This is a genomic window from Spirosoma sp. (assembly GCF_026391055.1).
Classification (GTDB): Bacteria; Bacteroidota; Bacteroidia; order Cytophagales; family Spirosomataceae; genus Spirosoma.
The window spans coordinates 115,343-173,013 of the sequence record NZ_JAPLET010000019.1; the positions used below are offsets into that span (position 1 = coordinate 115,343).

General features: G+C 51.0%; 43 protein-coding genes (2 of these 43 running past the window's edge). 19 read left to right on the forward strand and 24 right to left on the reverse strand.

The features are described 5' to 3' along the window. From NT073_RS11240 to NT073_RS11260, 5 genes are all read left to right on the forward strand, one after another. Positions 1-171 carry the final stretch of a sigma-70 family RNA polymerase sigma factor gene (locus tag NT073_RS11240; RefSeq protein ID WP_297373035.1) on the forward strand. 417 nt of this gene lie to the left of the window's left edge, so 171 of the gene's 588 nt are visible here — the last part of the coding sequence; the start codon falls outside the window, past its left edge; the stop codon is at positions 169-171. 65 nt (positions 172-236) lie between these two features. Further along, positions 237-1,250, forward strand: coding sequence for a serine protease (locus tag NT073_RS11245; RefSeq protein WP_297373038.1), 1,014 nt, complete (start codon positions 237-239; stop codon positions 1,248-1,250). Between the two features lie 81 nt (positions 1,251-1,331). Beyond that, positions 1,332-1,613, forward strand: a complete 282-nt coding sequence (locus tag NT073_RS11250) for a hypothetical protein (RefSeq protein ID WP_012925812.1) — start codon at positions 1,332-1,334, stop codon at positions 1,611-1,613. A 136-nt stretch (positions 1,614-1,749) separates the two neighbouring features. Continuing rightward, positions 1,750-1,998: a MoaD/ThiS family protein gene (locus tag NT073_RS11255; RefSeq protein WP_297373042.1), complete on the forward strand. Its 249-nt coding sequence runs from the start codon at positions 1,750-1,752 to the stop codon at positions 1,996-1,998. A gap of 11 nt (positions 1,999-2,009) precedes the next feature. Beyond that, entirely contained in the window at positions 2,010-2,420 is a 411-nt protein-coding gene (locus tag NT073_RS11260) for a molybdenum cofactor biosynthesis protein MoaE (RefSeq protein WP_297373044.1), read from the forward strand. Between the two features lie 64 nt (positions 2,421-2,484). Here NT073_RS11260 and NT073_RS11265 read toward each other — a convergent pair whose 3' ends face one another. Next, complete coding sequence (locus NT073_RS11265) at positions 2,485-3,603, reverse strand: endonuclease/exonuclease/phosphatase family protein (RefSeq protein ID WP_297373047.1); 1,119 nt, start codon at positions 3,601-3,603, stop codon at positions 2,485-2,487. Between the two features lie 189 nt (positions 3,604-3,792). Between NT073_RS11265 and NT073_RS11270 the strand changes: the two genes are divergently transcribed. From NT073_RS11270 to NT073_RS11315, 10 genes are all read left to right on the forward strand, one after another. Further along, positions 3,793-4,305 (forward strand): ribosome maturation factor RimP, encoded by a 513-nt coding sequence (locus tag NT073_RS11270; RefSeq protein ID WP_297373049.1) that lies wholly within the window; start codon positions 3,793-3,795, stop codon positions 4,303-4,305. 77 nt (positions 4,306-4,382) lie between these two features. Then, positions 4,383-5,627 (forward strand): transcription termination factor NusA, encoded by a 1,245-nt coding sequence (nusA, locus tag NT073_RS11275; RefSeq protein WP_012925815.1) that lies wholly within the window; start codon positions 4,383-4,385, stop codon positions 5,625-5,627. 163 nt (positions 5,628-5,790) lie between these two features. After that, positions 5,791-9,222 (forward strand): translation initiation factor IF-2, encoded by a 3,432-nt coding sequence (infB, locus tag NT073_RS11280; protein ID WP_297373052.1) that lies wholly within the window; start codon positions 5,791-5,793, stop codon positions 9,220-9,222. Positions 9,223-9,311: 89 nt separating this feature from the next. Further along, positions 9,312-10,016: a metallophosphoesterase gene (locus tag NT073_RS11285; protein ID WP_297373054.1), complete on the forward strand. Its 705-nt coding sequence runs from the start codon at positions 9,312-9,314 to the stop codon at positions 10,014-10,016. Between the two features lie 76 nt (positions 10,017-10,092). Then, positions 10,093-12,195, forward strand: a complete 2,103-nt coding sequence (locus NT073_RS11290) for a BatA domain-containing protein (protein ID WP_297373055.1) — start codon at positions 10,093-10,095, stop codon at positions 12,193-12,195. Between the two features lie 298 nt (positions 12,196-12,493). Then, positions 12,494-13,177, forward strand: a complete 684-nt coding sequence (locus NT073_RS11295; protein ID WP_297373056.1) for an RNA polymerase sigma-70 factor — start codon at positions 12,494-12,496, stop codon at positions 13,175-13,177. 46 nt (positions 13,178-13,223) lie between these two features. Next, positions 13,224-14,225, forward strand: a complete 1,002-nt coding sequence (locus NT073_RS11300) for a FecR domain-containing protein (RefSeq protein ID WP_297373057.1) — start codon at positions 13,224-13,226, stop codon at positions 14,223-14,225. Between the two features lie 5 nt (positions 14,226-14,230). Beyond that, positions 14,231-17,647: a TonB-dependent receptor gene (locus tag NT073_RS11305; protein ID WP_297373059.1), complete on the forward strand. Its 3,417-nt coding sequence runs from the start codon at positions 14,231-14,233 to the stop codon at positions 17,645-17,647. A 20-nt stretch (positions 17,648-17,667) separates the two neighbouring features. Beyond that, positions 17,668-19,287, forward strand: a complete 1,620-nt coding sequence (locus tag NT073_RS11310; RefSeq protein ID WP_297373061.1) for a RagB/SusD family nutrient uptake outer membrane protein — start codon at positions 17,668-17,670, stop codon at positions 19,285-19,287. Between the two features lie 121 nt (positions 19,288-19,408). Then, positions 19,409-21,178 (forward strand): hypothetical protein, encoded by a 1,770-nt coding sequence (locus NT073_RS11315; RefSeq protein ID WP_297373063.1) that lies wholly within the window; start codon positions 19,409-19,411, stop codon positions 21,176-21,178. Between the two features lie 47 nt (positions 21,179-21,225). On the opposite strand, the gene NT073_RS11320 is transcribed toward NT073_RS11315, so the two are convergent. The 6 genes from NT073_RS11320 to NT073_RS11345 form a co-directional block, all read right to left on the reverse strand. After that, the gene (locus NT073_RS11320; RefSeq protein ID WP_297373065.1) at positions 21,226-22,176 is read right to left on the reverse strand and encodes an SGNH/GDSL hydrolase family protein; all 951 of its coding nucleotides are present in this window, start codon (positions 22,174-22,176) and stop codon (positions 21,226-21,228) included. Continuing rightward, a complete protein-coding gene (locus NT073_RS11325) occupies positions 22,173-24,812 on the reverse strand; it encodes a glycosyl hydrolase (protein ID WP_297373067.1) in 2,640 nt (879 codons plus the stop codon). Before NT073_RS11325 ends, NT073_RS11320 begins: the two co-directional genes overlap by 4 nt. A 69-nt stretch (positions 24,813-24,881) precedes the next feature. Continuing rightward, the gene (locus NT073_RS11330) at positions 24,882-27,272 is read right to left on the reverse strand and encodes a hypothetical protein (RefSeq protein ID WP_297373069.1); all 2,391 of its coding nucleotides are present in this window, start codon (positions 27,270-27,272) and stop codon (positions 24,882-24,884) included. A gap of 38 nt (positions 27,273-27,310) precedes the next feature. After that, on the reverse strand, positions 27,311-28,426 hold the full coding sequence (locus NT073_RS11335; protein WP_297373070.1) for a DUF4249 domain-containing protein: 1,116 nt from the start codon (positions 28,424-28,426) through the stop codon (positions 27,311-27,313). Positions 28,427-28,541: 115 nt separating this feature from the next. Continuing rightward, positions 28,542-31,313, reverse strand: a complete 2,772-nt coding sequence (locus NT073_RS11340; RefSeq protein WP_297373072.1) for a carboxypeptidase-like regulatory domain-containing protein — start codon at positions 31,311-31,313, stop codon at positions 28,542-28,544. A gap of 2 nt (positions 31,314-31,315) precedes the next feature. Continuing rightward, entirely contained in the window at positions 31,316-32,077 is a 762-nt protein-coding gene (locus tag NT073_RS11345; RefSeq protein WP_297373074.1) for a hypothetical protein, read from the reverse strand. 404 nt (positions 32,078-32,481) lie between these two features. On the opposite strand from NT073_RS11345, the gene NT073_RS11350 reads away from it, so the two are divergent. After that, the gene (locus NT073_RS11350) at positions 32,482-32,946 is read left to right on the forward strand and encodes a response regulator (RefSeq protein WP_297373075.1); all 465 of its coding nucleotides are present in this window, start codon (positions 32,482-32,484) and stop codon (positions 32,944-32,946) included. Here the strand turns inward: NT073_RS11350 and NT073_RS11355 are convergent. Next, entirely contained in the window at positions 32,943-34,241 is a 1,299-nt protein-coding gene (locus NT073_RS11355; protein WP_297373077.1) for a HAMP domain-containing sensor histidine kinase, read from the reverse strand. The two genes, NT073_RS11350 and NT073_RS11355, sit on opposite strands and share 4 nt — an antisense overlap. A gap of 147 nt (positions 34,242-34,388) precedes the next feature. Continuing rightward, on the reverse strand, positions 34,389-35,186 hold the full coding sequence (locus tag NT073_RS11360; RefSeq protein WP_297373079.1) for a rhamnogalacturonan acetylesterase: 798 nt from the start codon (positions 35,184-35,186) through the stop codon (positions 34,389-34,391). Between the two features lie 222 nt (positions 35,187-35,408). Here NT073_RS11360 and NT073_RS11365 point away from each other — a divergent pair, with 222 nt between their 5' ends. Together NT073_RS11365 and NT073_RS11370 are read left to right on the forward strand one after the other, a co-directional pair. Beyond that, the gene (locus NT073_RS11365) at positions 35,409-35,885 is read left to right on the forward strand and encodes a RidA family protein (RefSeq protein ID WP_297373080.1); all 477 of its coding nucleotides are present in this window, start codon (positions 35,409-35,411) and stop codon (positions 35,883-35,885) included. Between the two features lie 3 nt (positions 35,886-35,888). Further along, the gene (locus NT073_RS11370) at positions 35,889-37,004 is read left to right on the forward strand and encodes a D-TA family PLP-dependent enzyme (RefSeq protein ID WP_297373082.1); all 1,116 of its coding nucleotides are present in this window, start codon (positions 35,889-35,891) and stop codon (positions 37,002-37,004) included. 62 nt (positions 37,005-37,066) lie between these two features. Here the strand turns inward: NT073_RS11370 and NT073_RS11375 are convergent, their stop codons facing one another. From NT073_RS11375 to NT073_RS11440, 14 genes are all read right to left on the reverse strand, one after another. Continuing rightward, the gene (locus NT073_RS11375; RefSeq protein ID WP_297373084.1) at positions 37,067-37,876 is read right to left on the reverse strand and encodes a class I SAM-dependent methyltransferase; all 810 of its coding nucleotides are present in this window, start codon (positions 37,874-37,876) and stop codon (positions 37,067-37,069) included. A 165-nt stretch (positions 37,877-38,041) separates the two neighbouring features. After that, on the reverse strand, positions 38,042-39,205 hold the full coding sequence (locus NT073_RS11380; protein ID WP_297373086.1) for an aldose epimerase family protein: 1,164 nt from the start codon (positions 39,203-39,205) through the stop codon (positions 38,042-38,044). A gap of 157 nt (positions 39,206-39,362) precedes the next feature. Further along, positions 39,363-40,061: an L-ribulose-5-phosphate 4-epimerase gene (locus tag NT073_RS11385; RefSeq protein WP_297373804.1), complete on the reverse strand. Its 699-nt coding sequence runs from the start codon at positions 40,059-40,061 to the stop codon at positions 39,363-39,365. Positions 40,062-40,152: 91 nt separating this feature from the next. After that, positions 40,153-41,694 (reverse strand): alpha-L-arabinofuranosidase C-terminal domain-containing protein, encoded by a 1,542-nt coding sequence (locus NT073_RS11390; RefSeq protein WP_297373088.1) that lies wholly within the window; start codon positions 41,692-41,694, stop codon positions 40,153-40,155. Between the two features lie 5 nt (positions 41,695-41,699). Further along, positions 41,700-43,190 carry an L-arabinose isomerase gene (gene araA / locus NT073_RS11395; protein ID WP_297373090.1) on the reverse strand — a complete coding sequence of 497 codons (1,491 nt, stop codon included), beginning with the start codon at positions 43,188-43,190 and terminating at the stop codon, positions 41,700-41,702. A 121-nt stretch (positions 43,191-43,311) separates the two neighbouring features. Beyond that, positions 43,312-44,946 carry a ribulokinase gene (locus NT073_RS11400; protein ID WP_297373092.1) on the reverse strand — a complete coding sequence of 545 codons (1,635 nt, stop codon included), beginning with the start codon at positions 44,944-44,946 and terminating at the stop codon, positions 43,312-43,314. A 201-nt stretch (positions 44,947-45,147) separates the two neighbouring features. Continuing rightward, positions 45,148-45,849, reverse strand: a complete 702-nt coding sequence (locus NT073_RS11405) for an NUDIX domain-containing protein (protein WP_297373094.1) — start codon at positions 45,847-45,849, stop codon at positions 45,148-45,150. Between the two features lie 174 nt (positions 45,850-46,023). Then, positions 46,024-47,010 (reverse strand): alpha/beta hydrolase, encoded by a 987-nt coding sequence (locus NT073_RS11410; protein ID WP_297373096.1) that lies wholly within the window; start codon positions 47,008-47,010, stop codon positions 46,024-46,026. A gap of 31 nt (positions 47,011-47,041) precedes the next feature. Further along, on the reverse strand, positions 47,042-47,797 hold the full coding sequence (locus NT073_RS11415) for a rhamnogalacturonan acetylesterase (protein ID WP_297373098.1): 756 nt from the start codon (positions 47,795-47,797) through the stop codon (positions 47,042-47,044). A 114-nt stretch (positions 47,798-47,911) separates the two neighbouring features. Beyond that, a complete protein-coding gene (fbp, locus tag NT073_RS11420; RefSeq protein WP_297373100.1) occupies positions 47,912-48,913 on the reverse strand; it encodes a class 1 fructose-bisphosphatase in 1,002 nt (333 codons plus the stop codon). A gap of 165 nt (positions 48,914-49,078) precedes the next feature. Further along, on the reverse strand, positions 49,079-50,398 hold the full coding sequence (locus NT073_RS11425) for an MFS transporter (RefSeq protein WP_297373102.1): 1,320 nt from the start codon (positions 50,396-50,398) through the stop codon (positions 49,079-49,081). Further along, on the reverse strand, positions 50,395-51,063 hold the full coding sequence (locus NT073_RS11430; RefSeq protein WP_297373105.1) for a bifunctional 4-hydroxy-2-oxoglutarate aldolase/2-dehydro-3-deoxy-phosphogluconate aldolase: 669 nt from the start codon (positions 51,061-51,063) through the stop codon (positions 50,395-50,397). The genes NT073_RS11425 and NT073_RS11430 overlap by 4 nt, the downstream gene beginning before the upstream one ends. Before the next feature lie 7 nt (positions 51,064-51,070). Next, positions 51,071-52,099: a sugar kinase gene (locus NT073_RS11435; RefSeq protein ID WP_297373106.1), complete on the reverse strand. Its 1,029-nt coding sequence runs from the start codon at positions 52,097-52,099 to the stop codon at positions 51,071-51,073. 192 nt (positions 52,100-52,291) lie between these two features. After that, positions 52,292-53,860: a tagaturonate reductase gene (locus NT073_RS11440; protein ID WP_297373108.1), complete on the reverse strand. Its 1,569-nt coding sequence runs from the start codon at positions 53,858-53,860 to the stop codon at positions 52,292-52,294. Between the two features lie 294 nt (positions 53,861-54,154). Here NT073_RS11440 and NT073_RS11445 point away from each other — a divergent pair, with 294 nt between their 5' ends. After that, positions 54,155-55,159: a LacI family DNA-binding transcriptional regulator gene (locus tag NT073_RS11445; RefSeq protein ID WP_297373111.1), complete on the forward strand. Its 1,005-nt coding sequence runs from the start codon at positions 54,155-54,157 to the stop codon at positions 55,157-55,159. A 23-nt stretch (positions 55,160-55,182) separates the two neighbouring features. Here the strand turns inward: NT073_RS11445 and NT073_RS11450 are convergent, their stop codons facing one another. Then, positions 55,183-57,671, reverse strand: the 3' portion of a protein-coding gene (locus NT073_RS11450; protein ID WP_297373113.1) for an alpha-L-rhamnosidase. 367 nt of this gene lie beyond the right edge of the window; the window shows 2,489 of its 2,856 coding nt (coding positions 368-2,856); its start codon lies beyond the right edge, outside the window — the gene reads right to left on this strand; it ends in the stop codon at positions 55,183-55,185.

Consider the following 57,671-nt stretch of genomic DNA (forward strand, 5'->3'; position numbering starts at 1 on the left):
CGGCTGGGTGAACCCTGTCGAACCCTGCTGGATGATTTTTATATTCAGCACCTGAGCATGCAGGAGATAACTGAAAAGTTTGGTTACACCAATACCGATAACGCCAAGACGCAGAAATACAAATGTCTGATGCGACTCAAACGGTTGTTCTTTTCAGAATATAAAGCCTAAGTGCCAACTTCCAGGAGTTGGTGATCAACTAATGTTTCGCCGACAAAGGAGGTCGGTTTACAGTAATGGAAACGAACGAAGAAAAGGATATTGAGAACATCTTACTCGCATACAGTGAGCGAGTTCGGTTTAAGCAGCAGCTTCAGGCAATACAGGCAAGTGCTGATATGAAAGCTATGCGCCAGGATGCTAAATCATACCGGTCAGAATCCACCGGACCAATTCGGTCGCTTTGGCAGATGTATCGAACAACGCTGGCTGTAGCGGCATCGGCTGCCATTATTACAACCTTCGGCTCTATATTTCTTTATCAGACCTACCAGCAGAGTCATAAACAGGAACAGCAGTATAGTTTGTTGAGCAAAGAAATTCAGGCTGTTAAATCATCTCAGCGGAGGTTGCTCAATGATTATAATGGACGTGGCCGGGGGCTGAGTACCAACCCCGCCCAAGTCTCTGGCTCGGGATTTCTGCTGACGGGTGATGGCTATTTTGTCACAAATAATCACATCGTTCGCGATGCGGATTCTGTTTATGTACAGAGTGCCAAAGGCGAAGTTTATAAAGCTAGAGTGGTGTACACCGATCAACAGCATGATCTGGCCTTTCTCCAGCTTTGCGACGATAATGCCTTCCGAACTATGCCGACGGTTCCCTACAGTTTCGACGCTAGGCCGTCCGACCTGGGAGAGCGGGTGTATACGCTTGGGTACCCGCGCGAAGAGATCGTCTATGGCGAAGGCTACCTGAGTTCAGGCACCGGCTTTCGGGGAGATTCAACGGCCTACCAGGTAGCGATCGGTGTCAATCCGGGTAATTCCGGTGGCCCACTTCTGGATGAAAAAGGTAACGTGATCGGAATTATCAGCGGTAAGCAGACAACATCGGAAGGGGTAAGCTTTGCGGTTAAGACCAACTATCTGCTCGAAGCACTTAATAATATTCCGGTCGATTCTTTGAAGGGACAGCCCCTTAAGTTAAACCGACGGAACACGCTGGCCAATCTGTCTCGTAAACAGCAGATTAAGCGGATGCAGGATTACGTTTATCAGGTGAAGGTATTTAAACACAAAGATTAAAAGTTCATTAGTAAGCTAAGCTTCTACCAAACAATTGGCGCCATTGCCGAGTTTTCTGTGAAAAATTTAAACTCAGCAACAATGAAAAAGCTCATGACACTGGCTACTGCCTTATTATTATCAGCAGCCGCTGTGTCCGCCCAGGATACAAAACAGAATGCTAAAGAAACAGCTCACCAAGCCAAAGAAACAACCAAAGCGGCTGGCCGAAAAGTAGGTCGCGAAGCCGATAAAGCCGGGGACAAAATCTCATCGGCGGCTAAAAACACCAAAGAAGACGTTAAAGACGGTACCAATAAGGCGCTCAACAAAGCCGATCGCAAGATGAAAAAGGCGGAGCGAAAACTGGACAATTCGAAATAAACAGAACGGTTATTAATAAAAACGGCATCCCACATAAGCGTGGTGATGCCGTTTTTATTAATAACCGACGAACTTCAAGCAGACCTTACTGCGTTGTTTTGCCAGATAATTGCTTTTTACTGCATTACCCATAGCTATGAATTCAACTATTTCGGTGCTTTTGTTTGGGATTACCCGCGATTTAACCGGGCAGTCAGCGGTGTCGCTTCCCTTAGCCGATGGAACCAGTGTTAGCGATTTACTCAGTCAGATGCACCAGGCTTATCCTGCCTTGGCAGGCATTCGTTCATTGTTAATTGCTGTCAATGGTGAGTACGCGGAGGCCGACCAACTGTTGGCTCAGCACGACGAAGTTGCCCTTATCCCTCCCGTTAGCGGAGGTTAATCTTTTTGTTTATGATTGCCCTAACCTCAGACCCTATCGACGTTTCTGCTGCTCTCCGGTTTCTCCAGTCCGATCAGGCAGGAGCCATAGACTTTTTTCTCGGCGTCGTTCGCGACAATACACAGGAGCGTCCTGTCGACCGGCTCGAATACGAAGCCTATGACCGCATGGCCATCAGCGAAATGCAAAAAATTGCTGATGCTGCTCAGGAACAATGGCCGATACTCCGCTATACGATTATTCACCGAAAGGGTACTTTACAGATTGGTGAAATAGCGGTACTCATTGGTGTAGCTACTGCTCACCGTGCTGCCGCTTTTGAAGCCTGCCGCTACATAATAGATACCATTAAACAGACGGTACCCATTTGGAAAAAGGAAGTCTTCACCAACGGAGAATCCTGGGTGAATGCCCATCCTTAAAGTAGCGAGGAGATAGAAACGAGGAGGGCTGACGCATCTGTTGCTTTTGCGTCAGCCCTCCTCGCTACTTGATCAAATAGGTTCCCACAATCGGATAGTGGTCCGAATAGCCAATGTAGTTGAGGGTTTCGAAATTTAAGACTGGCAGTCTCGGGTCGTGAAATTGATGGTCGATACGAATAAACCCTGGCAGGCGGTTATATGTAAAGCCAAAACCCCGACCTGCATCTTCAAAACTATTGGGTAGTACCTGGCGTAATCGTTCGTAAACAACACTGTAAGGAGTGTCGTTATGGTCGCCGGTAACGATAACAGGATAAGGGCTTTCGCGGATGTAGTTTATAACCTTATACACTTCCTCCCTACGATCTGTAAAGCCATTGTGCAGCGCCGTCAGCACACCACGCGTTTCCCGCTTTACACCTTTTATTTCTTTCTGGTTCAAGACCTTCCCAACACGGATGCCCATTGAGCGAAGGTGAACGTTGATGATACGGATAGTATCGTTCCCTATCTTAATATTTGCCCATACAATTCCGTTCGAACCTCCGAAGAGTTCGCGTCCTGAATCCACGATTGGGTATATGGAAAAGATAGCGGCTCCTATATCGCCTTCCGGTACCAGTGCATTTTGGGGGTATAAAAGGACAGAGTAGCGGTATCCAGCTTTTCTAAACCGCAGTACAACGTTATAATCGGGTATCGACGTGGAGTTATAAAACTCCTGAAAGCATTTGATGGGTGCGTCGTAGCGCAATACATAGTTATCTGTTCGGCGAACGCGGGGCGAACTTGTGTAGAAAGACCAGCTCTCATTCAGGTCAAATGATTGAACGTTATAACTAAATACTTTTATCGGCTTGCCTTGACTGATTACTTCGACCGGTGTATGCCACACAAAGGTGCGCGATCCAAATAGAATTAAGCCAACAATCAGGACAATTCCGGAAAGCCAGCTTCGCCAGGGGCGGGAGGTTAGCCAACAAAAAACAACGATCAAATTCAGTACCCAGGCTACGGGCAAGGTGATCATGATCATGCTTGCCGACCAATGTTCGGTTGGCAAACTATACAAAAGCCAATACCCGAAACAGGTGTATAAAACCAGTAATAAATTTAGTGACCAAAGCAACGACCGAAAAAAATAGGCGATGACCTGTTGAACCCGTATTCTTAGCGTCATATCGTCGTTGTTGAGCGAGGGAATTTCTATTTAAGAGCCAAAAATAAGGTATAATGACCGGAAAGCCTGCAATTGAGCCCGCGCAGGGGCTTGCGATGCACATAGAAATACATTATCTTTGTGGCACAAAAACTATATGGCATTGGTCAAAAAAGGGAGTCGCACTCCCTTTTTTGTTAGCCATACCTTATGGACGACAAAGCGAAAATTACCGAACTACTACAGCCTTACCTGAAAAACGATCTATTCTATATCGTTGATATTCAGGTAGCTGGAAGGCAAGGTGGCCGATTGAAGGTCACTATTTTGTTGGATAGCGATGCGGGTATTACGATTGATGACTGTGCTGATATTAGCCGTAGGCTAGGAGGACAGATGGACGAAATGAATTTTTTCGGAGATTCGCCGTTCACGCTGGAGATTTCATCACCCGGCGTTGATTATCCGTTGACTTTTCCGCGTCAGTTTGTCCGCAATGTGGGCCGTCAATTAATTGTGACACTCACCGATGGAGTTATTCGTAAAGGACTGCTCGAATCGGTAGCCGAAGAGCATATTGTTCTGAATGTAGAAGCAGAAAAAAAGTCGAAGAGTAAAAAGAAAAAAGATGCTGACGTATCTCCTGATAGCCAACCGGTTGGCCCAACGCCAATCTTGTTCGGGCAGATAAAAAAAGCGCAAGTGGAAGTATCATTTAAATAAGGTTGCTGGTCGATAGTTGGACGTACATTCACGAACGATTACCGACATTGACTGCCGACTATTGACAAAACACGAAAATGACCAGTGGACTATTAATTGAATCGTTTGCTGATTTTGCCCGGTCGAAGAACATTGATCGGCCTACCATGATCGCTATTCTGGAAGATGTTTTTCGGACCATGATTCGTAAGAAATATGGCACCGATGAAAATTTCGACGTGATCATCAACGCCGAAAGTGGTGATCTCGAAATGTGGCGGACGCGCGAAATTGTGGACGACAATTCGGAAGATATTTGGGATTATGATAAAATCCCCCTCGCCGAAGCGCGTAAAATTCAGGATGACTTTGAGGTGGGTGAACAGGTTGCCGAAGAGGTAAAGCTAGACGATTTTGGTCGTCGGGTAGTACAAACGGCCCGCCAAACACTCATCCAGAAGATAAAGGACATGGAGAAAGAACTCCTTTATCAAAAGTATAAGGACCAGGTTGGTGATTTGGTGACTGCCGAAGTATATCAACTGCTGAAGCATGAGATTATTCTTGTCGATGGCGAGAGCAACGAACTGAGTTTACCCCGCACGGAGCAGATTTCTAAAGATCGGTACCGGAAGGGTGAGCCAGTAAAGGCAGTCATTAGCCGGGTCGACATGCTCAACGGCACGCCTAAAATTGTGTTATCCCGTACATCACCCGTGTTTCTGGAGCGTTTGTTTGAAATTGAAGTACCGGAAATTTACGATGGCCTGATATCTATCCGTAAAATTGTTCGGGAGCCGGGCGAACGGGCTAAAGTGGCGGTTGAATCGTATGACGACCGGATTGATCCTGTTGGTGCCTGCGTGGGTATGAAAGGATCGAGGATTCACGGTATCGTACGCGAACTTGGCAACGAAAACATCGACGTAATCAACTATACCGAAAATCTAGAACTGCTTATTAGCCGGGCGCTTAGTCCCGCCAAAATCAGTTCAATGCAGATTGACCGGGAAACAAAACGCGTATCTGTTTTCCTGAAGCCCGACCAGGTTTCGCTGGCTATCGGTAAAGGTGGTCAGAACATTAAGCTGGCCGGCCGGTTGGTAGATATGGAGATCGACGTATTCCGGGATAACGAAGGACAGGAAGATGATGAAGACGTTGACCTGATGGAGTTCTCGGATGAGATCGACGAGTGGATGATTCAGGAACTTCGAAAAGTGGGTCTGGATACAGCCAAAAGTGTGCTGGCCCTGAATAAAGAGGAGCTTGTTCGTCGAACCGATCTGGAAGAAGATACCGTCGAAGAGATTTTGAATATCCTGAAACAGGAATTTGAGTAAGATTACTGAGGGGTGAAGAGCCGAAATTGAAAACTGAATGATTAGCAAAAAAGATCATTCTTCAAATTTCACTCTTCATTCTTAAAGTAAGGGATTTTTATTGTTGGAACTGGTGTTCATACCTTACCAACACCTATTAAATTTGCCGAATATAAACCGAAGTATGGCAGAAGAAAAGTCAATGCGCCTGAGCCAAGTGGCAAAAATTCTCAACAAAGGGCTTTCCTCTGTTGCGAGTAGTCTGTCTGCCAAAGGGTTTAAGGTTGAGATTAATCCTAACACCAAAATCAACACAGAACAGTTGGAGGTGCTAGCGAAGGAGTATAAATCTACGGAACTCCTGAACGGAACTCGCCGGGCTGAACCGCCGGTTGCAGCCGCCGAGCCACCGCGTCGTCAGGAGGAGGATGTCGTTCTATATCGTCGTGATGACGCGAGACGTCCGATTGTTGAAAACAAACCAGAGTCAGCTCCGGCTGATCTGCCCAAACCGGCTCCGGTGGAGTCGAAATCAGCACCGCAAACTGCTCAGACCGGTTTGCCAGGCTTGAAAGTACTGGGTAAAATTGACTTGAATGCTAAGCCGTCAGTTCCACAGCCCCAGCCTGTTCCTCAGGCAAAAGCACCGGAGCCATCGGTAGCGAAGCCCGTTGTGGCTCCGCCCGTCGAGTCAATGCAGCCTGAAGTACATGTACCGGTACCGGCTCCTACCCCTGTAGAAGCGCCTAAACCTGTTACTCCACAGCCCGTTGCACCGGTTGCTGATGTCCCTAAGGCAGTACAAACACCACCTGTTGAGGTAAAACCCGCGCCAGCCCCTGTGGCATCTGCACCGGCACCTCCTGTGGTCAAGGAAGAAGCAGTACCTAAGGAAGCGCCTAAACCAGTTGTGTCTGAACCAAAGCCTGCTCCTGTTCAGGCTGCGGCACCGGTAGCTGTTGCAGCGCAGTCAGTACCAGCCGTTCCTTCCGTTTCTGCCCCTGTAGAGACGCCTAAACCCGTACCTCAGGAGAAATCTAGGGATAATCGGCAAGCTAATCAGGCCAATCCGCCAAAACAGGAAAGCCAGCCAGCTAAACCAGTAGCACCGACAGTTTCGGCCGATGAGCCGGACGCAGCAACGGAAACAATCCGGGCGGCTGGTAGCCACCAACTGGGCGGACTGAAAATTCTTGGTAAAATTGAGTTACCGGTTAACAACCCCCGTCAGGGAGGTGGCGGTAACAACGCCGATAAGAAAGGAAAGCGCAAGCGTATTCGTGGCGGTCGTGAGGGTGGGAGCAATCCTAACCAGCCAAATCAGGGCAGTGGGCAACCACAGGGTCAGGGTGGCAATCGGCCTCCGCGTGAAGGCGACCGTGGACCAGCAAACCGCACCCAGGGCGATCGTCCACAGGGTGACCGCACACCAGCTACAGGACAACCTCCACGTGATGGTAACCGTTCGCAGGGACAAGGTCAGGGCGACCGTACAGCAGCACCCGCTAACCGTACGGGAGGCACTGGCCAGAATCAGGGTGGTAACAACAACACCAACCGAACTGGATCGGCTAATACGAACACAAACTCGAATACCAATAACCGTTCTGGTGGTGGTAATAACGCCAATCGGGGTGGAACTGGCAATGCTAACCGCGGTGGAACCGGCAATAATGCCAACCGTGGCGGTGGTGGTCGTCGTGAAGCGCCAACTCAGGCTGACGTTCAAAAGGCTATCCAGCAAACGAACGCCCGGATGCGCGGTAACACGCCAAACCGTGGTGCCGACCGTCGACGTGATCGCCGAAGCCAGCGCGAAGATGATCGTCGTTTGCTGAACGAACAGGAGGAACTGGAAGCAAAAATCCTGAAAGTTACCGAGTTCGTGTCAGCTAATGATCTGGCGTCGCTAATGGACGTGTCGATCAACGAAGTTATCTCGGTTTGTTTGAACCTGGGTATGTTCGTGTCGATCAACCAGCGTCTGGATGCAGAAGCTATCACTGTTATTGCTGATGAATTTGGCTATGACGTACAATTTATATCGGCTGAAGACGAAACCGAAGCCAGTATCGACGTTGAAGCGGATGAACCGGACGATCTACAGCCACGTGCACCAATTGTGACCATTATGGGTCACGTTGACCACGGTAAAACATCTTTGCTTGACTATATCCGCCGGGCTAAAGTAGCCGCTGGCGAAGCGGGTGGTATTACACAGCACATTGGTGCCTATAGTGTAAAACACAGTGGTGATCGAATGATCACATTCTTGGATACACCAGGTCACGAAGCCTTTACGGCCATGCGTGCACGGGGAGCCAAAGTAACGGACGTTGTTATTATTGTAATCGCTGCCGATGACAGCATCATGCCGCAAACGCGTGAAGCTATCAACCACGCACAGGTTGCCGGAGTACCGATTGTCTTTGCTTTCTCGAAAGTAGACAAACCGGGTGCTGATTCTGAAAAGATTCGGACTGAACTGGCCGCTATGAACATGCTCGTTGAAGAATGGGGTGGTAAGTACCAGGCGCAGGAAATATCGTCTAAATCGGGTATGGGTGTCGACGATCTGCTCGAAAAAGTGCTGCTCGAAGCAGAACTGCTCGAACTGAAAGCCAACCCATCCCGCCGGGCACTGGGAACTGTTATCGAAGCTTCTCTTGATAAAGGTCGTGGCTATGTATCGACTGTACTGGTTGAGAATGGCACACTGCATCAGGGTGACATCATGCTGGTGGGTGCCCACTACGGCCGCATCCGGGCCATGACAAATGACCGGGGTGAACGAATCAAAGAAGCTGGCCCATCGACACCTGTTCAGATACTAGGTCTGCCCGGTGCTCCGCAAGCCGGTGATAAGTTCAACGTAATGGAAACGGACCGTGAGGCCCGCGAAATTGCGAACAAACGCGAACAGTTGTTACGTGAACAAACACTGCGCACTCGCAAGCACATCACCCTTGAGGAGATTGGGCGCCGGAAGGCAATCGGTACCTTCAAGGAATTGAACGTGATTGTGAAAGGTGACGTAGATGGATCGGTAGAAGCTTTGTCAGATTCGCTGCTGAACCTTTCTACGGAAGAGGTTCAGGTGAATATCATTCATAAAGCCGTGGGTCAGATTTCTGAATCGGACGTTCTGCTGGCGTCGGCTTCGGATGCGGTTATCGTTGGCTTCCAGGTACGGCCATCGGCAAGCGCCCGGAAATTGGCGGAACAGGAACAGATAGAAATTCGTCTCTATTCGATCATTTACGATGCGATCAACGAAGTGAAAGACGCTATGGAAGGGCTGCTTGCACCGACTGTGGAAGAAGTTATCGTTGGTAATATTGAAGTTCGTGATGTCTTCAAGATTAGTAAAGTAGGTACGGTAGCCGGTTGCTACGTAACCGAGGGTAATATTAAGCGTAACAACAAGATTCGAATCATTCGAGATTTCATTGTCGTACATACGGGTGAAATCAGCGCTCTGAAACGCTTCAAAGAAGATGTTAGTGAAGTGAAGTTCGGCTACGAATGTGGTCTGAGCATCAGAAACTTCAACGACATCGAAGTAGGAGACGTAATCGAAAGCTTCGAACTGAAAGAAGTGAAACGGACATTGTAGTCCGGGCCGCCAGAACGGTTCAGATACTAGCCCCGACAGGAAAACCTGTCGGGGCTTTTTTGTACCTTTTCGCTTTGAACATCGCCTGTATGAAACTTCTCGTCATTAGTGATCTTCACGGACGGACCGTTTGGAAAGAAGCGAACCTCGACCAATACGACCGGGTTATCTTTTTGGGTGACTATACGGACAGTCACACCTTTGATGATAAGACCATTTTCAATAACCTGCTTGATATTATCTGGCTTAAACGCCAAAACCCTGTGAAGTTTATTCTGCTTATTGGTAACCATGATGCGCAATACCTTCATTTCCCGCACTATCGTTGTTCAGGGTTTCGGGAGAAAGCACAGCCTGAGCTGAGTTTCTTATTCACTACACACATTAACCTGTTTCAACTGGCTCATCAGGAAGGTAATTACCTGTTTACCCATGCTGGCGTAACCAAAAAATGGCTGGCGCATTTTCTTGTAAAAACCGGTAAAAGACTAATTGAACGTACATCTATTGCTAATCTGGCCGGATTGTTGAATAAGGTTCATAATGAAGAAATGTGCTTCCGAAACCTGCTTTTTGAGGTTGGACCGAAACGGGGAGGCTTCAATGCCTACGGCGGGCCTATTTGGGCAGATCGCTCGGAAACTTCTGTTGACTTCCTGATGGGATTTCAGCAGGTTGTAGGACATACGCCAGTTTTTGATTTTTCGACAATATATGGTGAAAGTGGGTCGATTACCTATACGGATGTTTTACAAACCAAAACGGCATTTTATGAAGTCATAATCCGTGACTAACTTAGGGACTAAAGAAACGAAAGGTCTATACCAGGCCGTTATTAAGAAAACCCTGTTTGCTACGCAAATACCCTGAATGAATTTTCTCTATCCTTCCTTTCTGCTTGGGTTGCTGTCGGTCTCCGTCCCGATTGCCATTCACCTGTTTAACTTTCGACGGACAAGGCGGGTTTTCTTCTCGAATGTAGCCTTGCTGCGAACAGTTCAGACGGAGACAAAATCGTTTCGACGACTCAAACACTGGCTTATCCTCGCCTGTCGTTGTCTGTTTCTGGCTTGCCTAGTTCTGGCATTTGCGCAACCCTTTATTCCCAGTAAGAATAAGCTGGGTTTGTCTCGTCAGGGGGTAACGAGTTTGTATGTCGATAACTCATTCAGTATGCAGAATGAACGCAATACAAAGCGATATCTCGATATAGCCATTAGCAAGCTGGATGAGTTGCTCACGTTGTTCCGTAATGCTACATCGCTCCAGTTACTGACCAATGATTTCTCCGTAGCTGAACAGCAGGCCGGAACAGCTGAGGCTGTTCGTGACCGCGTGACGTCTATCCGGTTTGCCCATACCCCCCGCACCCTCGAAACCATTTACCGCCGTCAGCGTAACCTGTTGAGTTCCCTGAATCCGGGCGGGCACAATCAGTTATTCTGGTTTTCTGATTTTCAGAAAAGTACGGTGGGGGATTTATCAAGACTTAAGATTGATACTACAGATCGATTGTTCATCGTGCCTCTCGATGCACAATCTACCAAGAATGTGTATGTCGACTCGGTTTGGCTCAGTACGCCGTTTATCCGCGAAATGCAGAATAATAGTCTTAATGTCAAGCTGAACAACGCGGGTCGTGAGAATGTCAAAAACCTGCCGGTTCGGTTGTATCTTGACGATACCCAGACCTCGACAGCCACAGCGACGTTGGCACCGGATGGTTCTGCAACGGTTTCGCTGAATTTTAACGTAACCTCGAAAGGATACCACCGGGGACGTATTGTTTTTGAAGATTATCCCATAACCTTCGATAACCAGTACTTTTTTGTCATTGAAGCTTCTCCGGCCGTACGGATATTGCATTTGTATGAACAGAAATCAGGACCGGCGGACCGAACATCGGACTATATAAATGCCGTTTATTCGAATGACAGTTTGTTTGTTCGCCAGAGTTTCAGTGTGCAGAATTTCGATGTTGGTCAGTTGAAAGAAACGGATCTGGTCGTGCTGGAGGGTGTTACGGACGTAAATGGTACGCTGCGTACCGAGCTGGAGCGCTTTGTACGGCAGGGGGGCAGTATAGCCATTATTCCGCCTACTAATCCTAACAGTGCGTCATACAACCCTTTCCTACAAACGTTAGGTGTCGGAGTCGTTCAGACGACTACCACGGTGGGTGGTACGCCAACTACGGTGCCAGTAGCTGATCCTGACCGGCGTAATCCATTTTTTCAGGATGTTTTTCAGCAGAGCTATCAGTCCGAGCCGCTGAATATGCCAACGGCCGCCCCTGTTTGGCGATGGAGTTCGGGCCAGCGGTTACTGAGCCTGCGTGACGGGAGCCCATTACTCACACAAACCAAGCTGAGCGGAGGGACCACTGCCCGTCAGGGAAGTGTTTATATGCTGGCTAGCCCGTTGGCAACAGCATACGGAAATTTGGCAGAGCACGCGCTGTTTGTTCCGATTATGTATAAAATGGCGGCTTTGAGCGTTCGGGCGCAACGGACGGCATATTCGTTCGATGACAATCTGGTCACCATTTCGGTTAGCAATCCATTTGAAAAGACCGTTTACAAGCTGAAACATGACAAGCTGGAAATTATTCCGGTGCAGCGCATCGTCGGTAACCAGCTTCAGCTCGAAATGCCTAAAAGCAACGAGCTGACGGCTGGTCAGGAAGTGGAAGCAGGATATTACGAACTGCGTCTGAATGACAAGATTGAACGATTGCTGGCTTTCAATCACGGGAATCAGGAGTCGACAATGAGTTTTTACTCCGCTGATGAGCTTCGAAAGATCTTCGTCAACCAACCGAACGTCGAAATTTTCGACAGCATTCAGGACGGCGATTTTGTGCAGGTACTGGAGCAGGAAAATCTGGGCAAAAGCCTCTGGAAATATTTTCTGATTGCCTCCCTTGCCTTCCTGTTGATTGAAGTTGGGCTGGTACGGTTTATGAAAGGTTGAGTTTGTCAGGCCTGCCTTTCGGTAGGCTTGTGAAGAAGAGGCCAGTCATTTGAAAGATGACTGGCCTCTTTTTTATGGAGTAGCTTTGTCAGGACAGATAGTACGTCCGGTGTATGGTTCTGAAAGCGAGTTATGATAAATCGCCGAATGACTCATAAACTTTCTGTCTTTGAAAATGCTCTCAATGAGTCAGTAATGGATATTTTAACTTTATTCTGAAAAAATAGTGCTAATCAATGTGAGGTAATAAAGCCCGAACTTGTCTACCTTAAGCACTACCCGATTAACGGAAGTTTGTATGCAGCTATTACCGTTGCCGTTTGCTCAAACCAAAAGCGATGGCCCAACCCTGCCGCTGGAAAATCAACACCTGGAACCTTCGGTCAGGGTAACTGATGACGAACTTATACTTCGACAGCTTTTCAGTGAAAATGCCATGAACGGCTGTGCCCTGCTATTCCGGCGTTACTATACGAATCTGGTTAATCATGCCGTTCGGTTTGTTTATTCCAAAGAAGTGGCTGAGGACCTTGTCGCTGAGGTATTTGCGGTTTTCTGGCAGGACCGCACGTTTGATAAGATTACTACGTCATACCGGGCGTATCTGTATAAAGCTGTTCGCCACCGCGCCTACAATTACCTGCGCTGGGAGTTGCGCGAATCTGATTCGCTCGAATCCGCTGACAAACAGTCTATCCCGGCATCGCTACAACCCGATCAGGTGCTGCATTACAGTGAATTACACCAGAAGATTGAATCTATTATTCAGAACCTTCCTCCACAATGCCAGCGTGCTTTCTTACTAAGCCGAATTGAAGGCAAGAAGTATGCGGAGATAGCGCAGGATATGAAAATTACCAACAGCGCTGTCGAAAAATTACTCATCCGGGCCATTAATAAGCTACGGCAGGACTTAAAAGCAGACTGGTTTATTGTGCTGATTGTATCGATCGGTGTCGATTCTCTGCACGTGCTTGGGTGAGGTAACGTGTGCTCAACTTGTCTATCAGGCAAACTATGAATCAATTATGAAGCCGTCGCTCACGAAACATATAATTTTTGACTTCTTTGACGGGAAAGCTACGGCTATCCAGCGAAAATACATTGAAGCCTGGATAGCTGACGAAGAGAATCAGGAACTGTATTATCAATACCTGGATGAGTGGGAGAGCCAGCGGCCTCAATTTGCGGTCGACTCCGAAAAAGCCTTCGGGGCTTTTCAGCAGATATTACAGGAAACACAGCCTCGCCCTCCACAACCCGTTCTGGTTAAAAACAATGCACCTTTCTGGACAAATAACGGGCTTGGCTGGCGTATTGCTGCATCGGTGCTTGTGGTGAGTTTGCTGGGTGCTTATCTGTTTCGGGCTCAAATCCGATTCAAAACTTACCAGACCACCTATGGGCAAACGGCTGTTCATCAACTAGCGGACGGAACAACCGTGACACTCAATGCCAATTCATTGCTGCGGGTTCCCCGCTTTGGGTTTGGTTCGGATACACGTGAAGTATTTCTGGAAGGGGAGGGCGAGTTCAGGGTAACGCACACGGCCGATAATCAGCGGTTTGTGGTACGCACCGCCGATAAGTTTCAGGTTGAAGTTCTCGGTACTGAATTTGTCGTTTATGCTCGCCAGCGGGGTAAGCGTGTTTTCCTGAACAAAGGCAAAGTGAAGCTCGAACTGGCGCACGGCCAGCAAGTATACATGAAGCCCGGTAATGTGGTGACTGTGGCTAACTCGGGCCAATACCAGCTTCGCCAAATAGCGCCCGCCCGGCCGTTTGTGGCCTGGAAGGAGCACTGGTTTTATTTCGACAATACACCCATTGCCGAAGTGGCCATCCAGATTCAGGAACGATTCGGGGTCAACGTTGTCGTTCCTGAAACGGACCTGGCTCAACGGCGGATTGCCGGAAATTTTAAAGCTGAAAAGGCCGATGACCTGCTGGAAATATTAGCTGATCTGCTCCAGCTAACTGTTGTTAAGACCCGCCACCATATCGAATTACGAACCATTAAACAATCCTAGTAACAATGCCTCTTCTACGTCTACCTAAAATCAGTCTGGTCCTGCTGGGGTTGCTGTGTCAGCAACTGGCTACGGCCCAGGCTGTTGTCTTCGCCCGCCAACAGCGGAAAGCGAATCACCTAGCGCAAATTGCTTCGGTCGAGAGCCAGAAACTTAAAGAAGTACTGACAGATATGAGCCGCCAGTTTCAGGTTAGTATTCTGTTCGAGGAAGCAACCGTTAAGGGAATCACCGTGCCGGTCGATGCTCGTCCGGGCACTGGAAAGCTGGAAAAACAACTTCAGGCCCTGCTAAAACCGTATGGTTTGATGGCCCAGAAAAAGGGCGAACAAGCGTATTATGTCATCAGGATACCGTCGAAAGAAAGTGGTAGTGTGCTAAAAACCCTACAGGCTGAAAATGGAATGGCTGCTATGGTTGACGGGGGGATGTCGACAATTCAGCCACTATCTCCAACTGCACTGACCGAAAAAGTAAATGCCGATATCCGCTTGAGTGGCCGTGTAACCAGCGAGAAAGGCGAAGGTTTGCCGGGTGTTAACGTTGTGATTAAAGGGGCCATACGGGGTACGAACACCGATGCCGACGGACGCTATCAACTGAACGTGCCCGATGCAAACACAACGCTGGTCTTTAGTTTCGTTGGCTACGCTACGCAGGAGGTACAGGTAGGAAACCGGACAACACTGAACATTCAGCTACAGCCCGACAACAAGTCCCTGAATGAAGTCGTCGTGGTTGGTTATGGTACCCAGTCGCGGAAAAATCTGACCAGCGCTATCAGCACTATCAAGCCGGAAGAACTGAACCGGGGAGCCATCAGCGATGTGGGCCAGCTGTTGCAGGGTAAAGTGCCGGGGCTGAACATCTCGGCCAATGGTGACCCCAACGCGCCAGCCGCCGTTATTCTGCGGGGAGCTTCTACGATTAATAGTTCGCAAGGACCATTTTATGTGATTGACGGGGTGCCGGGCGCTGATATTTCCATTATTGCCCCCGACGATATTGCCTCGATTGATGTGCTTAAAGATGCCGCTGCGACGGCTATTTATGGTAACCGGGCTGCCAACGGCGTTATCATGGTAACGACGAAACGCGGCAAAAAAGGTCAGATGCAGATTACCTACAGCGGCTACGCCGGTATTGAAAAAGTGTCGAGCAAGCTCAATATGATGAATGCCAGCCAGCTTCGTGACTTCCTGACGAAGAACGGGCAGTCATTTTCTCCAAATGACGATAAAGGAGCGGATACAGACTGGCAGGCCGCCGTTCAGCGCAGTACGGCCATTTCGCATAATCACAATATCTCGATCAGCGGTGGCACCGAACATAGTACCTACAGCGCCAGCATCAACTACCTCGATAAGCAGGGAATTTTGCAGAGCAGCTCGCTGAATCGGGTTATTGCCCGTCTGGCTGTTGAGCAAATGGCCTTTAACGACAAACTGAAGTTCGGATTGAACGTGACGAACTCCAGTAGCAACGCCAACAACACGCCCCTCCGCAACAACGTCCTGAACCAGATGGTGAATCACCTGCCGGTTTCGCCCGTAACCAATCCGGATGGCACCTACTTCGAGAACTTCCAGAACACTGGCTACTTCAACCCGGTGGCCATGATCAATTACGGCAAAGACAATACGAAGTACAACAACCTGGTAGGCTCCCTGTTTGCGCAGGTGAAGCTGCCGTTTGGCCTTGCGTACGATCTCAATCTATCCTACCAGAGTAATACGTCGCTGCATGGGGAATCGTACGGCAGTTACTACACGCAGTATAATAGCGCCAACTTCTATAACTACCCCGATCCGCCACTCGTACACAGCCTGCTCAACTTTGGTACCAACGGATCGGCGCTACGGAATACCTACCAGACCACCCGTAAGGTGCTGGAAACGTTTTTTACCTGGAACAAGGAATTTGGCGACCACTCTGTGAATGCTGTAGTGGGTTATTCGTGGCAGGGCAACATCTCGGGCGATGGTTTCCAAACCTCGACAACCAACTTTCCCGTCGACAACATCGGCTATAACAACTTTGCTCTGAGTAACCCTTATGCTGTTGCGTCGTACCGGATCAATTTCGGCCCCGATGGTATCTATCAGGAAACCCGTCTGATCTCCGATTTCGCCCGGTTGAACTACAACTACAAAAACAAATACCTGGTACAGGGCTCAATCCGGCGCGATGGTAGCTCGGTATTTGGCGATAACCACCACTGGGGATATTTCCCGGCCGCAGGTGTCGCGTGGCGCATCGACCAGGAGAAGTTTATGCAAAACCAGAACCTGTTCAGCGACCTTAAATTCCGGGCCAGCTACGGGGTGACAGGTAACTCGTCGGGCTTCAATGCCTACACGGCGCAGTTTATTTCAGGTAGCCTGGGTACATATTACTACAACGGTATCCAGACGGCCGCCTATGGCCCTACGCAAGCCGCTAACCCCGATCTGCGCTGGGAAAAAACGGCAACGGCTAACATAGGCCTTGATTTTACCATCCTGAAGGGCAAACTAAGCGGTACTGTTGAGTGGTATAATAAAGAAACCACCGGTATGATCTATGCCTACCGGGTCAATCCGGTGCTGGTGCCCGCCGGTAGCATCATTGCGAACGGCGGTAGTATGAGCAATAAAGGTGTTGAGGTTAGCCTGAATGCTACACCGGTGCAAACGGGGAAATTCAGCTGGACAACGGGCCTGAATCTGGCGCATAACAGCAACCGGATCAACAGCCTGAACAACCCGCTTTTTGTAGGTGGCGACTCCGTTCGGACTACGCAGCCGGAAGGGGCCGGACAAACGGGCAGCACCCTGCAAATTCTGAAAGCAGGTATGCCGCTTGGGCAATTCTTCTCACTTGAATATGCCGGTAAGAACGACAAAGGAGTGTCGCAGTACGTGAGCCGCAGCGGTGCCCTAACCACCACACCGGTTATTGGCACGGATTACAAATACCTGGGTAGCCCACAACCCAAATTGCTGGTTGGCTGGACAAACACCCTGCGCTACGGCAACGTTGATCTGAACGTATTTTTCCGGGGCGTTTTCGGCAATAAAATCTTTAACGCCACCCGCGCCGATCTATTCCGTCCGAGCACGGCCCAGTTTACCAATATTCTGGTCGATGCCGCCGATGAAAAAGCAACGGATGTGAACTCGTTCAAATACTCAAGCCGCTACATTGAAGATGGCAGCTATGTGCGGCTCGACAATGCCACGCTGGGCTACACCCTCAAAAACCTGGGTCAGTACATCCGCAACGTGCGCATCTACACATCGGTCAACAATGCGTTCGTGATCACCGGTTACAAAGGAATTGACCCTGAAATCAATCAGGGTGGCTTGGCTCCGGGTATCGAAGCGTACAATTTTTATCCCAAAACACGTACGTTCCTTTTGGGTGTAAACGTGTCATTCTAACTTATTAGTCAGGAAAATCAATGAAAAAGCATATATCCTTTGGTGCGTTACTCGTACTGTTAACGTACCTGCTCTCGGCCTGTCACGATGTTAACGTGCCTATTACGACCTCGTTAACCCCCGATATTTTTCCGCAAAATACCTCGCAGTTTATTCAGGCATCGGGGCCGCCTTACGCAGCTCTGCGCGGTAACTTCTCACTCGATTACTGGTTCATGCAATCGTTGAGCAGCGATGAGGCCATTCTGCCCGCCCGGGGCGGCAACTGGTATGATAACCAGGGCTACAGGATGCTCCATTACCACGACTGGACCAAAGACCACGGGACAACAAACAGTACCTGGAACTGGCTCTCGCTGGTGATCGGCACAACCAACCAAGCTATGTCGATTCTGAACACGACAATACCAGCCTCAACCCCCGGTAAAGCAATGAATCTAGCTGAGCTGAGAATGGTCCGCGCCCTGTCGTATTTTATGATGATGGATTTATACGGTAACGTACCCATCGACACGACCTATGGCGACTTTGCACCGCGCCCGAATACACCCAGAGCGCAGGTATTTTCGTTTATTGAGCGGGAAGTAAAAGCGTCTCTGCCCAATCTGAGCCGTGCGTCGGGCCAGGCGATTTATGGACGGGCCAATAAATTCACTGGCTTTGCTCTGCTGGCCAAAATGTACCTGAACTCGGAGTATTATACCGGCACAAAGCGGTATAACGAAGCCATTGTTGCCTGCGACAGTGTGATTAATTCGGGTCTGTATGCCATTGAGCCCCGGTCGACCTACCTGCAAATGTTCTATCCTAACAACGGACCGCAAATGAAGGAGTTTATCTTCGCTATTCCTTACGATCCGGCCGCCGGTGGACTGCCCGGTACGAACAGCAATATGTACCATGCGCGCTATGATGTACCCCGTTCAGAAACAAAAAAGTTTGGCCTTCCCTTTACGCCCAGTGCCCCGAGAAGCACATTGCCTGAGTTTTATACCAACTTCAAAGATCCGAACGATATTCGAAATAATCAGTGGTTAACGGGTCTGCAATTTATGAACGATGGCGTAACACCCGTTACCGTGACGACGACTAAAAAAGGCTACGATCAGTTCTATACGGGCTCCGATGGGGCTACGCCATACACTTATCAGGTCAATCTGACGCCTGATGTTGTATTGCGTCAGGATGTAGCAACGTACGATTGCGGGAACGACGAAATTGCCTGGAATATGGGTTACCGGAACGTAAAGTTCTATCCTGATGGTACGTCGACGTCACGTAACCAGAACAACGACGTGCCCTTGTTTCGGTATTCAGATATTATTCTGATGAAAGCAGAGGCTATCCTGCGCGGAGGTTCGCCTACACAGGGGCAAACGGCCCTTTCGCTGGTGAACCAACTGCGATCAAACCGGACAACTTCTCCTGCTTTAACCAGCGTGACGCTGGAGGATATTTATGCGGAACGCAGCCGTGAGTTTGCCTGGGAAACCTGGCATCGGAACGATATGATTCGGTTCGGCAAGTTCGAGGGCAAATGGGGTTTTAAAACGGACAGTGACGTAAATAAGCGGATTTTCCCAATTCCAACGGGCGCTTTCACGGTTAATCCGGCTTTGGTACAGAACCCGGGGTATTGATATAGTGCCAGCCGTACCAGTCGGGCGAGATATAACTAACCACACACCCGGGCGGGACGGCCGGTATTATGGACACGCCCGGACATCTAATGTTGAATGTCCGGGCTTTTTTTACTCAAAGATGAAAGACATTACAAGAAAGACCTTCCTCCATCAACTTATCGGCTTGAGTGCCTCCGTTGCTTTTTTGCCACTCACTGCCTGGAAAAACGAGGGGCAGGCAGATGATGAATTTTATCAGAAAATGCTTGGGGCAAATACCAAAGAAGTCAACAAACTCCTCCAAACATTCGCGTCGGAAATTACCGAACTCCGGCGACGGCTGGGTTTTGATCTGGCGAATCTGGCGGCTGCATTCAGTGAACCCCGTTCGCCGTATTATCGAAAGCCGGAGCTGGTTCCGGTCATGGATAAAATCATTCGTTTTCTGGTGGCAAAGCAGCAGGACGATGGTACCCTCGACCTGGGTAATCTGGCGTCTCCTCCCGACACGGCCTTCATTCTGGAACCGCTTTGCACGGCGGCTACTATTCTAAAAACGGCCGGTCTGCTTTCGCTGGTGGAGGTAAAGAAGCAGCTAAAACAGTTTATTCTAAAGGCGGGCGAAGCCCTGCGAACCGGGGGCGTTCATACGCCGAACCACCGCTGGGTTGTATCGGCAGCTCTGGCTAAGATAAATGCCCTTTTTCCTAACCCCGCTTACGTCAGGCGGATTGACGAATGGCTGTCGGAAAGGGTGTTTATTGACAAAGAGGGGCACTATCTCGAACGGAGCATGATCTATTCGGAAGTAATTGACCGGTGCCTGATTACTATGGCGCACCTCCTCAACCGGGCACAACTGCTGGAACCGGTCAGCCGTAACCTGCAAATGACTTACTTTTATCTGGAACCCAACGGTGATCTGGTCACAAACGATTCGAGACGCCAGGACCAGTATATGACCGTCAACTGCCTGCCGTATTACCTTGATTACCGATATATGGCCATTCAGAATACGAACTCTGAGTTTGCTGCTATTGCCCGTTATATTGAAACGGTAAAAGGCTTTGACGAGCGAATTGGTCCTGACTTATTGGCCTATTCTTTGGAAACGCCCCTCTACAAAAAGCCGCTGCCAACGCCCAAAGCACCGTCGATAAACTTTGAAAAGTTCTTCAGGGAAACGAACCTCGTCCGAATCCGACGGAACCATACGACGACCACTATTTTTGGAGGAACAGATTTCCCGTTTATTGTCGCTTCGGGGCGGTCGGCAAGCCCTAATTTCTTCGCTTTTCGTAAGGGAGAGGCTGTCCTAAACTACATGCGCCTGTCGACGAGCTTTTTCAATACCGGTTATTTTCACAGTCAGGGTATTACGTACAAGCAGGGGGAATACGTACTGCATCAGAAAATCGACGCGCCCTATTACCAGCCGTTACCTAACAAGTATAAACTCGCAACGGGAGATTATAAACATTCTCCCAGCACCGACGGGCGTTTCTGGAATAAAATGGACTTCGAGCATCGGCCGCAGAGTAATATCAAAACTATTGAAACCCGCATTGGCATTCGCGAGGCCAATGGCGCGAACGAACTACGGTTTTCGGCCAAGGGTGCTGCTGGGGTACAGGTAACGATTGAGCTTTGCTTTAGAGCAGGGGGGCAGGTGAGTGGGCTGAAAAAAATAGGCGATACGGCCGACAGCTATTTCATAGACGGTGAGTCGGGGCAGTACACATACGGTAAAGACACTATTCAGTTCGGGCCAGGTTTGTTTACGCATAAGAAAATCAACAGCCTCGAAGGGGAAGTGTATTCCTCGCATTTCGGCAGCCTGAAAACCGAAGGTATTCACGTGTACCTGACAGCCGTTACACCCTTCGAGCATACCTTTCGGATTGGCTAGCACTGCGCCAATTTACTAATTAAACCAGTTGTTTACGACAATTGTCGTCAAGGTAGCAACTGCCGAATCTGGGCGTCCAGCTCGGCGGCTTTGGCCTGTGCTTCGGTAAGTGGCAAGCCCACGTTCATGCCGGGGCGTTTGTGGCCAGTTGCAGTCAGCCACGCATCTTTCATCAGGTTCTGTCGGGCGGCAACAAGTTTAATGACCTGAGCGGAATTAGGAATGGATGCTACCGAAGTGGTAAGGTCTGGCGCGCTGGCTACGGCTTTTTCGCCCATCCCCAGCAGAATACTTTTGGCCATGACCCAGTGGCCCACTTCACCCGGATGAACGCCGTCATTCGCCAGTGCAAACCCGTTTATAGCAAAGGCCGCGTCGACCTTCCGGTGGGCTTCCAGATACGTTTTCATTGGATAATGCAGGTCGATGACCGACCAGTTCTCCGTCGATTTCTGGCTCAGCAGCCAGTCAGAATAACGGTCCAGAACGGCCGCGTAGCCTTTGCTGCTCCCGCGCTGTTCATCATAAATAGGCGGGGTCAGATGAACGATAGGCACCCCCAGTTTGGCGATTTCCGCATGGAGCCAGTTAATGCCGTCTTTAAACTTTTGAAATCGGCTTTCATCCAGTGACAGATAAATGCCGTCGTTCATGCCGTAGCAGGCGAAAACGAAATCCGGTTTAGTGAGCTTTAGTACACGTTCCAGACGCTCGTGCAGGTCGGGGCGCGGGAATTTGCCATCGGCATGACCTTCCTCAGACAGCCCCGAAACGGTTTCACTTGGAAGACCAACATTAATGAACTCAATCGCCTGCTTAGGGTAATGCAACCGGAAGTAGGCGTCGATATCGGTGATGTACGTTCCGGCATAGGTAATGCTGTTGCCCAGAAATACTACCCGATGCACATTACCAGGAAACGGAGTTTGGGCTTGAGAAATGCCAGTCAGCCCACTACTGAAAAAAAGGAGCAAGAATACCCGTTGAATGGTTGTCATAGGCTGGATGGGATTAATGTTACCGGACCGAGCAAGCCGGAAGGTACGGCCTGCCAGCGCGTAGCGTCAAAAGGTTTATACCGGATATCAACAATGTTAATGTCGTAAAACTTCTTCCAGCCGGGGTTTAACCGGTCATAGAGCCGCATGTAGTTGGCCGATAGGTTGGTTACGTCGATTTCCAATTGATTTTCACCAGCTTTCAGGCGGTTAGCGGGTATCGTTAGCTGAAACGGAATACACCAGGCCGTTCCCAATGGCTGGCCGTTCAGTCGTACCTCCGCCACTTCCCGCACATCGCCGAGGTCGAGATTATAAGACGAGGTCGCAGTGCCAGCGAGTATGTTGACCGTTGTGGTATAGCGAGCCGTTCCGGAGAAGTACCCCGCCGAGTCGGAAAGTGTTGTCCAATCGGCAAGGGTGGGTAGCGCAGCCGATAGGTTGAGCGCAGGTTGCGCCTGTTCTGGGTTTTGTCTGATAAACTGGATGTGCCAGGGATTTTTCAGTAGAATAGATGTTCCAGTAGGGTTTTTAAGTCGCTGCTGTGCTGCCACATCGGCAAAATCGGGCGTTCCCGAACGGACATTGATAAAACACGATTGCCCTGGTTTAAGGGACAGATATACGTCGTTACGGCCATTCTTCCCTTTTCGGACGGGTAATGCCGTTGTCAGATTGGTTAACGGGTTATACTGACTAACGAGGCCAGTTGCCGAGAAGGAAATCCAGCCCTGCTTAAACCGGTTGCCGAGATTCGTGATAAAATACTGCGTTGTATCTGCCGAGAGGCCGGATTTCGACAGGCCCGAACCTTGCCGTTTACGAATGAACGACAACCCCTCTGCCGCCCATGTTTCCGCGCGAACCCCTAAGTTGTTCAGGGTTTCGAACAGGTTGGCACTGACCGTAACAGTTGGCCGTTTCTGAAGCGTTTGGCCAAGCTGCTGTACAGTTGCTGTTTGCGCCCTGTGGTCATAAAAGCCAGCCGCCTGCTGAGGCAGTTGCCCGTCGAAAACGATTCGGGCACCTTGCTGAGCCAATTTGTCTAATATCCGAAGCGTAGTAGGGGGAATGTATGTGGTTCTCGGGACCACAATGACCTGATAAGTAACCCCGCTTACCGCCCGAATGCCCTGTTTGGTTACGGTTAGGCTAGTTAAAAGTGCATCCGATACATAATCAAACGCGTATCCCTGCTCCGTTAATTGCTCACACAAATGCCCGAATGGTTGCGGCAGCAGCCAACGCTCCACATGGTGAACTTCCAGTTGATGAATCCCACCCGCTGATTTCGCCCGGGTTGTCCAGAGATCATGAATTGGGAAATACACCAGCACGTCGTTGTCGGGTTTGCTGCGCTGTAACCGAACCTGACAGCGTTCGATGTACTGATTAAGCAGCGGCAGATGCGGCCAGAAATGCGAAGTTGGTCCATAGTTCGTTGACGCATAAAACGACCAGCCCGGCCAATTTTCGGCGGGGGGCGAGTAGGGGATACCGTGGTAAAAAATGTGGTTGATCCCCGATGCCAGCAACTCATCGACCTGCGGCTTTATTTGGGATAGCGACACCTGAAAGTGGTTGGCCAGCCAGGTGCCGGTTTCCGAACTGACCAGTGGTTTGCCCATCAGGTGAGCCGCCGACGAAGCGAACTTCATGGCCAATGGGTTGGGCGTTCCAAAACGGTCAACTTCATAGTTGGCATCCACACGCAGACCCGGAATAGGAAACCGGCTGGAACCGAAGGACTCGGTTTCGGGAATGTCGGCGGCAGCGTACAGATCGATCAGGTTGCCGGGCGAGCCATGCGCCTGATTGCGGGTTCGGTAACCTGCCTTATGCGCCCAGTTGTCCCAGGGTTTCGCAAAGCCGTCGAGCAACAGCTCAGATAACGTTTGGTGGTAATCCTGATGAACGAGAATGCTGGTTTCAGTCTGATTCGTATCCAGAAAAGCGGTTAGCTGGCTTTGGAGGTCATAGCCTCGCCGTGCCTTGAATTCGGCAAGGAAATTATCTGTCCAGTTCGCACCGTACACCTCGTAGGAGTCATTATAGACGGCGCGGGGTTGTTGGGGTGAATGAGCCAGAGTTGAATCGAACCGGTGGAGATACTGTTCTACCGCCTGTTTGCTGAAATAATCGATTACGGGGCCCTGCGCGCCCGGTGCAGGGCGTTTAACCTGTTGTTTGGTTGGATCGGCCGTCAGGTTACCATCGACGAGTTTCCATTCTTTAGCCACCATCGCCGTCGATACGCCCGGCCCGCCAAAAGGCCAGCCAGTGCCGGTGGTCAGGTCAACGCCCAGACCGAGCCGATTGCCTTCACGAACGGTATGCCCAAAAACGGCCAGCCATTTGTCGGACAGGAAGGGGATGAATTTGGATTCGTAGCCTTTAACCCCATAAATCGGTATGATATGAACGCCCCCCAGCCCGGCTTTGGCAAACTGTTCGAGTTGATGGGTGATGTCTGCTTCGTTGACCGCATTTCCCATCCACCACCAGTACGTCCAGGGGCGGGCAGTATGGCCCAGTGCCTGCTGCTTTTGTGCAACTTGTTGGGGCTGAGCGCAAGCTACCGGGCTAAAGTGTAGCCCTAAGAGAAGAAGTAAGGCCGCCGGGAAAGAGTACTTCATGGGTTGATCAACTGTGTAAAAAGCCCTGCAAGGAATACAACGTACCCATCATGGCCGTACTGTACTCACCTACTTGGGGCTGTTTTTTACTTCAAACAGCGCTCGTTGGCTGCCAGCCTGTCCATCGGTGGTTAAGCCATTTATTTCGACAACGTAGGTGCCGGTCTGGTCGGACGTGTAAAACTCGGCACGGCCTTTGCCCTGAGCGTCGGTTTTTAAATTTGGGTTCCAATACAAGAGAGTTCGTCCATCGGGCAGTCGGCTGGTGAGCTGCCGGGGCGTGTCGTAACGGGTCGAATAGAATTCCCGTTGCAGTTGAAGTCCGTCGTAATCCAGTTTCAGCAAACGGGCGTCGAGTGGAAAACCGGCCAGATCGCCTTTGTACGTCATGAAGCTGATAACGCCGGGGAACAAGGCCGGACCAATAAAAAACTGGTTGGTAATGACGTCGATCTGCTTAATTTTCAGCGGGCTGAATTCAATGACTTTGTCCATATTAAACAGGGGTACGCCATCGAGTATAACCAGCGACGGGTCCTCGAAAGTTGTCCGGTAGGGCTCATTCGGTACATAAAGCCGAAAGTGCCCCTGCTTTTTCCGGGGCATCACGCCCAGAATATACTCCCGCAAAACCTCCTCCATACGCGGAAAACGGGTGTACACATCCAGCAGGTACGATTCACCGGGTTTTCCGTAAAACGCCGAGCTGTCGACTGCCGGGTATTGGTACTGGATAACCCGATCGCCCCAGTACGTAGACTGGACCTGCATGGCAACACTGCGATTGAGTAGTTGGCTGGTTTTCGATTCAGATACGGAAAGTGCGGGCAAGCGCGTAGTTGAAAACGTGCCTGAGAAGGGGTTAGTAATCGTTATTTTATACAGACTGTCCTGTGGGTTGGTCTGGACGACGATGTTTCGGGCGCCGTAGAAGTCCTGCATCTCGAAGCGAATTCTGCCCGACGAGTCACTTCGCGATACATACAATCGAACGGGTTTACCGGCCGATGATAAGTACGTAACAATATTTGGTATCGGCCTTCCGGTCAGGCTATCGGTTATAGTTCCCTTAATGAGCAACCCGTTATGTTCCGGAGTGAATGCAGGTTTGAGCGGTTGCTTTCCCCGCGCGGAGTTGCCTAGGACATCCTCCCACCGGAACCGGCGCCAGCCATGCGTGAGCATCAGGTTGTCCGTTGCAAGTGTTACGCCCTCATTGCCGGGTTGCAGGTAGTAGTCGGGCGATTCGATCCGGCCCTGTAGGTCGGAGGTCATCCATAAATAACTCAGCAAGTTACCCGAAGCTGTTTCGGCCAGTGAATCGACTCGGTAAACCGCCATCGATAAATTCGTCTGGCGGCCCAGAGCCGTAGCGGCTACGGATGCGTCCAGCGTTACTTTCGTCCGGGATGCATACGAAGGCTGGTCCGGTTTCAGGGTAATTGCCAGCAGCTGCGCAGGTTGTTTAAAATACAGCCGCTCGCAAACGGGCTTGCCGTCGGCGTTGAAAAGGGTCAGGTGAGAAATGCCGTCACCCAGTACATTTTTGTCGATCGAAAAGGTTGTTTCCCGTTGAATAGACCGACCTTCTGCAACTTTTATGTCGTTTCGGGTGTGCGCAAACAGGAAGATGGACGAAGCCTCTGGCACATTGGTACGAACGGTAAGGGTTAGTCGTTCGGTACTGCTTTCGTCAAGGTGCAGGGTATAGCCCTGGTCATACACCGGGGGCAAAGGGCGGGAAACGATGCGCCCTTGTCCATCCCGGAAAACGACCCGGTACGCCTGTTCATCCGGCGTCAGACTGAACGTGCCGATGCCGAATTTATGGGACTTAAATCGGGCAAGGGTATCATTTTGCCCGGACACCAGCCAGCCCTGCACGGCTACCCCCCGCCCCGAGGCATCGGCTACTTTGAACGCTACCTTACCGGGAAGCCCTCGCACCAGATTACCACCCTCGGGAAAAAGCGCAACATCGTACTCCGTCGTTTCGCGGAGCAGCGGGAGACCCAGCGGCTTGAAGGGATTAACGACCGTCAGGGTTTTTTCGAAGAAGAAGTCCGCGCTGAAGTTCTTCATCCAGCTTGTGTAGGCACGCAACAGGTAATTACCCGACCTTAGGGACGACGGCAAAAACAGGCTGCCGTTCCCACCTTCCGGGTTCAGCGCGACTTTGGTTTGCAGCACTGCCTTTTTCTCTTTGTCCAATAATTCAATGTACGTGACTGTACTTACATCGAGCGGCTGATGACGTGAGCCATCGACGTAATAGACCTTAAACCACATTGTTTCGCCGGTGAGGTAAAACGCCTGATCGGTATGGACAAACAGCTTTTCCTGGAGCGTTTGCTGGCGGTATTGCTCAAACGACTGTACAGGCCCCTTGCCCGATGGCATAGACTGCCCCCATAACAGCACCGGAACGAGGGAAAGCAGGGTGAAAAATACGCGTAGCATAGAAACAGGCATAGGGGAGGTCGTTTGGTGGCTGGTTCTTACTGCCAGAAGTCAGGTCTTTTGATAACACCACCCCGCAGTCGGCAATCCACACAAAACGTGGAAGTGGTCAGGTAGCGCGTCATGTCGTACATGGTGATGACCGCCGGTTGATCCTTGCGGATTTCAGCCAGGGTGAGCGTATCCGTCGTACAGCTTTCATAACCCGTAATGGCCCGGTAATCCGGGATTTGCGACCGACTGATAAAGAGTCGTTTGGTTACCACCGAACCCACGCGGAAGAAACCCAGCACAAGTTCATTGCTATTAGTAGCGCAATACAAATTACCGGTGATCTGCGAGGGTTGCGGGTCAAAAATGGAGCCGATGTTTTGAGTTATTTTGGCGAGCTGGTCGTAGTAGTCGAAGCCCGTCTGGCTCAACGCGAACTGCCGAACCAGTATGCTGTACTTAACGCCCAGTTTTATCGAACTGCCGGGAATAAACGTCAGGGGAAATTGGCTTACCACGTCCTGACTCAGGCGGGTAGTCGATGTGGTCATGATATTGGTTGAACTGGCGTTGCTCCAGCACTGATCGACCTGTAAGGCGCGGCTGACAAGCTCGTTGTTAATCAGCTCATAGGTGGATGTGTAAGCTGAGTAATACTCCCACGTCTCATCGAATTCCCAGCGGTAGTACCGAGTGTTGTTCGTTGGGTCGTGGGTGTTCACGTTGATCTGCACGCCATTGTTTTCCTTCCGCCAGCTAATGCTGTCAATCGGGGGCGTCTGAATAACAGGTACGTAGGCTGAGAAGTACTCGACTCCTTTGGCCGTGCGGATGTGCAGCCGGTAGTTCTCACCCGTTTGGGGCGTAACACCCGCCAGCGTATAGGTACCAGCGGTGCCTTCGGCGAGGGTGTAAACGGCCTTGTTCTGGCTCTCAATCGTCACGATCGCTTTGGTTTCGACGGTAGGCGCTTTGGTATCGGCCAGGTTCTGCGTCCTCGACAGGCGAATGGTCGTGGGCGCGCCCGGTGCACTGTCGAAGAATCCATTCACGACCAGATAACTGTTGGGCGACGCCACTTCGGGCGGGCGGTACGGGTCAACACACCCGCCAACGAGCAAAACCAAAAACCAGGATAGTATTTTTATAGCTAAGTTTTTCATAGTAGAGGACTTGGGCCACAGAGATTCACGGAGGAACGCGGAGATACACAGAGAATCTTTTGAAAACTTCTCTCTGTGTATCTCCGTGTATCTTGGTGCATCTCCGTGGCCACCTTTAAAATCTGAAATTATACGTAATTGACGGAATTGGATTGCCGAAAATGGATAACTGATACCCGTTAATCCGGCCATTTTCCGATTTAAAGTACACCGAATACGCGTTGTGCCGCCCCAGTAGATTATAGACGGAGATCGTCCAGGAGCTATGCGCGAGCTTTTTAACCTTGTGGTTGCCTTCAATATTCATGGCAAAATCAGCGCGGTAGTAATCCGGAATCCGGTACTGGTTGCGCTCCGAATACAGCAGTCTGGCGGCATTATCGAGGGTGTATTTGCCCACCGGCAGTGTAATGGGGCGCCCCGTGCTATAGGTAAAATTCAACGACAGACTAAACCGGCGGTTAATCTTGTAATTGCTGATCATCGTAAAATCATGCGGTTTGTCGTAGCTGCTCGGGTAGAAATTGCCCTGGTTAATGGTTTCGCTGCTACTCAGCCCGTTGGTGCGCAGGAGGGTTCGGGCGTAGGTGTAACTTATCCAGCCGTTCAACTTACCCGTCATTTTTTTTGCCAGCAGTTCGATGCCATAGGCCATGCCTTCTGCCCGCACCACATCGGTTTCGATATGGTGGTTCAAAATCAGCGAAGCCCCGCCCCGGTAATCGAGCAGATTCTGCATGGTTTTGTAATAAGCCTCTGCGGATAGCTCGATGGTGTTTGTCCGGTTGTTTTTGTAGATGCCCACGGCATATTGATCGCCAACCTGTGGTTTGATGTTCGGGTCGCTGAGTTTCCAGATGTCGGTGGGGGAGATGACCGTCGTGTTTGAAAGCATTTGAATGTACTGCCGGGTCCGGTTAAAACTGGCTTTCACCGAAGCCGTGTTGGAAAGCGCATACCGAATGGCTATCCGATATTCCGGCCCCTGGTAAGTCGAAATGGCTTTGTTGGTTCCGTAGGCCAGGGTGTCAATGATGGTGTTCACCGACTTGGGCAGACCCGCTGCGTATTGATAAACCGAATTCGGTCCCAGATAGGTGTAGATCGAATACCGCAACCCGCCACTAATTGACAGCCGGGGGCTAATGTCGAATCGGTCGCCAATATACACGGCGCTTTCCAGTGCCTGCTCTGTCGACACAACGTTGGGCAAAATCAGCGACTCACGGCCTTTGGGCTGAAAATTGCCCGGCGAGATTCGGTAATGGGTACTGCTAATACCAAAGTCTACCGCGTGCTGGTTGGTCGGGTAATAGTTGAAATCAGCCTTTATCTGCGACTGCTTGATGGCGAAGTCGAGCTGGTAGGCGTTCACCGGGTTTTTTTCACTCGCCACGTCATACTCATAACCGCTGTAGCTGCCCGTAAAAACACTGTACAGTTTGTTGTTGAAGACGTGCTTCCATTTCAGCGTCGCTGTCTGGTTCTGATACCGGTACGACGTATCGCTATTAAGCTTGAACTGGTCGCGGCTCATGTAACCGGTCAGGTACAGGGTGTTTTTTTCGTTGGCTTCGTGGGTGATGTGCAGGTTGATATCGTAGAACTGCGCCTGACTTTTCTGGAACGACGCATTCTGGAGCTGCCTTAGCAGCCAGTCGGAATACGACGAGCGGACCCCGGCAATGAACGAGGTTTTATCTTTAAAGATCGGCCCTTCCAGCGTTAAACGGCCGGTGAGTAGGCCAATCCCACCCGAGCCGACAAATTTCTTTTTGTTGCCATCGCGCGTCTGAACATCCAGTACCGACGACAGCCGACCACCAAACCGCGATGGAATGGCACTTTTGTAGAGTTCGGCGCTTTTGATCATATCCGGGTTAAAGGCTGAGAAAAAACCGAACAGGTGCGACGAGTTATAAATAGTGGCGTCGTTGTAAAGAATCAGGTTCTGATCCGTAGCGCCCCCGCGCACGTTGAGTCCGGTGGAACTTTCCCCTACGGTTTTTACCCCCGGCAACGTCTGGATAACCCGTAATAAATCGGCTTCGCCCAGTGCCGTAGGGACTTGCTTGATGCTTTTAATATCGACCCGCTCCTGACCCATCTGAAGGCCCGAAATATTCTTGTCTTTTTCGGCTTCGATCACTACTTCTTTCAATGCAATAACATCGTCTTCCATCTCGATGTCGAACTTGCCATCGGTATAGAGAATAATCCGGCGTCGGGTATCTTTCAAACCAATACTCCGCAGCTTCAGGTCATGTTTACCACGTGGCAGTGTGATGGAGTAATAGCCGAACTGGTCGGAGATGGTGCCAATGCGCGGGTTGTCGAGATAAACGGCAGCGCCCACGATGGGTTCGCCCGATGATACATTACGGACATACCCTGCCAAGGTAGCCCGGCCCGGACGAATGGGCGTTGTCGGTTTGCCAATTTCGTAGACCTTTGTTTCCGGTTCCACCTGTTTTTTCTGGCTTTCGGTCAGGTAGCCCGCCAGAGTCGAGTCGGCCCCGGTGTCTGACCGTCCGCGCACGAAAAAGCCAATCGGTAGTTCGGTCCGGATGGGTCGGGTTGTGGTGATATAAACCCGCTGCTGGTCATCGATGGAGAACCCATATTTTGTGCCGTTGAACAGTTGCTGAAGAACAGATCGCAGCGGCTGTTTCTCAACCCGTATATCAATGCGGATACTGTCGGCATCGGTAGGATTATAAAAGAAGCGGTAAGGCGACTGTGCTTCAACTTGCTGAACAAACTGCGTAAAGGAGGTATTCGAAAAGTCGCCACTAATGGGTTTATCGGTGGGAGTCTGGCCAAAAGCCATTGTTAGGAAGCAAAGCAATCCGATGAAAAGGAGCGTTGTCCGGTAAAGTTGAATCATAGTTACTTCAGTAGGTCTTCGTACCGGTTTGTTACCTGTGAAATGGCTTCTTCGCGTTTCTCATCATTGAATTTAAGGCCGTTTGATCGCATGAATTTGCGCAGCAGCTTGGCCTGTTCAGGAAATACGTTAAGCAGCGAACGCTTCGATTTTACCTCGTAATAAACTCCTTCTTTCAGGATAAAAAACCGGTCTTTTACCAAGTAATCTGCCTGGTACTTACCACTCGAAATATCTTCATGAATCACTTTAACCCGGCGGGCCAGTGCCTTCAGACGGCCATTGTGCAGGATTTCGTAAAAACCCGTGGATACACCGGCTGCGCTATCGCCTACGATGCGCATGAACTGATGTCCGCCAATAGTAAAAGATGCTACGTAGTCGTTGCGCGGCCTGAGCCGAAATCCACCCCCCGGCGGCTGAATGGCCAGCTGGTCGCGAACAATGTCGTATAGCATCTTTATATCCGAGTACTGCGCGCCCCTGTACATAATCGTGCCGGATAACAGACTATCGACGGCGAAGAATGGATGCACTTTAATGCGGTGGTCGTGCGTAATGTACTCATTGCCTTCATAGATATGGGCCTGTTCGCGGAGGTCTCGTTCGTAAGCACGTATGGCCTGATTACGGGCAAGTTGCCTGAAAGTACTATCGGGTGTGAGTGTTTGTCCTGTAGCCTGAGTTGTCAGCCAGCCAATAAGAAACAGGACAAGCGAATAATGCATCTTTCGGGAGAGGTAAAGGGGTAGCTTATAACTCATTAATATGTTAACATACTTGTTACAGGAATACAAAATCGGCTTTTTTCTACTCAAATGCCATTAATGAATTGATGCCTGTTTTATCAATAGCAGTTTCTATACGGTACAAACTATACGTAAACCCCTTAAAACCTGCTCGAAAATACGTTACTATGGGTGCGGTAGGCGTTTGCGGGCCAGATGGTTTACTTATTGCTAAGATATACCAGTCTATCTAAAAAATCAGCGGGCGGCCGCTCTTTGTGAAGTAATAATATGCCTACTAACATTTGGTATGTTAAGGTAGTTTTGCCAGTTTTAAGCCCGGATAGTCATTCTGACAAGTACTGTACAGCCAACTATCTGTTTTCACAACAGCCAGCCTGTTATCTATTCGTTGAGCCTATACCTCAATTGCAGTCAGAATGAACGATGGAACAAAAGCCCCTAGTGGGCGTACGCACAGGGGGGCTAAAATCTTGTTAATCGATGATAGCCCAGATCACTGTTCATTGATCCAAACGGTACTGAAGGAGTCGATTCCCGACGCTCATCTACTGATTGCGTCTACGCGGGAACAGGCCGTAAATCAACTCAAAAGTTGCAAGGAAGCCAAAGAAAGTCTACCTCGCCTGATTTTACTGGATCTTTATTTCCCCCTGCGTGATGATGGCTGGCAAGTATTACAGCTGTTGAAAGAAAGCAGTTCGCCCTACCGGCTTATTCCCGTAACGGTGCTAAGTTATTCCAACCAAGCCGAAGATATTCAGACTTCTTACGATCTGGGAGCTACCTCCTACATCGTCAAGCCGGGCAGTTTTCAGCAATGGCTTGCTTATTTTCAGGCTTTGCGGCAATATTGGTGGCAAACGGTGAGTCTGCCTATTTAGTTATTATAATGAACAGGAAAACGGATGCGGAATAAACTACCTCGCCCTTCCTCTGTTTCAATTTCCAGACTGGCGTCCAGTAGTTCACATAATCGTTTAACAAGCTGAAGGCTAACCCCTTCCCGATGTGTTGAATTATCGGCTGTCTGCGCTAGCACAGGTCCCTCCGGTATAGAATGATCGTTTTTTGGGAGAACCGAAACTGGGTCGCTCTGATCTGGCGACATCACGCTGACGGGCTCCACATTGGGTTTGAGCTGTTTCGTTAACAAACCCGCCAGATTACCGCTTATGCCCGCTCCTGAATCCTGAATGCTTAAAATCCAGTGAAAATCATTTTCCGTAATCCAGGATACTGATATGAACCCCGACGAGGTGTACTGAAGGGCATTCTGAAGAAGATGGAAGGCAATCTGATGAAGCTTGGCGGGGTCTGTTTGCGCTGTGATTAATTCCGGTCCGTCGGCAGTGAGTATCAGGCCACGCTCGTTAGCCAGGGGCAATGCATCGTCAACAAGTTTTTTTACCAATCCGACAACGTCAATCGTTTGAATCTGTAACATGTCTTCACCGGCCTCTAGTCGCGATAAATCCGTCAGGTTTCCCAGCATGGACTGCACATTGGTCAGGTTTCGGTTCAGCATCTCCAGGAATTGATCACGTTCTTCCTGGCTCAGTCCGTCCATTTTAAGGAGGTGAGCCGCGCTATTTATAATCCCAAAGCTACCCCGCAGGTCATGCGACGTGGTACGGAGCATGGTACCGCGTACATGAGATAGCTCGGTCATCTGATCGATCACTTTTTGTAACGAAGAAGCACGGTTTGCTGCTTCCAGCCGTTGCAATTCGTCGTATTTTTGAACACTGCCATCAATCGTTTCACTCATGAACTGAGCAATCAGGCGGTGTACCTGGAGAAGAAATCGGGCTTCCGTTTTTGGGAAAAGGACATGAAAGGCTTCCAGTTCATTGTAGAGTATCTGCGTAAAATGGTTCAACTCCCGAATCGTTTCCAGCAGCGCATGCGATTTTTGCCAGCGGTGTAACCCGTGCGACGTAGCCGCGATGGCCGGATCAACGTCTTCCGGTTCCTTCATCAGACGTTTTTCGAGAATAGTTAAAACGATTGGGATCAGGTTGTTGAACTCGTCCCGGCTTAAGGTTGATATCTTGCCCAGGAACGTGTCGTTTTCGCAGGCGATGCGCCAGTTGTTCAGGATAGCTTCCCGGCGGGTGAAAAAGTACGAAACTAATTCGGCTAGGGGTTGCGGATTATCAGAAGATCGTGTAGTCATTGGCGTGTATGGGTCGTGTGAAAATCCAACTTCTATACGTACGGTTTGTTTAAGTATAGAAGAGAAGAATTCGTCCGATACTGGTAGCTAGTTGTCAGAATTAGCTAGACAGGTTACCCATGTGCCCGTTCGGTTACAGCCCGTTTGTTACTTCACGTAGAGGTTGAGCGGGCAGGACTTTAGCTGCTTAAGGCCGTCTACCACAGCGGCTGCGTTTAATTTCGCCCCTGCTGCATTAGTGTGTATGTTATCTTTTACAAAATAAGTAGCCTGCAACAGGGCCGAGTCGCCCACGACATCGTATTTGCGGGCAACGAGTTCGTTGAGGTCAATGAAATAGGTTTTTAGTTTACCATCAGCTTCAGCCTTTGCCACTTCAGACGCCCATTTGCCGTAATTATCGGCTCCCCGAACGACTTTGCCATCTCTCCAGCCGTTACGCGGCACCAGCGAAAGAACGATGGGAGTGGCCCCTCTGGCTTTGGTTTCGGTCACGTACTTTCGAAGGTACCAGCCGTAACTGTGCACTACCTCATGTTTTTTAGTGATCAGGTTGTCAATCTCCTGTGTTTCTTCGCCAGTGCCTTTTATCGTTCCTCTTGCCCGCAGCGTGTCATTGATGGGGCTGGCGTCATTGTGGCCAAACTGCATCATCACAAAGTCGCCGGGTTTGAGCGTTGTCCGGATCTTCTCCCAGCGACCTTCGGTCAGGAAGGTCCGGCTGCTTCGGCCTCCGATGGCATGGTTCTCGATGTTGATTCGAGTTGTATCGAAATAGGCGTCGATAAAATGGCCCCAGCCCCACATGCCGCCCTCACCTTTATCGCTGGAGTTTTTTACGGTCGAATCGCCGATCAGGTAGAGCGTTGGTTTCTGTGGAATGATGGCGGCAATCCAGAGACAAGCGCTGACAAGTAATAGTGTGATGGCCGTTGCTGGTTTCATATATGTGTGTTGCCGGATGGTATATTTTTTCAAACGTCGGGACATTGGGGATAGCTTGTTTGGTAGCTATTTAATCGGATTGGACTGTATATTGTTATGATGTAGCGCCGTAAATCCGGTAATCTGTTCGAACTGTTGGCTCGGTTCTGGTAAAATAACCCGGTATTCGATTAAGTTTGCAGACCTACTAATTTAACGTTGTTATTAACAGTTCACTCAAGTATGCAAGCTGACAGCCCTTCGCCCGAAAAAAACTTTGCTGATACCGGTCTTACATTACCCCCTGCGCCACAGCCGCTCGGCGTTTACAAGCCCTATCTGATTGACGGTAAATACTTGTACGTTTCCGGACATGGGCCGGTTCAGGATGATAAGAGCCTGATCATTGGCCGTATTGGCGACGATATGGATATCGAACAGGGTAAACTAGCCGCCCGGCAGGTTGGGCTGACTATTTTATCGACCATTCGTACCAACCTGGGTAGCCTTGATCGGGTGAAGCGCGTCATTAAAGTGCTTGGTATGGTCAACTGCACGTCCGATTTTGGCCGTCATCCCTATGTCATTAATGGATGCAGCGAACTGTTCTCCACCGTTTGGGGACCTGATAACGGCATCGGCGTACGGTCGGCGGTGGGTATGGGCTCACTTCCTGATAATATTCCGGTCGAAATAGAAGCCTTATTCGAGCTGGTCTGATCTATGGAACAAACACCCTGGTATTCGATTGCCGACATTACCCAACTCGATACGCCCGCCCTGGTGATTTATCCCGAACGGGTGAAACAGAATATTGCCTCGCTGGTTCGATCTATTGACAGCGTCGATCGGTTGCGTCCGCACGTCAAAACCAGTAAGTCGCGGGAGGCTTCGCAGTTGTTGATAGATGCCGGTATTCGTAAGTTCAAATGCGCTACGATTGCCGAGGCCGAAATGCTGGCGTCGATCGGGGCGCCCGATGTGCTGCTGGCCTACCAGCCAAATGAAGCCAAGATGCACCGGCTGCTGAGTCTTAAAAAGGCGTACCCCGAAACGGTATTTTCCTGTCTGGTCGATAACGTGACCACTGCCCGCCAGCTTTCGGAACTGGCCGTGGGAGCCGGGATAGTCATGCCTGTTTATATCGATTTGAATGTGGGCATGAACCGCACGGGCATGGTACCCGGAGAGGCCGTACTGACTCTGTACACTGAATTGTCGTCCTTGCCGGGTATCCGGCCAATGGGCCTTCATGCGTACGATGGACATCTCCGCGACCCGAATCTGGCCGTTCGAACGACCCAGTGCGACACCGCCTTTTGGCCCGTCAAACTGCTGAGCGATACGATTGCAGCCCGTGGACTGGGCAAACCCATTCTTGTGGTAGGCGGTAGTCCGACGTTCCCAATTCACGCCAAACGGCCCGATGTGGAGTGCAGCCCCGGTACATTTATTTACTGGGATAAAGGGTATCAGTCTACGCTGGCTGAGCAGCCGTTTTTGCCGGCAAGTCTGGTCGTGACGCGGGTTATTTCCCTGCCCGATACTACCAAAGTCTGCCTGGACGTTGGCCATAAATCCATTGCCGCCGAAGGTGAATTGAACCAGCGGATCACCTTCCTGAATGCCCCTGAACTGAAGGCTATTGGGCAGAGTGAGGAGCATCTGGTTGTGGAAGCGGGTGAAGGTCATTCCTATAAGGTAGGGGATGTACTCTACGGCTTGCCCCACCACATTTGCCCAACCGTCGCCCTCTACGAACGGGCTTATACGGTTGAAAATGGAACCCTTTCGGGCGAGTGGCGTACTGTCTCCCGCGACCGGGTGATATCAATATAAGCTGGTCGTGATGTGGTGTCGGGTTTGAGAACCCGACACCACACCACGACCAGGTTGTCAAACTATAGCGGTTGCTGTCCTTCAACCGCTAACAAATACACGGTCATTGACTCACCAACGGTAGCAATCCAGGTATCATAGTCGCTGATGGCTTCTAGCCGCTGCTCTTCAGTAAGATACCCATCCTGCACCAGCTGAGGGCCCCGGAGTTCGGCCACTTCGGCCCACAACCGACTGGCTACGCTAAAGTTCGGGTCATTTCTGTCGGTTATCTCGAATTGTTTTTCAACCACTACGGAATCAAAACCAACGAAGTGCATAAGTGTCTTCAGGTTGTCGGCGATGGCGTTGTCAAAACCGGCATCCTGTCGCCAGTTCAGGAAGGCGTTATAAAATAATTGCATAGCGCCCGGTGGTTGGGGCATCCAGGAAATTTTTTCGTGGTTAAAGTCAAGGATAGCCAGATGCCCGCCGGGCTTCACAAACCGCTTCATGTTACGTAAGGCGGCTTCGGGTTGAGTCAACCATTGAAGCGTTCGGGCGCAGGTGATCAGATCAAAACGTTCGGGGGTATCAAATGCATACACGTCGGCCTGCTGAAAGTTCAGACCGGGTGTATCACCTGCCTGCTGCCGGGCTAGCTCAATCAAACTTCTGTTCGGGTCTATGCCGAGCACGCTTCCGGTAGGGCCAGTTTTTTCGGCAATGCTGCGGGTGATAGCCCCCGAGCCACAGCCGACATCGAGAACAGACAGGCCTGGCCTTAAATACTTCAGTAGATTACGGTTTGCGTTTTCGACGGTTCTCCGTTCAAGAACAGGATTATGGCCGGTCGGCATCATTGCCCGGTCCGTACCAGGTTGATTTGTCATGTTAATGGGTAATGGGTTTTGATTAATAGGTATTGGTTATTGGGTATGGATTGGCGGTAGGCTACTTACGCATAACCATTAACCAACACAGAGGCACAAAGTACACAGAGGTTTCGGGGCTGATTCCTCTGTGTACTTTGTGCCTCTGTGTTCAATCTGTAACGGTTACTTTTTAGTCGAGAACTGATAAATAGTCGTGGATTTGTACGTCTGGCCAGGTTTCAACTCTGTGGTCGGAAAAGCCGGATGGTTTGGCGAATCAGGATAGTGTTCGGTTTCCAGACAGAGGGCGTACCGTTTTTTATACGGGAATCCTTCCCGGCCGGTAACGCTGCCATCCAGAAAATTGCCGGTATAGAATTGTATGGCGGGCTCCGTCGTGCGTACTTCCATAACCCGGCCCGATGTCGGTTCGTAAACGGTAGCGGCCAGCTTCAATGAGTCACCGGAACCGTTCAGCACCCAGCCGTGGTCATATCCACCGCCGTATTTGATCTGGATATCCGTTGAGTCGTTAATGCGCGACCCCACAACCGATGGCTTGAGGAAGTCGAACGGAGTACCCGCTACAGGCTTCAGTTCGCCGGTCGGAATCAGCGTCTGGTCTACGGCGATCAGCTTATCGGCGTTGAGCGTTACCACATGGTCCAGAATATCGCGCTTGGCTCCACCCGTCAGGTTAAAGTACGTGTGGTTAGTCAAGTTCACCACCGTTGGTTTGTCGGTTGTGGCTTTATAATCGATCTTAAGGGCATTGTCTTTTTGCAGCGTGTACGTTACTTCCACCGAGAGGTTGCCGGGGTAGCCTTCTTCGCCATCCTTTGCCGTGTAGGCCAGCTTAAGTGCGGGCTCGTCGCCATCGACCGGGGTAGCCGTCCAGAGTACTTTGTCAAAACCAACCTTACCACCGTGCAGGTGGTTGCCCATGTTATTGATGAACAGGTTGTACGTCTTGCCATCGAGAGTGAATTTCCCCTTGGCAATCCTGTTGCCATACCGGCCAATCAGCGCGCCGAAATAAGGGTTGTTCTTTACGTAACTCGACAGCGAGTCCTGCCCTAATGTAACATCCTCAAACTTGCCGTCTTTGTCGGGCGTTTTCAGACCTACAATGATGCCGCCATAGTTGGTAATCTGGGCTGTCATACCGTCTGCGTTGCGAAGGGTATAGAGATCAGCCGTTTGACCATCGGGAAGTTGTCCGTAGGTTGTTTTTTCGATACCCGGCTTCTGATCAGCGGATTCGTTTTCTTTTTTTGATGAACAGGAGGTCATAGTTAAGCAACCAGTTAACAGGGCCAGCGATACGAGTTGAGGCAAAAACTTCATGAACTATTGAGGGTTAAGGGGTTTGGTCATGTTATGTCACGTTTCGTCACAGAGATTCACAGAGGTAAAGGAGAGGCACAAAGATTTTTTCGTGCCTTATTTAATGGGAACCCCCTTCGTAAAGGTTAACGAGGCCTTTTCATACTATAAAAAGAGGTTAGCAGCCCTGGCCGTAGTACGCATTTTTGCCATGCTTACGCTCGTAGTGTTTAAGCCGGAGCGTGTCTTTAATGCGGGGAGTGTTCGGGTTTATCTGTAGCGTCAGGTAGGCCATGCGGGCGAGTTCTTCCAGAACGGCGGAGTTATAAACGGCTTTTTCGGCCGATTTGCCCCACGTAAATGGCCCGTGATTTTGGAGCAGGACCATTTCCATTTCCGTATGGACCAACCCCTTTTCGGCGAAGCAGTTAAAAATCTGGTGGCCCGTTTCATGCTCATAATCTCCCTGAATCATCTCATCGGTCAGCGCCGGTGCACAGGGAATATCCTGATGAGTATGGTCAGCGTGTGTGGTTCCGAAAATCGGAATATCCATGCCCGCCTGCGACCAGGCTACAGCATGGGTACTGTGGGTGTGGGAAATACCGCCGAGGGTGTCCCATGTTTTATAGAGCAGCGCGTGGGTTTTTGTGTCTGATGAGGGCCGCAACCGGCCCTCTACAACACGACCCTCGTAATCGCAAATGACAATATCGTCGGCCGTCAGTTTTTCGTACGGAACTCCGCTTGGTTTGATGGCAAACACAGCCCGTTCGCGGTCAACCGCGCTGACATTCCCGAATGTAAACAGCACCAGCCCCAGCTTGGGAAGTTGCATATTAGCCTCGTAACATTCTTCTTTTAGGGATGTATACATCATGAATTTTGAATGAGTAAATGATAGAATGAGTGAATAATGAAATAGTTTCTTGGGCCATTCCAGCATTCACTCACTCTATCATTCAAAATTAAAGTTCCAGCACTACCACCGATACCGGAGGCAGGGTCACGGTCAGTTTATCGCTGCTAAGTTTGGCACCGTTGAAAGCAACCGGCTTAATTTTCGTTAAATTCTCAAACGTGTTGTGATCGCGTACGTTAGCCGAAGTGAGGATGCGGCCTGTTAGCCCGGACGTTTTCAGACCGTTCAAATCCACAGAAATTTCCTGCGGTTTGGCCGGGTCGATGTTCACAAGCGAAATATGGACTTTCCCGGCTTTGTCGCGTGAAGCCGACACCGAAACAGCGGGCAGCTTTTCTTTCTCAAACGTGAAATCGTCGGTTTTTACGCTCACCGGCAGCAGAGTAGCATCCTGGTGTACGTTGTACATTTCCAGCACGTGATACGTTGGCGTCAGCAGAATTTTGTCGCCTTTGGTCAGGATCACCGCCTGTAGCACGTTGATGGCCTGAGCCAGATTGGCCATGCGTACGCGCTCGGCATGTTTGTGGAAAATGTTGAGGGTGGACCCGGCCAGTACGGCATCCCGCATGGTGTTTTGCTGATAGAGGAAACCCGGATTGGTGCCCGGCTCCACATTGTACCAGCCGCCCCACTCATCGACAATGAGGGCCACTTTCTTCTCCGGATCGTACTTGTCCATCACGGCTGAATGTTTCTCGATCAGTTCGTCCATCAGCAGGGCCTGCTGCATCGTTTTGAAGTACTCTTGGTCCGTAAACTGAGTCGCCGAGCTTTTCTTGCCTTCGCCCCACGACAGCACCGAGTAGTGGTGCATGGCCAGCCCTTCCATCATGGTAGATGGAATGTTTTTCATGAGCGTTTCGGTCCAGGTGTAGTCATTGTCACTGGCTCCCGAAGCAATCCGGAAAATCTTGCCGTCGCCCACCTTGTTATTCATAAAGGTGCTGTATTGGCGATACAGGTTGGCGTAATAATCTGGTTTCATGTTGCCGCCACAGCCCCAGGCTTCGTTGGCTACGCCCCAATACTTCACATTCCAGGGAGCCTGACGACCATTTTGCTGACGTAAGTTCGCCATCGGGCTGTTCTTCTCGAAATTGACGTACTGGACCCAGTCCGATAATTCTTGCACGGTGCCGCTACCCACGTTTCCGGCCAGATACGGCTCAGTGCCAAGCAGTTCACACATATTCAGGAAGTCGTGCGTACCAAAACTATTGTCTTCCGTAACACCTCCCCACCAGGTGTTCACAATTTTGGGGCGTTTCGCTTTCGGCCCGATACCATCTTTCCAGTGGTAGGTATCGGCAAAGCAGCCCCCTGGCCAGCGCAGGTTCGGGATTTTCATCTTTTTCAGCGCATTGACAACATCCAGCCGAACACCGTTTTTATTGGGGATTTTGGTGTTGTTTTCGCCAACGTAAAAACCATCGTAGATACTTCTGCCCAGGTGTTCGGCGAAGTGTCCATAAATATGTTTATTAATGACCGTTTTGCCGTCTCCGGCGTTGATAGTCACTTTATTCTGCGCTGATACCGCGAAGGTTAGGCAGGCAAGCGCAAGGGTAAAGATCTGTTTTTTCATGGAGTTTATTTGTAATACACTTCACTCCATCTCAGCTCGTTCTTCAACTGCCGGAGGTTGGTGTTGCGATCAATGACAACCAGTTCAACGCCGAAGATGTCGGCGAAATCTTCAATATGATCCGTGCTCAGGTTTTGGCTGTACACGGTATGGTGCGCACCGCCCGCCAGAATCCAGGCGGCACAGCCCGTTTGCATGTCCGGCATGGGTTTCCAGATGGCCCGCGCCACGGGTAGTTTAGGCAGCGCTTCGGGCACGTCGATAGCTTCAACTTCATTGACGAGCAGCCGGAACCGATTGCCCATGTCGATCAATGACACGTTTATGGCCGGACCGGCGGGCGCATTGAATACCAGACGAACAGGATCGGCTTTACCGCCAATACCCAGCGGATGAATCTCGCAGGTTGGTTTGTCGGCGGCAATGGACGGGCAGATTTCGAGCATGTGGGAACCCAATACTAACGGATTCGACGGGTCGAAATGGTAAGTGTAATCTTCCATGAAGGAGTTGCCACCCGCCAGACCGGAGGCCATCACTTTCAGGGTACGCACCATGGCAGCCGTTTTCCAGTCGCCTTCACCCGCAAATCCGTAGCCATCGGCCATTAATCGCTGGGCTGCAATACCCGGCAGCTGGGCCATGCCGTGCAGGTCTTCAAACGTGTCCGTGAAGGCCGTGAAGTTGCCGTCTTTCAGAAAGGCCCGCAATCCCAGTTCTATTTTGGCAGCATCCCGCAGCGAGCTGTGCTGAGCCCCCCCGCGAAGCAGCGAGTCCATGAGCGTATAGCTGTCCGCGTATTCGCTTGCTAACCGGTCAATTTCTGCGTCGGAAATCTGGTTGATAACGGCCACCAGATCGCCAATACCATGCGTATTCACCGACATGCCGAAGGTGATCTCAGCCGCCACTTTGTCGCCATCGGTTACGGCTACCTGCCGCATATTATCACCGAAGCGCACGACTTTCATCGTTTTTAGCTCGTAAGCCGCTACCGAAACGCGGCTCCAGTCGGCAATCTTGGCCAGCACTTCGTCCTGCTCCCAGTAACCAACCACGATTTTACGGTTCAGCCGCATTCTCGACATGATGAAGCCAAACTCCCGGTCGCCGTGGGCCGACTGATTGAGGTTCATGAAGTCCATGTCGATGGAACTCCACGGAATGTCGCGGTTAAACTGGGTGTGCAGATGCAGCAGAGGCTTTTTTAGAACCGACAAGCCACGAATCCACATTTTAGCGGGTGAAAACGTGTGCATCCAGGTGATAATGCCGACACAGTTAGAGGCTACGTTAGCCTCCTGGCAAATGGCGTAAATTTCATCCGGCGTTTTGACCACAGGCTTGTAAACCACCCGTACCGGAATGGTCGTCGACTGGTTGAACGACTGGGCAATAACCTGCGAATGTTCAGCTACCTGACGAAGTGTTTCTTCGCCGTATAAATGCTGGCTTCCCGTGACGAACCAGACTTCAAATTGTTTCAAATCAATCATTAGTTTATTTTTTTAGAACGGACCAAGCCGCCGGAGCGGTGGTGTAGTGGTGTCGGGTCTTCAGATCCGACACCACATATAAATAGCACCACGTAAATCCCGACACCACGAAAAATGGCCCTTATTTATTCTCCACAAATTCACCTAGTTTCAGATACTTCTGATACAGCGTTTCGTACGTAGCGGCCTGTTCGGCACGGGGGTGGTATTCGGCGTCGAAGCCCGAGCCCATAGCTTTCTGGGCCGCTTCCATCGTTGGATGAACACCAGCCGCCACAGCTGCGCACATGGCCGCTCCCAATGCACAGGCCTGATCGGCGCTGGCTACCTGAATGGGCTTGTTCAGCACATCGGCGAGGGTTTGCATCACGAAGGGCGATTTTTTGGCGACGCCACCAATGGCAATTACTTTTTTGATCGGGACGCCTTCCTCAATAAAACGCTCCACAATGCTCCGCGACCCAAAAGCAGTAGCTTCCACCAGCGCTTTGAAAACCATCGGTGCATCGGTGCCGAGATTCAACCCCGAAATGGCGGCTTTGAGCGTGTGGTTGGCATCTGGCGTCCGGCGTCCGTTAATCCAGTCAAGGGCTATCAGATCGTTTTTCGTAACGGGTAGTTTGGCCGCCTGAGCCGACAGGTGCGGAATCAACTGCTTCGACAGGTTGTCGGCCGCTTCGTTGCCCAGCAATTCACGAACGGGGCCGGTAATTAGGCGGGCAAACCAGGCGTAAACATCGCCAAAGGCCGATTGCCCGGCTTCCAGCCCAAGCATTCCCGGCGCTACTGACCCATCTACCTGTCCGCAAATGCCGCGAATCAGCCGGTGACCAATCTCTTCGTTCGGAGCCATCAAAATGTCGCAGGTCGACGTACCAATGATCCGGACGAAGGCATACGGCTCAATTTCGGCCCCAATGGCTCCCATGTGCGCATCGAAGGCCCCAACCCCAACAACAACAACCGTGGGTAGTCCTAATTTGTCGGCCCATTCTGCCGACAGCTTACCCATGGGCAGGTCGGAGGTAAACGTGTCGGCGAATAGTCGCTCGCGCATACCACCCAGCAGCGGGTCGAGTTTTGTTAGGAATTCAGTGGAGGGTAAGCCGTCGAACTCACTATGCCAGAGGGCTTTATGTCCCGCTGCACAACGCGACCGGCGGAGGGTCAGCGGGTTGGTATTACCGGTAAGCACCGCCGACACCCAGTCGCAGTGCTCCACCCACGAGAAGGCGTGTTCCCGAACGGCTTCATCGACGCGCAAGGTACGGAGCATCTTGGCCCAGAACCACTCGGAAGAGTAAATGCCGCCTACATACTTCGTGTAATCGGTATCCCAATGGTGAGCCAGGTTGTTGATTTCTTCCGCTTCCGCATTGGCCGTATGGTCTTTCCAAAGGATGAACATTCCGTTGGGATTCTCGGCAAAATCGGGCCGAAGGGCGAGGGGAAGTCCCGTTTCATCGACCGGGCCGGGTGTAGAGCCGGTGGTGTCGATGGAGATGCCAACAACCCCTTTTCGAACGTCTTCCGAAACGTTGGCCAGTGCTCCGGTAATGGTTGCTTCCAGCCCTTCGAGGTAGTCGAGCGGGTGCTGCCGGAACTGAGAAGTGGCTGGATTACAGTAAAGACCCTGTTTCCAGCGGGCGTATTCGTGGACGTGGGTTCCGGCGGTTTCGCCAGTCTGGGCATTGACAACCAGCGCCCTGACCGAGTCAGTACCGAAGTCAACGCCAATCACATAGGAATCAGTCATGGTAGAAATTGATCGAACTGCCGAATGGACTAAAATTCGTGTGCAGATTCAACATAGAATGGCTATTTCTGGAATAGTGTGTATCTGACACAATACTACTACAATATTAGCTGATTCCATGAGAAAGCTTACTTATTTTTCTAAAGGGTGGAGGTATTTCGTACGTCTGCGTATGCCAAAGCAGGGATTTCGGGCCGTCTACTATGCCAGGGTCAACTCTGGGAAGAAACTCACGTAGTCGGTGAGATATTGCTGATACTTTTCTGCATTGAGCCGGTACAGCTGCCCTTTTTTGGTGACCGAAGCTGTGTCTTTTTCGCCTGTGCCAATGAGAAGATCGGTAGACAGGATCTTGCGACTGAAATTGCGTCGGTCGAGTTGCTTGGTGTAAATGGCTTCATATACTTTCTGAAGCTGCGGGATGGTAAATTTCTCCGGCATCAATTCAAAGCCAATGGCATGCAGCGCTGCTTTGTACCGTAGCCGGTGAAGGGCCTGTTCAACCATCGTATTGTGGTCAAAAATCAGGTTTGGCTTCTCATTGAGACCAATCCAGGAGGCATTGTGGGATCGAATGGCATTCAGATCCTGATCCTGAATATTGACCAACGCATAATAAACGACTGAGATTGTTCGCTCTACGGGGTCGCGGTTGACGGCTCCGAAGGTCTGCAATTGCTCCAGGTAAGTGTTTGTGATGCCCGTCAGATCAAACAGAATGCGTTGCGCTGCGGATTCAAGGTCTTCATCTTCCTTCAAAAAACCGCCCATCAATGACCATTTTCCCCGCTCCGGATCGAAATTTCGCTTGATTAGCAGTAACTTAAGTTCTTCGCCATCAAACCCGAATATAATACAGTCTAAAGCAACAAGTATTCTGTTTGGATGCGTGTAATGAATCATTAGACAATAGCAGGGATGTAATGGACTACTGGTATTTTCGTAAGAATAGCAGTTTGAGCCGCTAAATAGGAAAAAATATGGTTTTCCGGAAACCTACTTATAACTTCTTCTGAATCTCGCAGTAGATGAAGATGGTCGGTAAGGAGGGTAAGGCTATGAATGAACGCGTCTAACCTATATTTTGAACACTTTTTTGAGAAAGTCAAGCGTATACGTCATCGTGGGCTTAAACCAAGGGTGAAACAACCAGAAGGGATGAGGGGCATCGGCAAACGTGTGTACTTCTGAGTAAATACCCCGGGCATCCAGCTGCTTTTGCAGGTCATCACGTCCGGCGTGCATTCGTTCGGCTGAACTGTTGAGGAATAGAATCGGTACAGTTTGTTGCCGGGCATATGTGAGTGCCGACGCTTCATGCCAAGAGGTCAACGTTTGGGCTTTGGGGCCACCAAACCAGTACGTAGCCGCCGAGATGGATTTACTGTCGTTTCCTTCTGCCGACTCCGGGTGGTCGAAAGCCAGCACCCCATCCACATCGACTACCGCCTGTACCGCACTCGAATGTCCATCGGCGCAACCGCTGCCTTCCAGCGCCGATACGCCATTGGTAGCACCCAGCAGAGCCGCCAACTGCCCACCCGCCGAACACCCCAGCACCGCCAGCCGGGTCGTATCAATGGCGAACACCTGCGCATGGGCATGTAGCCACCGGATAGCTGCTTTCAGGTCATGAACGGCCGCCGGATACAGGGCTTCGGTCGAGAGCCGGTACTCGGCCGTTACAGCCACATAACCGTTTGCCGCCAGATACTGCGCCATCGGAACCTGTTGAGAACGGTCGCCGGAACGCCAGCCGCCCCCATGAATCAACAGCACCGCCGGACGCCCTTTAGCACGGGCTGTTTGGGCTGGATAATACGCATCCAGGTATAACGAACGGCCATTACGCTGGCAGTAGGCAATGTTTTCGGCGGCTTTGACACCTGGCGGCAGTCCCGGCTTTACGATCTGAATGGTCGGGTACTGGGTTTTTAATTTTTGATACGTGCTCCAAACCGCAAACGATGTGTCTCGAACGCCCGTCAGACCGTTAACTGGCTGAGCTAGGAGAGATACCTCCGATAAATAATACAAGAGTAAGAACAGGGCCTTTTTTACCATGACTAAATCACTAGTGTACATAATACCAGCCCTATTTGGACTGGGGTTTCACAATTCGATTTGCCAGGTCGAGTTGCAGGGATTTGATGTTAGACAGCACCAGTTCGGCCATTTTTCGGGCACCGAGTTCATTGAAATGCGTGTTGTCTTCTTTGCCATCGGGGTAGTTTGGGTGCTCACCCGGGGCCAGCTGAAGGAACAGTAGTCGGGAGGTTTCGGGACCGAACGTCTGGAGCACGTCCATACTTTGCCGGCTCATGTCGATAAGTGGAGCGTTTGTGGATCGGGCAACGGAGCGGGTCAGTTCGGCATAAACAGTGTGCGTATCCTCAATCTTTCCGGCGGTGTCGAACTGACGCCGGGCAACGGGTGTCAGCAGTACCGGAATGGCTTTTTTAGACCGGCTTTCCCTAATAAAGCGATTTAGGTTTTTCTGAAATTCATCCTCCGTCGTGTAGCTCTTTTTACTCTTTACCTCGTCGTTATGCCCGAATTGAATGAACACATAGTCACCTTCTTTGAGGTTACCCACCACCGACTGCCATCGATTTTCCTCGATAAACGTTCGGGTACTGCGTCCATTCTGGGCGCGGTTATCGACGGTAACGCTCTCGTCGAAAAAATAGGCAAACGGCATTCCCCAGCCCGTTTCGGGGTACGCCTTCACCTGCTTAATCGACATTGTTGAATCGCCAATAAGGTAAACGGTGATTTTAACGGGCGGGGTCGTAAACGAGCCTAAAACGACAAGTAACAGTAGCGCACTGAATCTGAACGGGTAGGGCATACGTTTTTTAGTATAAGTGGGTGTAGAATTGGCCGTCTTGCAGCGTGGACGTACAGGGAATGCCATTCTGCAAGACGGCAAAGGCTTTATGATAACAGCGATTCAGGCAGGAGACTATCGCAGAAAACCCATCAGGTTCTCAACCATAACAGGGGCACCAATGAACAGCGGAGTACGCTGGTGCAGACTCGTTGGTTTAATGTCCAGAATAGCCTGGTGCCCCGACGTAGCCAGGCAACCGGCTTTTTCGGCCAGAAACGCGAGCGGAAAGGCTTCGTAGAGCAAACGCAGCTTACCCGTTGGGGACTTTTGGGTGGGCGGGTACAGGTAAATGCCCCCTTTCAGCAGGTTACGGTGAAAGTCGGCCACCAACGAGCCAATATACCGGGCAGTGTACTCTTTCTGACGACAGCTGGTCAAATACTCCCGGATACCGTCCTCGTAGCTCGCCAGATTGCCGTCGTTGCAGGAGTACGTTTGTCCATCGGCGGGGCTATGAATATCAGGGTGCGACAGGATGAATTCTCCAAGAGACGCGTCGTAGGTAAAGCCGTTGGCGCTGTGCCCTGTGGTATAGACCATAATCGTGGATGAGCCGTACAGAATATAGCCCGCAGCCACCTGCCGACGGCCTCCCTGTAGAAAATCGGCCAGAGAGGGCTCCGTGCCAATGGCTGTTACGCGTCGATAAATGGAAAATATTGTGCCAATGGATACGTTGACGTCGATGTTTGACGAGCCATCCAGCGGGTCAATGGCGACCACATATTTGCCGTTATTGTTGCCGGTAAAAATAATGTCTTCGTCTTCTTCCGAGATAATGGCGCAGGCTTCACCCCCGTTTTTGAGCGCCCGGCTAAAGCGGATATTGGCAATCATGTCCAGTTTTTGTTGACTCTCCCCCTGAACATTTTGAACGCCCATGCCCCCCGTCAGGTCGATGAGACCGGCCCGGTTCACCTCCCGGTGAATGATTTTTCCGGCCAGTGCAATGTCGCGCAGTAACTGCGATAGTTCGCCGGTGGCATAGGGGAAAGCTGTTTGCCGGTGCATGATGTACCGGTCTAGAGTTACACCAACGGGTAATGCCAATGGGTGAGAAGCGGTGATTTCCATGAGGATGGCTGTTTAAACGGAAGGAGTTGATTTACATAGCTTGAGTGTTTCCAGTTATCCAGGTTTTAGTATTGGGTAAATAATGTATTGAACCGCTGAAATAGACCCCCAACCCCCTTCTGTTTTAGGAGGGGCCGGGCCGATACTTAGGTTGGAGGTGGTCCGTTACGCTACCGGTTCGGTCTCGGTCAATCCCAGTTGAACGGGTTGCATCTTCGGAGCCAGCAGGTGCATGACCAGCCAGGCGAGCATGTAGGCCGAACCGCACATCAGAAAGATGATGCCGTAGCCGCTCTGTACATCCCCCGCCTGTTTATAGCTGTCCAAGATACGGCCAACAATTTCGGGGAAGATGATGCCGCCGACCGATCCCGCCATACTGCCAATGCCCACAATGGAGCTAACCGCCCGTTTCGGGAACATATCCGACGCCGTGGTGAAAATATTTGCACTCCAGGCCTGGTGAGCTGCACCGGCCAGGCCAATCAGGGCAACGGTTGTCCAGATGCCCGGCCCGAAACGGACGGCGATAACGGGAATAACCAGCAGTGCAAAAATGAACATGGACGTTTTGCGGGCTTTCCAGACACTCCAGCCCCGGCCAATCAGCGCCGATGACAGGTACCCTCCGCCAATACTGCCGATGCTGACCAGCGTGTAGAGTACGGCCAGATACAGGTTTGGCTTTTTGGTGTCGAGGTGGAAGGTGGTGGAGAAATAATCCTGTAGCCAGAAGAGGAAAAACCACCAGATCGGGTCGGTGAGCATTTTTCCGAAGACGAACGCCCAGGTCTGGCGAACACTCAGCAGCTTACTCCAGGAAACGGGCTTGCCGTGGTCGGCAATGTCGTCGGGGGTGGTTTCGTTGTCGCTGTGAATGTAGTCGAATTCTTCTTTGCTCAGTTTAGCCTGTTTAGCGGGGATTTCGTAGCTAACGTACCAGAAAACCAGCCAGATAAAGCCAACGGCTCCGGTTACGATAAAGGCCATCTGCCAGCCGTAGATGCCTAGTATCCAGGGAACCAAGATAGGGGCGACTACCGCACCGATATTGGCGCCGGAGTTGAAAATGCCCGTTGCCAGCGCTCGTTCTTTCTTGGGGAACCACTCCGCTACCGTCTTGATGGCTGCCGGGAAGTTACCAGCCTCGCCCAGGCCAAGCCCGATTCGGGCGAAGATAAATCCCATCGTACTCGTTGCCAGGGCGTGGGCCATAGCCGCAATACTCCAGAAGATGATAGCGATAGAATAGCCCGTTTTTGTGCCGATCCGGTCGATGAACCGGCCAAAAACGAGCAGACCAATGGCGTAAGCCGCCGAAAAAACCTGCACGATCCGGCTGTAGTCCAGCTCCGACCAGTTGAACTCTTTTTCCAGCGTGGGCTTCAGCAAGCCTACTACCTGCCGGTCGAGGTAGTTGATGGTCGTCGCGAAGAAAAGAAGGGCGACGATTGTCCAGCGATAATTTCCCAGCGGTTTGTTCATGCGGATTTAGGCGTAAAGGATGAAACATGCTGAACCAGGGAGGCTACCCGTTCCTTCAGGGCTTCGGGGGTTAAATTCTGACCCGAAAATAATTGCGAGCCGATACCCACGGCCGTCACGCCCGCCTGAAACCAGGCTGTCAGGCTATCTGTGGTGGGTTCAACACCGCCCGTTACCATGAGCTTAAGACCTGGCATGGGGCCCTTGATGGCTTTGATAAACCCCGGACCCACCACGTTGCCGGGAAACACTTTTACCAGATCGGCACCAAGCACCGTCGCCTGATACAGTTCATTCAGCGTCGAACCCGCCGGAACCCAGGATACACCCCGTTCGCGGCACACATCGCCTACGGCGGCCGTGGTTACGGGTTGCACCACAAAGTCGGCACCGGCATCCAGGAATAATTCAGTATCGGTAGGGGTAAGGATGGTGCCAATGCCCATAGCCATGTCGGGGCAGTTGGCGCGTACGTATTTCACCAGATCAGTAAAAACAGGCAAGGCCATCTCACCCCGGTTAGTGAACTCAAATACCCGAAGACCACCATCATAGCAAGCCTGAACGATAGACTGGGCATGGGCACTGTCGGGATGGTAAAAAACCGGTACAATCGGGTGATTACTGACTAGGTCGAGGATTTTTTCGGAAGTGAAAGCGGACATAAGGGTATTAGGATAAAGTTGTTATTGGAGAATAGCGATTTGTGATATCGGCAATGGTTTGGTTAGTGGCATCGCCCAGTTCCTGCAATTTGCCGAAAGCAGCCGCAGCGGCAAAATTGACCACCTCCTGCGGTGGGTGTGTTTTGTACAAACCATAGATCAAACCCGCCATGAAGCAGTCGCCACTGCCTACCCGGTCAACGACAGAATCGGTCAGCAACTCGGGCGATACATATTGCCTGCCTTCGGTAAATATCGTTGTATAATACCGAAGACCCGTTGGGGGCGTGTCGAACCGGAAGGTATTGGCCACGACCTTAACGCGGGAGAACCGCTCCTGAATAGCTTCCGCTGTGGCCTGAGAATGGGCCAGATAGTCGGCTGTGTGCCCTTTAACATGAATATGCTCATCGACGGGAATCCCCAGCAGGGCGTTAGCCGCCCAGATGTTACCCATCACGACATCGCAATAGTCCATAAGGCCGGGCATAATGTCTTCTGGGGGGGCACCGTACTGCCAAAGCCGCGCCCGATGATTCAGGTCTATCGAAACGGTAATGCCTTTCGCCGATGCTACCGCCATCAGTTCCCGACAGGCTTCGGCCACGTTGGCGCTCAACGCCGGACTTATTGCGCTGACGTGCAGCCACTCGGTATCCTGTAAAACAGCGTCCCAGTCTACCTTGTCCGGAGCCAGTTCCGAAAAGGCCGAATGAGCCCGGTCGTAGATAACGCCCGCGTTTTTGAGGTCGGTGCCCTGCGGCAGGTAGTAGGTGCCCACCCGCTGACCGGACCGTACAATGCCCGACGAGTCGATACCATTAGCCTCGATGTAATGTATAATGTCATCGGCGAGGGTATTATGTGGGAGAATCGTACTGTATTTAACCGGAACGTCCCACTTTGCCAGGGCCGTAGCTACATTGAGTTCGGCACCACCCACAAAGACGGGCATCGACGTTTGCCGAATCCATTCGCCGTTGGCAATGGGGGAAAATCGTAGTAATAATTCGCCGAAGCAACAGATTTTGGTCATAGAATAAAAAGTATCCTGCGCGAGCCCTTACGCTTTCTGAGAACCGGCTCTACTAAGTTCATAGAAGAAAGAGCATTTGTGAGCCGTTCTTTACCCAAAGATTTATTTAAAAACTGCCACTGTGTAATCAGGCCGTGTGTTTTTAGATCGGAAAGGATAGTGCGGCAGTTTGTTGTAGCCCGCAATTGAGGTTTAGATTAACTCGTTTATGACCGTTCCGTACGCGTTGATCCGGGCTGTCAGCGTAGCCGAAGCACCCTGTTCGACCAGTTGAAGCAGGTTCTGTACGACAGCCTCGGCGAAACCGGGTAAACGGCTCAGATCAGTACCCCAGAGGCCGGTGTTTTTCAGGGTTGTATCAACGAGCGCTGCGGGCGATAACCCGGCCCATAAACCAGCGAAGTAACCCGCCTGGCTATCGTTGATCGGGTATACTTCGCCCGCCCGTTCGCCCTGCCAGACGTTCTCCTTTTGGGTTACGCCCCGCATAAACAGCAGGTAAGCCGCAAAGCCCAACGCTATGTACTGCGGAGTGGCAGGTTGGGTTGTTACGTCGGCCTGTTCGTAATGATTGAGCAGAACCGGAATAATCCGCATCTTCATTTTGGCCGAATACTGCATGGTGATCCCCAACCAGCGATGTTCGATAAAGGGGTTGCGGAAGCGGTCGAGAACCTGCATACCGAAACGCCGGGCTACGGCCTCGTCAATCGGGTAGGGAATACCTGGAATGAGGTCGGTTAGCATGACCCGGCTAACGAAAGCCGACAATAGCTCATCCTCCATCCCCTCGCGAACCGTAGTAAAGCCGCCCAGAAAGGCCAGCCCGCAACTCAGCGTGTGAGTGCCATTGAGCAGCCGCAACTTCAACTCCCGGAAGAGGTCGATGTCGGGCTGAATAAACACGGAGTTGTCGGCCTGGTGAAAGGACAACGTATTTTTGATATGCTCTTCGTCAGAACCGGCGGGCACATCAATGGCCCATAATCGGTATACCTCCGAAATGATCAGCAGGTCATCCTCGTACCCAAGCTCTTCGGTGAGCGCCTTCCGGGTTGCTGCGTCGGGGTGTCCGGGTACGATCCGGTCGACCAGTGAGTTGCAGCAGGTATTGGCTGTTTCGAGCCAGTGGATGAAGTCAGGCTGTAAGTCGTTCTGGTGCGCCAGTTCGCGTAAAATAGATGCCAGCGTCGTCCCATTATCGGGAATGAGTTCCGTTGGAACTATAACTAATCCTTTATTAAGGTCGCCGGAAAAGACTTTGTAACGGGCGTATAGTACGGCCAGTAACTTACCGGGAAATGAGTCCGGGGGCGACTGGTGAATGCTGTCCTGAGTTAATTGAATACCTACTTCTGTGGTGTTCGAAATCACAATTTGCAGATCCGGGCTGGCAGCAAGGTGTAAAATTTCATCCCATTGCTGTTTCGCCGACAACACACGGCTGATGGCCGAGCAGATTACATTTTCTTCGGCCGTCTGCCCGTTTTCGATTCCCCGGATGCAGAGCGTATACAAGTTATCCTGTCGGGCAAACGCGGTCATATCGCCCCCATCAGTTGATTTGACAACGACGATACGGCCATTGAAAATACCCTGCCGATTGGCTCGGTCGATCAGGTAATCGGGCAGGCCACGCAACAGAACGCCCGTTCCGAACTGCAAAACCCGCTCGGGCAGTTGCTGAACATGGGCGGGCGGCAGGCTGATGGCGGTTGGGGAAGCATGCGTAGCGAGCGTCGTTATCGATAAGGTGCTCATAAATTAGCGGACGGGTTAATGGATGACCAAAGAAGATCGAAAATTATCTTTTTCTAGGAATAGGCTGCGATGAAACCGGAGTGTGTCTCCTGATAGACAGCTTAAGAGTAAGGAGGCTATTTATTAAATAGAAGAATTACGCCATATTTATTCACGCAAACGTTATCGGGAACGTTACCACGTTTATGAATGCATTTGAGTAATCGGCCTATGGGTAGCAAACGGGCTGAAAGGCCTTATTGAAGCAGGCTGTCTGGGTGCCAATAAATTTTTGTATTTTACTAATACGCCAACTTGGATACGATTACGATAAAAGATATTGCCCGTGCGTTAAATCTCTCGACCTCAACCGTTTCGAGGGCGTTGCGGGATAGCTACGAAATTAATCCTGAAACCAAACGGCTGGTTACTGAATATGCAGAGCGGCTCAACTACCGGCCTAACCCAATTGCGCTGAGTTTAAAGGAAAACCGAAGCCGGGTTATTGCGGTTATCGTTCCGCAGATTGCCAATAACTTTTTCTCACAGGTGATCAACGGCATAGAGGCCATTGCCTACAATCGGGGATACCACGTTATTATTTTCCAGAGTCACGAGTCGTATGAACGGGAGATGCTAACGGTACAGCAGGCAGTGGCCCGCAAAGCCGACGGCCTGCTTATTTCGTTGTCGAGCGGTACACTCGACGTAACTTACCTGCGGGAGTTACAGGATAAAAAACTGCCTATTGTTCTCTTTGACCGGGTTTCGGCTCAACTGACCAGCCCTAGTGTGTCGGCCGATAATTTTGCCGGTGCTTTTGCGGCTACCGAGCATTTACTGCAAAGCGGTCGCCGACGGATTGCCCATCTGACCATGCCCTCCCATATTTCGGTAACGCAGGAACGGCTGGCCGGTTATCGGGCGGCTCTGGAGCAGTATGGAATAGACTACGATGAGAACCTGGTACGGTACGGCTGGTTTGGGCAGGATGAAGTAGAGCCGCTGGTCGACGAACTACTGACGTACGCTCCGGATGCGTTTTTTGCGGCTGGCGACCGGCTGTCTTTAGGCTGTCTGGCTGCGTTGAAAAACAGAAATATTGCCATTCCCGGCGATGTGTCGCTGATTGGGTTCACGAACAGTACGGTTGCTGATTTGCTGGCTCCGCCCTTAACGACTGTTGAGCAACCGGCTCTTGATATTGGCCAGATTGCCGCCGAACAGTTAATCAATCTGATTGAAGGCAAACAGCGTGATCCGCAGCCTAACCCAATCAAAATCCCGACCCGGCTAAATATTCGGACATCCTCGAAATGAAAAAGGACCAGACAGGCTGTCTGCTATATTACGGCGCTGAACTGGTACGTTCCGGAACCAACGGTCACTTGTAGAAATCCGTCTCTGGTACCAATCACCCGGATGTCAGGGCTGGCTGTCAGAGCTTTATTGCTCTCCAAAACGCTCTCTGGCTTAGTAGTTGGGATGAACACGGTAGCGATGGTATTCACCGGAACGACGACATTCAGACGAACGCGATTACCTTCTTTTTTCCAGGATGATACAATCGTTCCGTTGATGGATTGATAGCTGGCATTGACGGCATTGATCCCCTCCGGTGCCAGTTCGGGCCTGATGATGAACGTTCGATAACCCGCTTCTTCTGCTTTTATCCCGGCCGCATTGCCAAACAGCCACTCGTTCACCGATCCAAAGGCGTAATGGTTGAAGGAGTTCATACCGGCATTGTTTTCGAACCCTTTTCCTTTAATGTAGCTATTCCAGCGCTCCCAGATGGTATTGGCTCCGTTCACCACCTCGAAACCCCAGGATGGATACTCGGTGCTTAGCAAAAGTTTGTACGCTTGGTTGGTGTGCCCCGTCATGGACAGCGACGGCAAGAGGGGCTTCACTCCCAGAAATCCAGTCGAGAGCTTGTTGTCGTTCGCTTTGATCAGGTCGACCAGCCAGTTGCCCGCTTTGGGGGTTAAATTCGGGGCGATCATGTTCATGTAAATGGCATTGGCGTAGGCGGTTTGCGTGTGGCCTTCGAACCCCATTTCGCCGTCGACATAGCCTTCGCCATTGCCATAAGCGGCACTGTTTGTTTTAAAACGGCCGTTGCTGTCGGCATAATGAGCCATAAAAGCCTGTTTGATTTTCGTAAACATAGTGGTGTAATACGTAGCTTCGTCGGGCTTCCCAATGGCCTTTGCCATATCGGCCATCATGGACGCTGCATAACCAAAATATAGGGTTGCCAGCATATCAGGGGGCGTTTTCTTGCCGACCGAAAGCCAGTCGCCGAACCCGCCTTTGGGAGAAACTTCGGCGAAAGAGCCTTCCTTGTAGACGTAGGTGCCCTGGCTTTTAGCTTCCATAAACTTCAGGTACGCCACCATATTCGGCCAGAATTTCTGGATAACGCGGGTGTCGCCGTAGGTTTTGTAGATCGTGTAGGGGCAGATGATACCGGCCTCCGACCAGCCGGGCGAGTAGGTGTCCGTTTTGCGGACGTTGGGCGCTGGGGCGTAGATCGGATAGGCGTTGTCAGGTCGCTGGGCGTCGTTGAGGTCGACCAGCCATTTGGTGAAAAAAGCCGAAATGTCGTTGTTGAACGTCGCCGATTGAACGTATGCCTGGGCATCGCCGGTCCAGCCCAGCCGCTCATCCCGCTGGGGACAATCGGTCGGTACATCAACATAGTTGGAACGCTGTGTCCAGACGATGTTCTGGTATAGCTTGTTAATCAGTTTATTGTCGGTTTCAAACGTGCCCGTTTCGGGGGTGGCGGAAGTTAATACGATTCCGGTAATAGCGTCCAGTCCGGGGGCTGATCTAAAACCAGCTACATCTACATATTGAAAGCCGTGGTAGGTGAACTTGGGCGTCCAGGTTTCGCCCTTCGGATCACCCTTGAGAATATACGTATCCGTAGCGCGGGCTTTGCGCAGGTTTTCGGTCATGATGTCGCCGTTGGGAAAGAGCACTTCGCCGAAGCGTAGACGAAGGGTATCGCCTTTGTTGCCCTTTACACAGAGCCGCACTACACCCGCAAAGTTTTGCCCCAGGTCGAACAGGTAATGCCCGCCCGATTTTGGCGTAACCGTTTTGGCTTTCAACTCCTGAAAAGCGCGAACAGGATTTCCCGGATAAGCCTCAATCTGCCGGTCAGCCTTATCCGGGAAAACGGTACTGCTCTTCCAGTTGGTATCGTTGAAGCCCGGTTTGCTCCAGTTGTCGAAGGCCAGATTGGCGTTGTAGGTCTCGCCGTTCAAAATATCCGCTTCGAGGATAGGGCCGTGGCTGGTCTTCCAGCTTTGGTCGGTGGCAATCGTTTCAGTTTTGCCGTTGGTGTATTCGACTTCCAACTGAGCTTTCAGCAGGGGGACGTCACCGTAGAAGTTCTTCACAACCGGGTTTCCAACGAGTAGGGCATAGCCGAGATAGCCCGCATACCAACCATCGGCAATGATGGCCCCCAGCGCGTTTTTGCCGGTTTTTATATTGGCCGTTACATCGTAGGTCTGGTAGTAAACCCGCTTGTTGTAGTCGGTCCAGCCGGGTGTAAAGTAGTCGGTCCCGATCCGTTTTCCGTTGATCTGACATTCGTACAGTCCCAGCGATGTTACGTACAATCGGGCTTTTTTGACCGGGGCCGTCAGTTGAATTTCTTTTCTAAAAAAAGGAGCCGGGGGCAGGTGATACGTTTTACCCTTTCCCAAAGTGGTCAGGTCGTTCCCAATCCAATTGGCTGACCAGTCGGCTTTGGTGAGCAGGCCCATTTCCCAGGTTGCAACGGCGCTCCAAGGACCAGGTTGACCGCTTTTGT

Excerpts from the sequence above, each read along its gene's own strand:
- NT073_RS11335 (WP_297373070.1), bottom strand. The coding sequence starts at position 28,426 with ATGAAAAACTTAGCTATAAAAATACTATCCTGGTTTTTGGTTTTGCTC.
- infB (WP_297373052.1), top strand. The coding sequence starts at position 5,791 with ATGGCAGAAGAAAAGTCAATGCGCCTGAGCCAAGTGGCAAAAATTCTC.
- NT073_RS11370 (WP_297373082.1), top strand. The coding sequence starts at position 35,889 with ATGGAACAAACACCCTGGTATTCGATTGCCGACATTACCCAACTCGAT.
- NT073_RS11285 (WP_297373054.1), top strand. The coding sequence starts at position 9,312 with ATGAAACTTCTCGTCATTAGTGATCTTCACGGACGGACCGTTTGGAAA.
- NT073_RS11400 (WP_297373092.1), bottom strand. The coding sequence starts at position 44,946 with ATGACTGATTCCTATGTGATTGGCGTTGACTTCGGTACTGACTCGGTC.
- NT073_RS11355 (WP_297373077.1), bottom strand. The coding sequence starts at position 34,241 with ATGACTACACGATCTTCTGATAATCCGCAACCCCTAGCCGAATTAGTT.
- NT073_RS11415 (WP_297373098.1), bottom strand. The coding sequence starts at position 47,797 with ATGCCCTACCCGTTCAGATTCAGTGCGCTACTGTTACTTGTCGTTTTA.
- NT073_RS11255 (WP_297373042.1), top strand. The coding sequence starts at position 1,750 with ATGAATTCAACTATTTCGGTGCTTTTGTTTGGGATTACCCGCGATTTA.
- nusA (WP_012925815.1), top strand. The coding sequence starts at position 4,383 with ATGACCAGTGGACTATTAATTGAATCGTTTGCTGATTTTGCCCGGTCG.
- NT073_RS11425 (WP_297373102.1), bottom strand. The coding sequence starts at position 50,398 with ATGAACAAACCGCTGGGAAATTATCGCTGGACAATCGTCGCCCTTCTT.
- NT073_RS11380 (WP_297373086.1), bottom strand. The coding sequence starts at position 39,205 with ATGAAGTTTTTGCCTCAACTCGTATCGCTGGCCCTGTTAACTGGTTGC.
- NT073_RS11325 (WP_297373067.1), bottom strand. The coding sequence starts at position 24,812 with ATGAAGTACTCTTTCCCGGCGGCCTTACTTCTTCTCTTAGGGCTACAC.
- NT073_RS11435 (WP_297373106.1), bottom strand. The coding sequence starts at position 52,099 with ATGACCAAAATCTGTTGCTTCGGCGAATTATTACTACGATTTTCCCCC.
- fbp (WP_297373100.1), bottom strand. The coding sequence starts at position 48,913 with ATGGAAATCACCGCTTCTCACCCATTGGCATTACCCGTTGGTGTAACT.
- NT073_RS11365 (WP_297373080.1), top strand. The coding sequence starts at position 35,409 with ATGCAAGCTGACAGCCCTTCGCCCGAAAAAAACTTTGCTGATACCGGT.
- NT073_RS11265 (WP_297373047.1), bottom strand. The coding sequence starts at position 3,603 with ATGACGCTAAGAATACGGGTTCAACAGGTCATCGCCTATTTTTTTCGG.
- NT073_RS11300 (WP_297373057.1), top strand. The coding sequence starts at position 13,224 with ATGAAGCCGTCGCTCACGAAACATATAATTTTTGACTTCTTTGACGGG.
- NT073_RS11385 (WP_297373804.1), bottom strand. The coding sequence starts at position 40,061 with ATGTATACATCCCTAAAAGAAGAATGTTACGAGGCTAATATGCAACTT.
- NT073_RS11305 (WP_297373059.1), top strand. The coding sequence starts at position 14,231 with ATGCCTCTTCTACGTCTACCTAAAATCAGTCTGGTCCTGCTGGGGTTG.
- NT073_RS11250 (WP_012925812.1), top strand. The coding sequence starts at position 1,332 with ATGAAAAAGCTCATGACACTGGCTACTGCCTTATTATTATCAGCAGCC.
- NT073_RS11390 (WP_297373088.1), bottom strand. The coding sequence starts at position 41,694 with ATGAAAAAACAGATCTTTACCCTTGCGCTTGCCTGCCTAACCTTCGCG.
- NT073_RS11340 (WP_297373072.1), bottom strand. The coding sequence starts at position 31,313 with ATGATTCAACTTTACCGGACAACGCTCCTTTTCATCGGATTGCTTTGC.
- NT073_RS11345 (WP_297373074.1), bottom strand. The coding sequence starts at position 32,077 with ATGAGTTATAAGCTACCCCTTTACCTCTCCCGAAAGATGCATTATTCG.
- NT073_RS11350 (WP_297373075.1), top strand. The coding sequence starts at position 32,482 with ATGAACGATGGAACAAAAGCCCCTAGTGGGCGTACGCACAGGGGGGCT.
- NT073_RS11320 (WP_297373065.1), bottom strand. The coding sequence starts at position 22,176 with ATGACAACCATTCAACGGGTATTCTTGCTCCTTTTTTTCAGTAGTGGG.
- NT073_RS11405 (WP_297373094.1), bottom strand. The coding sequence starts at position 45,849 with ATGATTCATTACACGCATCCAAACAGAATACTTGTTGCTTTAGACTGT.
- NT073_RS11375 (WP_297373084.1), bottom strand. The coding sequence starts at position 37,876 with ATGACAAATCAACCTGGTACGGACCGGGCAATGATGCCGACCGGCCAT.
- NT073_RS11430 (WP_297373105.1), bottom strand. The coding sequence starts at position 51,063 with ATGTCCGCTTTCACTTCCGAAAAAATCCTCGACCTAGTCAGTAATCAC.
- NT073_RS11330 (WP_297373069.1), bottom strand. The coding sequence starts at position 27,272 with ATGCTACGCGTATTTTTCACCCTGCTTTCCCTCGTTCCGGTGCTGTTA.
- NT073_RS11440 (WP_297373108.1), bottom strand. The coding sequence starts at position 53,860 with ATGAGCACCTTATCGATAACGACGCTCGCTACGCATGCTTCCCCAACC.
- araA (WP_297373090.1), bottom strand. The coding sequence starts at position 43,190 with ATGATTGATTTGAAACAATTTGAAGTCTGGTTCGTCACGGGAAGCCAG.
- NT073_RS11270 (WP_297373049.1), top strand. The coding sequence starts at position 3,793 with ATGGACGACAAAGCGAAAATTACCGAACTACTACAGCCTTACCTGAAA.
- NT073_RS11310 (WP_297373061.1), top strand. The coding sequence starts at position 17,668 with ATGAAAAAGCATATATCCTTTGGTGCGTTACTCGTACTGTTAACGTAC.
- NT073_RS11360 (WP_297373079.1), bottom strand. The coding sequence starts at position 35,186 with ATGAAACCAGCAACGGCCATCACACTATTACTTGTCAGCGCTTGTCTC.
- NT073_RS11260 (WP_297373044.1), top strand. The coding sequence starts at position 2,010 with ATGATTGCCCTAACCTCAGACCCTATCGACGTTTCTGCTGCTCTCCGG.
- NT073_RS11245 (WP_297373038.1), top strand. The coding sequence starts at position 237 with ATGGAAACGAACGAAGAAAAGGATATTGAGAACATCTTACTCGCATAC.
- NT073_RS11290 (WP_297373055.1), top strand. The coding sequence starts at position 10,093 with ATGAATTTTCTCTATCCTTCCTTTCTGCTTGGGTTGCTGTCGGTCTCC.
- NT073_RS11295 (WP_297373056.1), top strand. The coding sequence starts at position 12,494 with ATGCAGCTATTACCGTTGCCGTTTGCTCAAACCAAAAGCGATGGCCCA.
- NT073_RS11410 (WP_297373096.1), bottom strand. The coding sequence starts at position 47,010 with ATGGTAAAAAAGGCCCTGTTCTTACTCTTGTATTATTTATCGGAGGTA.
- NT073_RS11315 (WP_297373063.1), top strand. The coding sequence starts at position 19,409 with ATGAAAGACATTACAAGAAAGACCTTCCTCCATCAACTTATCGGCTTG.